53 protein-coding genes and 3 pseudogenes (2 of these 56 cut by a window edge) are annotated in these 55,941 nt (G+C 70.0%); 26 read left to right on the top strand and 30 right to left on the bottom strand.

From position 1 onward, the window contains the following. Window positions 1–447, top strand: partial view of an anhydro-N-acetylmuramic acid kinase gene (locus tag AB0D27_RS03895; RefSeq protein WP_362501690.1) — the end only. The gene continues 732 nt to the left of window position 1, outside the view; only the last 447 of its 1,179 coding nucleotides appear in the window; its start codon lies off the left edge, out of view; it ends in the stop codon at window positions 445–447. Window positions 448–502: 55 nt separating this feature from the next. Continuing rightward, a complete protein-coding gene (locus AB0D27_RS03890) occupies window positions 503–1,525 on the top strand; it encodes a DUF2510 domain-containing protein (protein ID WP_362501688.1) in 1,023 nt (340 codons plus the stop codon). Between the two features lie 139 nt (window positions 1,526–1,664). On the opposite strand, the gene AB0D27_RS03885 is transcribed toward AB0D27_RS03890, so the two are convergent. After that, entirely contained in the window at window positions 1,665–2,282 is a 618-nt protein-coding gene (locus AB0D27_RS03885) for a TetR/AcrR family transcriptional regulator C-terminal ligand-binding domain-containing protein (protein WP_362501686.1), read from the bottom strand. Window positions 2,283–2,503: 221 nt separating this feature from the next. Between AB0D27_RS03885 and AB0D27_RS03880 the strand changes: the two genes are divergently transcribed. Further along, complete coding sequence (locus AB0D27_RS03880; RefSeq protein ID WP_362501684.1) at window positions 2,504–3,355, top strand: phosphatase PAP2 family protein; 852 nt, start codon at window positions 2,504–2,506, stop codon at window positions 3,353–3,355. Continuing rightward, entirely contained in the window at window positions 3,352–4,302 is a 951-nt protein-coding gene (locus AB0D27_RS03875) for a hypothetical protein (RefSeq protein WP_362501682.1), read from the top strand. Before AB0D27_RS03880 ends, AB0D27_RS03875 begins: the two co-directional genes overlap by 4 nt. Window positions 4,303–4,465: 163 nt before the next feature. On the opposite strand, the gene AB0D27_RS03870 is transcribed toward AB0D27_RS03875, so the two are convergent. Next, window positions 4,466–5,326: a phospholipid scramblase-related protein gene (locus AB0D27_RS03870; RefSeq protein WP_362501680.1), complete on the bottom strand. Its 861-nt coding sequence runs from the start codon at window positions 5,324–5,326 to the stop codon at window positions 4,466–4,468. Between the two features lie 55 nt (window positions 5,327–5,381). Next, entirely contained in the window at window positions 5,382–7,433 is a 2,052-nt protein-coding gene (locus AB0D27_RS03865; protein ID WP_362501678.1) for a phosphocholine-specific phospholipase C, read from the bottom strand. A 720-nt stretch (window positions 7,434–8,153) separates the two neighbouring features. Here AB0D27_RS03865 and AB0D27_RS03860 point away from each other — a divergent pair. From AB0D27_RS03860 to maeA, 3 genes are all read left to right on the top strand, one after another. Further along, window positions 8,154–8,639 (top strand): hypothetical protein, encoded by a 486-nt coding sequence (locus AB0D27_RS03860; protein WP_362501676.1) that lies wholly within the window; start codon window positions 8,154–8,156, stop codon window positions 8,637–8,639. Window positions 8,640–8,985: 346 nt separating this feature from the next. Then, entirely contained in the window at window positions 8,986–9,729 is a 744-nt protein-coding gene (locus tag AB0D27_RS03855; RefSeq protein WP_362501674.1) for an Asp/Glu racemase, read from the top strand. 212 nt (window positions 9,730–9,941) lie between these two features. Then, window positions 9,942–11,039 (top strand): oxaloacetate-decarboxylating malate dehydrogenase, encoded by a 1,098-nt coding sequence (gene maeA / locus AB0D27_RS03850; protein WP_362501672.1) that lies wholly within the window; start codon window positions 9,942–9,944, stop codon window positions 11,037–11,039. A gap of 517 nt (window positions 11,040–11,556) precedes the next feature. On the opposite strand, the gene AB0D27_RS03845 is transcribed toward maeA, so the two are convergent. Further along, window positions 11,557–12,651, bottom strand: a complete 1,095-nt coding sequence (locus AB0D27_RS03845) for an LLM class flavin-dependent oxidoreductase (RefSeq protein WP_362501670.1) — start codon at window positions 12,649–12,651, stop codon at window positions 11,557–11,559. 139 nt (window positions 12,652–12,790) lie between these two features. Beyond that, window positions 12,791–13,780 carry a pirin family protein gene (locus AB0D27_RS03840; RefSeq protein ID WP_362501668.1) on the bottom strand — a complete coding sequence of 330 codons (990 nt, stop codon included), beginning with the start codon at window positions 13,778–13,780 and terminating at the stop codon, window positions 12,791–12,793. A 119-nt stretch (window positions 13,781–13,899) separates the two neighbouring features. Here AB0D27_RS03840 and AB0D27_RS03835 point away from each other — a divergent pair, with 119 nt between their 5' ends. Further along, the gene (locus AB0D27_RS03835) at window positions 13,900–14,388 is read left to right on the top strand and encodes a carboxymuconolactone decarboxylase family protein (RefSeq protein WP_362501666.1); all 489 of its coding nucleotides are present in this window, start codon (window positions 13,900–13,902) and stop codon (window positions 14,386–14,388) included. Between the two features lie 168 nt (window positions 14,389–14,556). On the opposite strand, the gene AB0D27_RS03830 is transcribed toward AB0D27_RS03835, so the two are convergent. Beyond that, window positions 14,557–15,024, bottom strand: a complete 468-nt coding sequence (locus tag AB0D27_RS03830) for a MarR family winged helix-turn-helix transcriptional regulator (protein ID WP_362501664.1) — start codon at window positions 15,022–15,024, stop codon at window positions 14,557–14,559. Window positions 15,025–15,401: 377 nt separating this feature from the next. Then, window positions 15,402–16,352 (bottom strand): NmrA family NAD(P)-binding protein, encoded by a 951-nt coding sequence (locus tag AB0D27_RS03825; protein ID WP_362501662.1) that lies wholly within the window; start codon window positions 16,350–16,352, stop codon window positions 15,402–15,404. Window positions 16,353–16,742: 390 nt separating this feature from the next. On the opposite strand from AB0D27_RS03825, the gene AB0D27_RS03820 reads away from it, so the two are divergent. The 3 genes from AB0D27_RS03820 to AB0D27_RS03810 are packed head-to-tail and all read left to right on the top strand — an operon-like array spanning window position 16,743 to window position 18,710. Beyond that, complete coding sequence (locus AB0D27_RS03820) at window positions 16,743–17,120, top strand: DoxX family protein (RefSeq protein ID WP_362501660.1); 378 nt, start codon at window positions 16,743–16,745, stop codon at window positions 17,118–17,120. A gap of 29 nt (window positions 17,121–17,149) precedes the next feature. Further along, window positions 17,150–18,121, top strand: coding sequence for a pirin family protein (locus AB0D27_RS03815; RefSeq protein WP_362501658.1), 972 nt, complete (start codon window positions 17,150–17,152; stop codon window positions 18,119–18,121). A gap of 22 nt (window positions 18,122–18,143) precedes the next feature. Next, window positions 18,144–18,710: an NAD(P)H-dependent oxidoreductase gene (locus AB0D27_RS03810; RefSeq protein WP_362501656.1), complete on the top strand. Its 567-nt coding sequence runs from the start codon at window positions 18,144–18,146 to the stop codon at window positions 18,708–18,710. Between the two features lie 134 nt (window positions 18,711–18,844). Here the strand turns inward: AB0D27_RS03810 and AB0D27_RS03805 are convergent. Further along, a pseudogene (locus tag AB0D27_RS03805) lies at window positions 18,845–19,437 on the bottom strand (aldo/keto reductase); the annotation flags it as partial. A gap of 175 nt (window positions 19,438–19,612) precedes the next feature. After that, on the bottom strand, window positions 19,613–19,837 hold the full coding sequence (locus AB0D27_RS03800; RefSeq protein ID WP_362501654.1) for a hypothetical protein: 225 nt from the start codon (window positions 19,835–19,837) through the stop codon (window positions 19,613–19,615). 201 nt (window positions 19,838–20,038) lie between these two features. On the opposite strand from AB0D27_RS03800, the gene AB0D27_RS03795 reads away from it, so the two are divergent. From AB0D27_RS03795 to AB0D27_RS03775, 5 genes are all read left to right on the top strand, one after another. Continuing rightward, the gene (locus AB0D27_RS03795) at window positions 20,039–20,764 is read left to right on the top strand and encodes an ATP-binding protein (RefSeq protein WP_362501652.1); all 726 of its coding nucleotides are present in this window, start codon (window positions 20,039–20,041) and stop codon (window positions 20,762–20,764) included. Window positions 20,765–20,900: 136 nt separating this feature from the next. Beyond that, on the top strand, window positions 20,901–21,779 hold the full coding sequence (locus AB0D27_RS03790) for an aldo/keto reductase (RefSeq protein WP_362501650.1): 879 nt from the start codon (window positions 20,901–20,903) through the stop codon (window positions 21,777–21,779). 766 nt (window positions 21,780–22,545) lie between these two features. Next, window positions 22,546–23,610, top strand: coding sequence for an aromatic ring-hydroxylating dioxygenase subunit alpha (locus AB0D27_RS03785; protein WP_362501648.1), 1,065 nt, complete (start codon window positions 22,546–22,548; stop codon window positions 23,608–23,610). After that, on the top strand, window positions 23,607–23,777 hold the full coding sequence (locus tag AB0D27_RS03780; protein WP_362501646.1) for a hypothetical protein: 171 nt from the start codon (window positions 23,607–23,609) through the stop codon (window positions 23,775–23,777). The genes AB0D27_RS03785 and AB0D27_RS03780 overlap by 4 nt, the downstream gene beginning before the upstream one ends. Then, window positions 23,774–24,709 (top strand): PDR/VanB family oxidoreductase, encoded by a 936-nt coding sequence (locus AB0D27_RS03775; RefSeq protein ID WP_362501644.1) that lies wholly within the window; start codon window positions 23,774–23,776, stop codon window positions 24,707–24,709. The genes AB0D27_RS03780 and AB0D27_RS03775 overlap by 4 nt, the downstream gene beginning before the upstream one ends. On the opposite strand, the pseudogene AB0D27_RS03770 reads toward AB0D27_RS03775, so the two are convergent. After that, window positions 24,660–24,967: pseudogene (locus AB0D27_RS03770) on the bottom strand (IclR family transcriptional regulator C-terminal domain-containing protein); the annotation flags it as partial. The gene AB0D27_RS03775 and the pseudogene AB0D27_RS03770 overlap by 50 nt on opposite strands. 60 nt (window positions 24,968–25,027) lie before the next feature. On the opposite strand from AB0D27_RS03770, the pseudogene AB0D27_RS03765 reads away from it, so the two are divergent. Next, window positions 25,028–25,177, top strand: a pseudogene (locus AB0D27_RS03765) (ABC transporter ATP-binding protein); the annotation flags it as partial. On the opposite strand, the gene AB0D27_RS03760 reads toward AB0D27_RS03765, so the two are convergent. The 16 genes from AB0D27_RS03760 to AB0D27_RS03685 all read right to left on the bottom strand — a co-directional run bounded on the left by AB0D27_RS03760 (window position 25,149) and on the right by AB0D27_RS03685 (window position 43,503). Next, on the bottom strand, window positions 25,149–27,296 hold the full coding sequence (locus AB0D27_RS03760; protein WP_362501642.1) for a discoidin domain-containing protein: 2,148 nt from the start codon (window positions 27,294–27,296) through the stop codon (window positions 25,149–25,151). The pseudogene AB0D27_RS03765 and the gene AB0D27_RS03760 overlap by 29 nt on opposite strands. 82 nt (window positions 27,297–27,378) lie before the next feature. Further along, window positions 27,379–28,971: a glycoside hydrolase family 13 protein gene (locus AB0D27_RS03755; RefSeq protein ID WP_362501640.1), complete on the bottom strand. Its 1,593-nt coding sequence runs from the start codon at window positions 28,969–28,971 to the stop codon at window positions 27,379–27,381. Between the two features lie 29 nt (window positions 28,972–29,000). Beyond that, on the bottom strand, window positions 29,001–29,876 hold the full coding sequence (locus AB0D27_RS03750) for a carbohydrate ABC transporter permease (RefSeq protein WP_362501638.1): 876 nt from the start codon (window positions 29,874–29,876) through the stop codon (window positions 29,001–29,003). Further along, on the bottom strand, window positions 29,873–30,826 hold the full coding sequence (locus tag AB0D27_RS03745) for a sugar ABC transporter permease (protein ID WP_362501636.1): 954 nt from the start codon (window positions 30,824–30,826) through the stop codon (window positions 29,873–29,875). Before AB0D27_RS03745 ends, AB0D27_RS03750 begins: the two co-directional genes overlap by 4 nt. 5 nt (window positions 30,827–30,831) lie before the next feature. Further along, a complete protein-coding gene (locus AB0D27_RS03740) occupies window positions 30,832–32,172 on the bottom strand; it encodes a sugar ABC transporter substrate-binding protein (RefSeq protein ID WP_362501634.1) in 1,341 nt (446 codons plus the stop codon). A gap of 111 nt (window positions 32,173–32,283) precedes the next feature. Further along, complete coding sequence (locus AB0D27_RS03735) at window positions 32,284–33,282, bottom strand: LacI family DNA-binding transcriptional regulator (protein WP_362501632.1); 999 nt, start codon at window positions 33,280–33,282, stop codon at window positions 32,284–32,286. Window positions 33,283–33,338: 56 nt separating this feature from the next. Continuing rightward, complete coding sequence (locus AB0D27_RS03730; RefSeq protein ID WP_362501630.1) at window positions 33,339–34,028, bottom strand: GntR family transcriptional regulator; 690 nt, start codon at window positions 34,026–34,028, stop codon at window positions 33,339–33,341. Window positions 34,029–34,105: 77 nt separating this feature from the next. Beyond that, window positions 34,106–35,107 (bottom strand): proline racemase family protein, encoded by a 1,002-nt coding sequence (locus AB0D27_RS03725; RefSeq protein ID WP_362501628.1) that lies wholly within the window; start codon window positions 35,105–35,107, stop codon window positions 34,106–34,108. A 32-nt stretch (window positions 35,108–35,139) separates the two neighbouring features. Continuing rightward, window positions 35,140–36,033, bottom strand: coding sequence for a dihydrodipicolinate synthase family protein (locus tag AB0D27_RS03720; RefSeq protein ID WP_362501626.1), 894 nt, complete (start codon window positions 36,031–36,033; stop codon window positions 35,140–35,142). A 95-nt stretch (window positions 36,034–36,128) separates the two neighbouring features. Further along, the gene (locus tag AB0D27_RS03715; protein WP_362501624.1) at window positions 36,129–38,003 is read right to left on the bottom strand and encodes an NAD(P)/FAD-dependent oxidoreductase; all 1,875 of its coding nucleotides are present in this window, start codon (window positions 38,001–38,003) and stop codon (window positions 36,129–36,131) included. After that, entirely contained in the window at window positions 37,996–38,295 is a 300-nt protein-coding gene (locus AB0D27_RS03710; RefSeq protein WP_362501622.1) for a (2Fe-2S)-binding protein, read from the bottom strand. Before AB0D27_RS03710 ends, AB0D27_RS03715 begins: the two co-directional genes overlap by 8 nt. Beyond that, window positions 38,292–39,449 (bottom strand): FAD-binding oxidoreductase, encoded by a 1,158-nt coding sequence (locus AB0D27_RS03705; RefSeq protein ID WP_362501620.1) that lies wholly within the window; start codon window positions 39,447–39,449, stop codon window positions 38,292–38,294. Before AB0D27_RS03705 ends, AB0D27_RS03710 begins: the two co-directional genes overlap by 4 nt. 68 nt (window positions 39,450–39,517) lie before the next feature. Next, entirely contained in the window at window positions 39,518–40,333 is an 816-nt protein-coding gene (locus tag AB0D27_RS03700; protein WP_362501618.1) for an ABC transporter permease, read from the bottom strand. Window positions 40,334–40,343: 10 nt separating this feature from the next. After that, entirely contained in the window at window positions 40,344–41,234 is an 891-nt protein-coding gene (locus AB0D27_RS03695; RefSeq protein WP_362501616.1) for an ABC transporter permease, read from the bottom strand. 7 nt (window positions 41,235–41,241) lie between these two features. Further along, a complete protein-coding gene (locus tag AB0D27_RS03690; protein ID WP_362501614.1) occupies window positions 41,242–42,438 on the bottom strand; it encodes an ABC transporter substrate-binding protein in 1,197 nt (398 codons plus the stop codon). Between the two features lie 27 nt (window positions 42,439–42,465). Then, window positions 42,466–43,503 (bottom strand): ABC transporter ATP-binding protein, encoded by a 1,038-nt coding sequence (locus tag AB0D27_RS03685; RefSeq protein WP_362501612.1) that lies wholly within the window; start codon window positions 43,501–43,503, stop codon window positions 42,466–42,468. Window positions 43,504–43,628: 125 nt separating this feature from the next. On the opposite strand from AB0D27_RS03685, the gene AB0D27_RS03680 reads away from it, so the two are divergent. Together AB0D27_RS03680 and AB0D27_RS03675 are read left to right on the top strand one after the other, a co-directional pair. After that, on the top strand, window positions 43,629–44,435 hold the full coding sequence (locus tag AB0D27_RS03680; RefSeq protein WP_362501892.1) for a GntR family transcriptional regulator: 807 nt from the start codon (window positions 43,629–43,631) through the stop codon (window positions 44,433–44,435). Then, window positions 44,392–45,171: a cache domain-containing protein gene (locus AB0D27_RS03675; protein WP_362501610.1), complete on the top strand. Its 780-nt coding sequence runs from the start codon at window positions 44,392–44,394 to the stop codon at window positions 45,169–45,171. The genes AB0D27_RS03680 and AB0D27_RS03675 overlap by 44 nt, the downstream gene beginning before the upstream one ends. A 16-nt stretch (window positions 45,172–45,187) precedes the next feature. On the opposite strand, the gene AB0D27_RS03670 is transcribed toward AB0D27_RS03675, so the two are convergent. Next, on the bottom strand, window positions 45,188–45,847 hold the full coding sequence (locus tag AB0D27_RS03670; protein WP_362501608.1) for a hypothetical protein: 660 nt from the start codon (window positions 45,845–45,847) through the stop codon (window positions 45,188–45,190). A 269-nt stretch (window positions 45,848–46,116) separates the two neighbouring features. Between AB0D27_RS03670 and AB0D27_RS03665 the strand changes: the two genes are divergently transcribed. The 4 genes from AB0D27_RS03665 to AB0D27_RS03650 are packed head-to-tail and all read left to right on the top strand — an operon-like array spanning window position 46,117 to window position 50,026. Continuing rightward, a complete protein-coding gene (locus tag AB0D27_RS03665) occupies window positions 46,117–46,773 on the top strand; it encodes a helix-turn-helix transcriptional regulator (RefSeq protein ID WP_362501606.1) in 657 nt (218 codons plus the stop codon). 32 nt (window positions 46,774–46,805) lie between these two features. After that, a complete protein-coding gene (locus AB0D27_RS03660; RefSeq protein WP_362501890.1) occupies window positions 46,806–47,336 on the top strand; it encodes a toxin-antitoxin system, toxin component in 531 nt (176 codons plus the stop codon). A gap of 13 nt (window positions 47,337–47,349) precedes the next feature. Beyond that, on the top strand, window positions 47,350–48,582 hold the full coding sequence (locus AB0D27_RS03655; protein ID WP_362501604.1) for an MAB_1171c family putative transporter: 1,233 nt from the start codon (window positions 47,350–47,352) through the stop codon (window positions 48,580–48,582). Then, entirely contained in the window at window positions 48,566–50,026 is a 1,461-nt protein-coding gene (locus AB0D27_RS03650; RefSeq protein ID WP_362501602.1) for an FAD-dependent monooxygenase, read from the top strand. Before AB0D27_RS03655 ends, AB0D27_RS03650 begins: the two co-directional genes overlap by 17 nt. A 27-nt stretch (window positions 50,027–50,053) precedes the next feature. Here AB0D27_RS03650 and AB0D27_RS03645 read toward each other — a convergent pair whose 3' ends face one another. Next, a complete protein-coding gene (locus AB0D27_RS03645; protein WP_362501600.1) occupies window positions 50,054–51,097 on the bottom strand; it encodes an alpha/beta hydrolase in 1,044 nt (347 codons plus the stop codon). Between the two features lie 210 nt (window positions 51,098–51,307). On the opposite strand from AB0D27_RS03645, the gene AB0D27_RS03640 reads away from it, so the two are divergent. Continuing rightward, window positions 51,308–51,544, top strand: coding sequence for a hypothetical protein (locus tag AB0D27_RS03640; protein WP_362501598.1), 237 nt, complete (start codon window positions 51,308–51,310; stop codon window positions 51,542–51,544). A 292-nt stretch (window positions 51,545–51,836) separates the two neighbouring features. On the opposite strand, the gene AB0D27_RS03635 is transcribed toward AB0D27_RS03640, so the two are convergent. Together AB0D27_RS03635 and AB0D27_RS03630 are read right to left on the bottom strand one after the other, a co-directional pair. Next, the gene (locus AB0D27_RS03635; protein ID WP_362501596.1) at window positions 51,837–52,526 is read right to left on the bottom strand and encodes a 4'-phosphopantetheinyl transferase superfamily protein; all 690 of its coding nucleotides are present in this window, start codon (window positions 52,524–52,526) and stop codon (window positions 51,837–51,839) included. Beyond that, complete coding sequence (locus AB0D27_RS03630) at window positions 52,474–53,382, bottom strand: metallophosphoesterase (RefSeq protein ID WP_362501594.1); 909 nt, start codon at window positions 53,380–53,382, stop codon at window positions 52,474–52,476. Before AB0D27_RS03630 ends, AB0D27_RS03635 begins: the two co-directional genes overlap by 53 nt. 251 nt (window positions 53,383–53,633) lie before the next feature. Between AB0D27_RS03630 and AB0D27_RS03625 the strand changes: the two genes are divergently transcribed. Together AB0D27_RS03625 and AB0D27_RS03620 are read left to right on the top strand one after the other, a co-directional pair. Beyond that, window positions 53,634–54,755 carry an ATP-grasp domain-containing protein gene (locus AB0D27_RS03625; protein ID WP_362501592.1) on the top strand — a complete coding sequence of 374 codons (1,122 nt, stop codon included), beginning with the start codon at window positions 53,634–53,636 and terminating at the stop codon, window positions 54,753–54,755. 129 nt (window positions 54,756–54,884) lie between these two features. Then, on the top strand, window positions 54,885–55,941 hold the 5' portion of the coding sequence (locus AB0D27_RS03620) for a carbohydrate binding domain-containing protein (protein ID WP_362501591.1). 632 nt of this gene lie beyond the right edge of the window; only the first 1,057 of its 1,689 coding nucleotides appear in the window; its start codon is at window positions 54,885–54,887; its stop codon lies beyond the right edge, outside the window.

The following is a 55,941-nucleotide window of genomic DNA, read 5'->3' as shown; positions in this document are numbered from 1 at the left end:
CACCTCGGCTATCTGCGCGACGCGCTGGCGGGCTTCGGGACGCTGACCGCCGAGGACGTCATCGCGACGCTGACGGCGCTCACCGCCCGGACGGTCGCGGACACGGTGCGCGCGGCGAGGGCCACCGAGGTGATCGCCTCCGGTGGCGGCACCCGTAATCCGGTCCTCATGGCGATGCTGGGCGAGGAGCTGCCCGGGGTGGCGCTGCGCACCTCCGACGAGCTGGGTCTGCCGTCGGCCGCCAAGGAGGCGTACGCCTTCGCCGTATTGGGATTCTTGACGCTGCACGGGCTCGCGGGCACCGAACCGGCGAGCACCGGAGCCCGGCATCCCAGCGTGCTCGGGTCGATCACCCCGGGCAGAGGCGGGCTACGGCTGCCTCCGAGGGCCGACCGGGCGCCGGTCCGACTCGTGCTGGAGTCCAGGAATGCGGACGCCCTGAAGTGAGCCCCCGAGGAGCCCTCTCATCCGCCTTTCACCCGGGGCTCATACGGTGGGGACCATGACGCAGGTGACTCCTCCCGGCTGGTATCCCGACCCCGGGCAGACAAGTGACACTCCCGCCGCCGAGCGCTGGTGGGACGGCAAGGCATGGACGGACCAGACCCGCGCTGTCGGGTCGGCCGCCGCATGGGGTCCCCCGACACAACCGTCGGCGGCCGGACCGTATCCGGCATTTCCGCCGGGCACCGGGCGGCGAGGTCTTCGCACCGGCATAGCCGTCGCCGCGGCGATCGCGGTCCTCGCGGCCATCGGCGGCGGTGTGTACGCGCTGACCAAGAACGACGGCAACGGCGGCAACAGCGCGAACTCCCAGGGCCCGGGCGGCGTGAACGGCGGCCAGGGCGGACCCGGTGGTGGCCAGGGCGGCACGGGCGGTCCCGGCGACGGACAGGGCGGCTCCGGCGGCCTGCCCGGCGGTTCCGGCGGCCAGACCCCCGCGCCCGGTCAGACCCCGGCGCCCGGTGAGTCCGGGCAGCCGGGGACCGAGGACGGCTATGCGACCGACGCGCTCAGCGGCATCAGCATCCCGGTGCCCGACGGCTGGACCGGCCAGAGCGGTACGGTCGGCGCGGCCGTCTCCACCAAGGACACCTACAAGTGCCCGGGCGACACCTCGCAGAAGTGCCAGCGGGGCGGGGCCTACTCGGCTCCCGCAGAAGTGCAGGGCCTGAAGTCCACCACGGCGGAGGCGGCGGCCAAGGAGGACATCTCCAAGAACGCCACCGAGTCGTACGGCAAGGGCTACGGCACGATCACCTCGCACACCGAGCTCGCTTCCAAGGCGGTCACGGTGGCCGGGGAGAAGGGCTATCTGGTCCGCTGGAAGGTCGTGACGAGCAAGGGCGACGACGGCTACGTCGAATCGCTCGTCTTCCCCTCCCCCGCCGACTCCAAGTCCCTGGTCGTCGTCCGCTTCGGCGTCGACGACAGTTCCAAGGCGCCCAAGCAGTCGGTGATCGACACGATCACCAAGGGCATCAAGGTGGCGTCCGGGGCCGGCGGCAACGGGCAGAACGTCTGACGGACAAGAGTTCGGCCGGGTGGGAAGCCCCTCCGCTCAAGGGGCACCCCACCCGGCCGGTGGTGCGCGCCGCCCCCGTCCCCACGGTGCGGCGCGAACAGGCCGACGTCCGGTCATCCCGCGGACGGCGGCCTGAGTCTCAGGTCAGGCCCAGTGCCGGCAGCACGACAGCCTCCACGAACTGTGTGAGATACGCCGCGTCCGCGTACTCGCCGTCCAGCACGGGGCGCACGCGCAGCACGCCGAGCAGCTGCGCCGGGATGAACTCCAGAGCCGGATGGTCGGCGGCGACCTCACCCCGCTCGACCGCGCGCCGGATCATCTCCTTGAGCTGGGCGACCTCGGGTTCGACGAGTGCGTCCCGCAGCGCCTGCTGGAGTTCCTTGTCCTGCGTCACGGCATGGCCGAGCGCCTGGAGCAGCTGGGCGCTGTCACGGCCGGACCACTCTCCGGCGGCGCGCGCCGCCTCGCGGAGGTCCCCGGCGAGCGAGCCCGTGTCGATGCCGGAGAAGCGCGGGCAGCGGTTGGCGCGCAGCGCGGCGGCCACGAACTGGGGCTTCGTCTTCCACTGGCGGTAGAGCGTGGACTTGCTGCAGCGGGTGCTGGCGGCCACGCCCTCCATGGTGAGCGCTTCGTAGCCGCATTCGCGGATCTGGTTGAGCACGGCGTCGTAGAACTCCTGCTCACGCTCGGGCGTGATCTTGGAGCGGCGCGAGGCGACGACCGTCTCCGGTCCGTCCGCGGCCTGCGACGTCATGGCTCTTCTCCTCGCTCGGATCGACTCGTTCGGTGGTGCTCTTCACATCAGTCTAATCGATACGTCAGTGTACCGGTACGGCGGCGTATCGGTACACTGGCGTATCGGTACACTGTCGTATCGATGAGCCTTGGACAGGATCCACTCCTCTGTCGAGTGGATCCTGTCCTGGGCTCACCGCGCATCACCCCACGCAATACCGTCAGCAAGGGGGCCGGGGGATGGATTCCCGAACCGAGCCTGCAGAGTCCGCATCAGAACCGGAGCCGCCCGACGCGGCCATACCAGGGGCGTCGCCGCAGGACACCGCGGCACGCCCGCCGCTCCTGCGCGAGCTCCTGCTCGTCGTAGGACTCTTCGTCGTCTACAAGGTCGGCCGTCAGCTCGCCACCGGCCACACGCCCGAGGCCTTCCGCAACGCGCACCGCGTGTGGGACCTCGAGCGGGCCGTGCGTCTGCCCGGCGAGGGCGCCGTACAGACCGCGCTGCTGCACAGCGACGCCCTCGTGCACCTCGCGAACACCTACTACGCGGCGGTCCACTTCCCGGCCACCGCGGCCTTCCTGATCTGGCTGTACCTGCGGCGCCCCGCCCACTACATATGGGCCCGCCGAGTCCTCGCCCTGGTCACCGCCGCCGCCCTGATGGGACACCTCACCTTCCCGCTCGCGCCGCCGCGCCTGCTGGGCGAGGCGGGTCTCGTGGACACCGGACAGGCGTACGGGCCCACGGTGTACGGGGTACACCCCGCGACCGACGCGATGGCGAACCAGTTCGCGGCGATGCCGTCACTGCACTTCGGCTGGGCGCTGATGGTGGCGATCGGCCTGATCGTGGCGACCCGCTCCCGCTGGCGCTGGCTGTGGCTGCTGCATCCGCTGCTCACCCTGCTGGTGATCGTGGGCACCGCGAACCACTACTGGCTCGACGCGATCGTCGCGACCGCGCTGCTCGGCATCGCGCTCGCCGTGGTCCACCTGCCGCACCGGACCGCGACGACCGCCGGAAGCGCCCAGGAGCGCGCCGACGCCTCCGTACCGGAGATGCCGGAACTCGTGGGGGCGGGACGATGAGCGCCACTCTCGCCGCCGTGGTCCTGTCGCTGTTCTCAGCCGTCGCGTACGCCGCCGCGGCCGTCGCCCAGGAACGGCTGGCCTCCCGCTCTCCCGGCGCGGGCACACTGCGGCTGCTGACCGACGGGGCCTGGTGGTGGTCGGTCGTGCTGAACGCGTCCGCCGCGCTGCTGCACGTCGCCGCGCTCAAGTACGGCACGCTCACCCTGGTGCAGCCGCTCGGCGCGCTCACGCTGGTGGCGGCGGTGCCGCTGGGCGCGCGGGTGGCGGGACGGCGGGTCAGCGCGGTCGAGTGGCGCGGAACGGCGCTCACTCTGATCGGCCTCGCCGCTCTGCTCGTCACGGCGTCAGGGCCCGCGCCCGACGACGTACTGAGCGTGCCGCAGGCGCTGGCCGTCGCCGCTGCGACCGCCGTGGCGATCGGCGCACTCTCGCGCCCCGGCACCCGGCCGGGGCTGCGGCACGCGACCGCGTCAGGCTTCGCCTCGGGTGTCGCGTCGGCGCTCACGCAGACGGTGACGGTGGCCGCCACCGACCGCTCGGACTCGCTGCTGAGCGCCCAAGTCGTCGTGGTGGCGCTGCTCGTGGCGGCCTTCGCGGCGGGCGGGCTGCTGCTGTCGCAGACCGCGTACCAGGGCGGTCTCGGCGCTCCGCTCGCCGTGGTGACGCTCGCCAATCCGCTGGCCGCCGCGGTGATCGGCCTGTCCCTGCTCGGCGAACGCCTGCAGGGCGGCGCGGCGGGCGTGCTGCTGGCGCTCGTGGGAGCGGCGGTCGCGGCGTGGGGCGTGGTGACGCTGTCGCGGTCGGCGCCCGAGCCGCTGCCCGTCCCCGTGGTGCACGAGGACCATCCGGTCGCCGCGGTACTGGCACTGGAGCCGGACTCGGCAGCGTACGAACCCTCGTTGGTGCCGCGACAGCCGAACTCGGGCCATCTGACGGCCCTTTAGGGGCTTTCCGGCGGATCATGCCGGAGACGCGGGGCCCGACACGCTCACCGGCACTGATCGGGTGCCGTAGCTTTCCTCCGACCCGATCCGCCGGACAGGCCCCGGCCGAGACACAAGAAGGGCGGTCGCGGAGGTCCGCGGCCGCCCTTCCTTGTACGCCGGGTCAGCCCAGCCCGCGGGAGTCCTGCTTGAGGGCCGTGTCGACGGTGAGTGCCGTCGCCACGACGAGGCTCAGCAGGGGCTCGGGGAGCTGGTAGTGGATCTGCAGGACGTAGTTGTCCGCAGTGGTGAACATCGTCTTCGCGAGGCCTTCCCAGGTCTTGGTGATCCGGGCGACTTCGTTCTCCGCGTGGTCGACGATCGCGAAGTTCCAGGCGCGCCAGTTCTCCGCCTTGATCGCGCCGACCTTCTGGCCGTTGACGTTCATCGCGAAGTTGATCTTGCCGATCATGTTCTGCTGCACGATCTCGCCGACCGGCGAGCCGTCCGGGCGCGACACGATCACCTTCGACTTGAGGAACTTCGCGGGGCGTGTGAGGAGCAACTGCGGCTGCCCGTACGCGTCACGGATCTCCAGCTTGTGGGTCATGTACTGGTCGAGGCTGGAGACGAAGCGCAGGACCTTCTTGATCGCACCCTGCCCGACCTCGGTGACCGAGCCGATCTGGTTGCCGTTCTGATCCATGACCCTGTACTCGTTGGTCACCTCGATCAGCTTGGCCTTCTGGTTCACCACCAGGACCGGCTCGGTGAACAGGCTGCCGCCGCCGGCACCGCTGGGCGCGACCCCGGCCTGCTGCTGCACCTGACGCTGCACCCGCGGGTCGGGACCCGCGGCCGGCTGCTGCTGGGCGTACGCCTGTTGCGGCTGCTGAGCCTGCTGCGGCACCTGCGGCGCGCCCTGGGCCTGCTGGTCCGCATTCGTGTGCTCCGTCCACTGCGAGCCGTCCCAGTAGCGCAGCGTCTGGGGCGCCCCGTGCGGATCCGGGTACCAACCTGCAGGAGTGTTCGAATGCGTGGTCACCGGGGCACACTACCGCGCGTTGGCCGGAATACAACCGGCCCTCGGGTGACCGCCATCACCCGGTGACCATCGCCGGGTCGCTCACACCGGGCAGCCCGTTCTCGACATGTCCGGCGAACCGGCGCAAGAAGCCCTCGTCGGCGTTCGACACGACGGTCAGGTCGTACCAGCGCTTACTCGCCCGCAGGTCCACCGTGTGCTTCACGGTGGCCCCCGCCCGCACCTTGAGGGACTGCGACGTTCCGCCGTAGCCGTCGGTGAGCTTCAACGTGACCGTGCCGGAGCCCTTGTTGGTGAACGTCAGCTCCACGTCGCTGCCGACATGGCGGGCGGTGACCTCGGGCCCCGCGGCTTTCCCCGGGCCCCTGAAGGTGCGCAGGAAGCCGTTGGGGCCGTGCACGGTGAGATCGTACGAGCCGTTCGAGTACGCCGAGTTCCAGGTGTCCGAGACGGTCTTGGCCGCCTCGGTGGTGTATGTCCAGGGGCCGTCGGTGCGGTTGCCGGAGGTGACGAGGAAGGCGGCGCCGGCCTTGGCTCCGGAGCCGAAGGTGAGCGTGAACTTACCGGCCGTCGCATCCACCGAACCATCCACCAGCGGCGCGTACTTGAGCGGGCGGGCCGGGCGCGAGCCGCGCTCCTGCTGGGGCAGGACGGGGTTCGCGGGCGGCGTCGGCACATAGTCGGGGTGGCGGTCGTGGTCCGGCGGCTGGTAGCCGTCGGTGTCCGGCAGCGCGACCGGCTTCGTGTCCTTGCGGGCGAAGTCGAAGGCCGAACTGAGGTCTCCGCTGATCGCGCGCCGCCAGGGCGAGATGTTGGGCTCGTGCACGCCGAAGCGGCGCTCCATGAACCGGATGATCGAGGTGTGGTCGAGCGTCTCGGAGCAGACGTAACCGCCCTTGCTCCAGGGCGAGACGACGAGCATCGGCACGCGCTGGCCGAGCCCGTACGGTCCGGCGGCGTGGCTCGCGTCACCCGTGTACAGGTCGGGGCCGACGTCGACCGTGGACTTGCCCTGCGCGGCGGACTGCGGCGGGTACGGCGGCACGAGGTGGTCGAAGAAGCCGTCGTTCTCGTCGTACGTGATGAACAGCGCCGTCCTGCTCCACACCTCCGGGTCGGAGGTGAGCGCGTCCAGGACCTGGGAGATGTACCAAGCACCGTAATTCGCAGGCCAGTTGGGATGCTCGGTGAACGCCTCGGGCGCCACGATCCAGGATATCTTCGGCAGCTTCTTGCCCTGGACGTCGGCCTTGAGCTGGTCGAAGAAGCCCTCGCCCTTGCGAGCGTCGGTGCCGGTGCGGGCCTTGTCGTAGAGCGGGTCACCCGGCTTGGCGTTGCGGTACTTGTTGAAGTACAGCAGCGAGTTGTCGCCGTAGTTGCCGCGGTACGCGTCGGAGATCCAGCCCCAGGAGCCATTGGCGTCCAGGCCGTCGCCGACGTCCTGGTAGATCTTCCAGGACACCCCGGCCGCTTCGAGGCGCTCGGGGTACGTCGTCCAGTCGTACCCGGCCTCGTCGTTGCCGAGGACCGGGCCGCCGCCCTTGCCGTCGTTGCCGGTGTAACCCGTCCACATGTAGTAGCGGTTCGGGTCGGTGGAGCCGATGAAGGAGCAGTGGTACGCGTCGCAGATGGTGAACGCGTCGGCGAGCGCGTAGTGGAACGGGATGTCCTCGCGCGTCAGGTACGCCATGGTCGTCGACGACTTGGCGGGCACCCATTTGTCGTACTTGCCCTTGTTGAAGGCGGTATGTCCGTCGCTCCAGCCGTGCGGGAGGTCCTGGATGAACTGCAGGCCCAGGTTGTCCGCCTCGGGACGGAAGGGGAGCACGTCCTTGGTGCCGTTCGACTGATACCAGACCGACTTGGTGCCCGAGGTCGTGGCCGGACGCGGGTCGCCGAAGCCGCGGACGCCTCTCAGCGAGCCGAAGTAGTGGTCGAAGGAACGATTCTCCTGCATCAGTACGACGATGTGCTCGACATCGTCGATCGTGCCGGAACTGTGGTGCGCGGGCAGTGCCGCGGCACGCTGGATGCTGTTGGACAGCGCGGTGAACCCGGCGGTGGCGCCGGCGAGTTGGAGGAAATGGCGCCGATTCACTTGAGGCATGGGTGGGTGACCTCTTGTCCTGACGGGCCCGGTCGGCCGGATGATGAGGGAACGTGCGCGAAAGGAGTGTTCCAAGAGCACCAAACGTCAGGGAAGGGTCCTGTGACCCCAATGTGAAACTCGGCGGTACGTGAGACGAACGTTTTCGGACGGGTCGTCAGCCCGCCGACCGACGGGCCATGGCTCTTCCGCCTGACGGAAGGAGCATTGTCCGGCTGTGGCGGCCGTCACGAATCTGGAGCCAGCGGGGCGAGGATGCCCCGCCTTCAGGGACAGCAACGCCATGCCTCACTCGACCGCCTTCGCCAGGAACCAGTGGTACAGCTAGCGCACCTTTCTGACCTGCGGTTGCGTGGGGGTGATGAGGCCGACCGCAATGCATGGGGCGACCGCCCCCAACGCCGGGGCGGCCGCCCGGTGCGGGCTATTCCAATGGCCCACTTGGCGGGTAGCGACCCGCCTAGCAGGACCAATCGGAGCAGCTCTCGTGCCTGATCACTCCCACCACGCCCGCCGACTGCGTGACATGACGTCACTCCAGCCCTCGCCGCACAGCAGATCGCGGGGTCGAGTCACGTGGAGCCGTTTGCGCGAGAGGCGAGGACACCGCAGAGCAGGCAGGCCTTGACTTCTCGTCCGCGACCCGCTTTGGCGACCCGACCGGCTCACCTGCGCAACCGTCTGGCTCAGCTGGAACGAAGCCGCCGCATCACTGCCTGGGTGAAGGAAAGGCTCGCCGAGGCGGGCCCGAACGGAGAGACCGGCCTGAGCCTGCCGTTCGTGGTCTACGGCACGATGGCCGATCCCCGCTGGCTCGACCCCACGCTCGAACCGAACGAGCGACAGGCCGGGACGTCCTTCATCGGCATTCCGTCCCAGGTGAACAACTCGCCCATCGCGCTGGCCCGGTTCTCCTCGCTCCGCAGCTGGCTCTCGCAGTGGAGCATCGACGAGACCAACGCGTCGACGGTGAAGTTCGGATCCCAGGTGACGGTGCCCGCCCTGGTGGTCACCGCCGGCGCGGACAACGCGGTGCCCACCACGCACGCCGACCTCATCGAGAACACCCTGAGCGGAGAGGTCTCCCGGCACCATCTCGTCGGCGCGAACCATTATCTCCGTAACCAGCCCGAGCAGCTGGCGAAGGCGGCGACGACCGTTCTGGACTGGCTGCAGAACCGTGGCCTGCACGCATCCTGTAACTGAGGACCAGCCACGGAACGCCGACCCACACCACACCGCGTCTTTCCTGACGCCGGTGGGCCGGTAAGCGGTTCGTCACCGGACCAGCTCGGGTGGTTGGTGCCCGCGAAGCCGGGGATTCCTGGTGCGCTGGCCCGCAGAGATCAGGCATCCCCTCAGGATGGCGGCCGCCGTCGAGCGGCTGACCGCAAGACGCCGGCCGCCATCACCTTCATGACCATCCCAGGCTGCACCCGACGGCAGCCGCCACCGGTCTTCGGTCGAGGAACCGAAGCCTGCGGGGTCGGCTCAGCCGCGACAACGTCCTGATTTACCTGCGTGTCTCGTATCTAAGGAAAGGCGAAGTGTGATGAGTTCCTACCGTGTGGGCCTGTTGGTGCCGAGTTCCAACACGACGATGGAGACGGAAGTCCCTGAGGTGCTGCGCCGCGTGGCGGCGGAGACCGGTGACCGGTTCACGTTCCACTCCAGCCGGATGCGGATGAAAACGGTCAGCGCGGAAGAACTCGCCGCGATGAACGCGGACGCCGACCGCGCGGCCATCGAGCTGGCCGACGCGGCCGTGGACGTCATGGCCTACGCCTGCTTGGTCGCCATCATGTCCCAGGGCCGCGGCGCACACCGCGACATCGAAAAACGGCTCACCCAGACCGCGGCGGACGCCGGCGCGCCCGTGCACGTCGTATCCAGCGCGGGGGCACTCGTCGCCGGCCTGCACCACATGGGCGCCCGCAAGGTCTCACTCGTGACCCCCTACCTCAAACCCCTCACCGCGCTCGTGGTCGACTACATCGAGGGCGAGGGCATCGAGGTCCAGGACGCGATCAGCCTGGAGGTCGACGACAACCTCGCCGTCGGACGCGTCGACCAGAGCCAGTTGCCCGACATCGCGGGCCGGCTCGACACGCGCGGCGCCGACGCCGTGGTCCTCAGCGCCTGCGTGCAGATGCCCTCCCTGCAAGCCATCCCCGCCGCCGAAGCCATCGTCAACCTGCCCGTCATCACCGCCTCCACCGCCACCTCCTGGCAGCTGCTGTCCGCACTCGGCGCCCACACCCCCGTCCCCGACTCAGGCGCCCTCTTCAAAGGCTGACATCGGACGGATCTCCGGAGCCTGAGCCCGCAGTCGGAGGCTTGACGGGCTGGCCCAACGCGAGCGCCCTGTGGGGCATGCAACGCCCGTGGTACGGCCGCGCGCTTCGACATGGTCGACGCCTTGAGTCTCTCGGAGCCCTCTCCGACCTCGCGGCCGCCGTGGCCGACTCCAGACGAAGATCCGACCGGACCTCCATCGATACCGCCGACATGTCATCTTGCCGAAGGGCAAATGGTGGCCTCCTCGTCGAGCGGCACCTCGCCGACCGCAGGCAGCACCGCGTCACCGGTGCCGAGTACGACGAAATGGTCGAGGCGTTCGTCTCCGCCGTGGAGGCAGAACTACCCGGGACCCTGTTGCAGTGGGAGGACTTCGCGACCGCGCACGCCCGTCCCATCCTCGGCCGCTACCAGGACCGGCTGCTGACCTTCAACGACGACATCCAGGGCACCGCGGCCGTGGCGCTCGGCGCGCTGAGCACCGCCACGATGGTTGCCGGATCGCGGCTGACCGACCACCGCATCGTGGTCCTCGGCGCGGGATCAGCGGCGATCGGCGTCGCCGACATGATCCGCACCGCGCTCGTCGAGGAGGGTGTCTCCCAGCAGCAGGCGGCCGACCACTTCTGGTTCGTCGACGTGGGCGGCCTGCTGGTGCGCTCTCGCACCGACCTCTCACCCGAGCAGCGGGTGTACGCGCGCGACGACGCGGAGGTACGGGAGTGGGGCGCGGGTGTGCCCGACCTGGCGCGGGTCGTCGGCGAGGTGAAGCCGACGGTGCTGATCGGGCTGTCCACGGCGCACGGCGCGTTCACCGAGGAGATCGTGCGGACGATGGCCGACGCCTGCGACCGACCGGTGATCCTGCCGCTGTCCAACCCGACCTCACACTCCGAGGCCGAGCCTGCCGACCTCGCCCACTGGACCGAAGGCAGGGCGCTGATCGCCGCCGGTTCGCCCTTCCCGCCGCTGAAGCTGGACGGGCGCGAGGTGCCGGTGGCGCAGGCCAACAACGTCTATGTCTTCCCCGCCATCGGACTGGCCGTGGCCGCCTGCCGGGCCTCGAGGGTGACCGACCGCATGATGGTGGCGGCGGCGCGGGCCGTTGGGGAGTGCGCGGTGCGGGCGGGCTCCAACGAGGTGACCCCGTTGCTGCCACCGCTGGTGGGCCTGAGGGACGCGGCCCGCGAGATCGCGCTGGCCGCGGCGAAGGCCGCCGTCGAGGACGGCGTCGCACCCGAGGCCACGGACGCCGAGCTGCGTGCCGCGATCTCGGCAGCGCAGTGGACACCCCGGTACGCGTCCTGACCGCTGGGCTTGGGCCGGGGCGCGCTGCCAGTCAGCTGCCCACGATCAGGGCGAGCCCCCGGCGACGGAGAACCCATGCGCGTTCACCGCCGTACGACACGCACCGCGATCCTGGCCGCAACCTCACGACCGTCGCCGTGACGGGCCTGAAGGTCGCATGGCCGCAGCCTCACGACCGTCGCCGTGACGGGCCTGAAGGTCGCACCGGGCGGCGAGCTCCGCCACCGCAGCCGCCGCCACCGGCACCGCCGTCGACTCCCCAGTGGCGGTCCGCGGGGCCGGGACCTCCGTCGTGTACTTCGGCAGCGCCCAGGTCGACAAGGGACGATCCGGTGACCGCCGGCCCCGTCCGTCGTCCTCGTGGTCCCGGTAGGCAGCCCGATCCCACGTCCGACGCACACCCGCGAAAAGGCAGGGTGCGGCGCAACGCGCCTCGCTGGGCCATGGGAGTGGCGGCGACCGTCCTCGTGTACGTCACCCTCGTAGGCCGCCCGCCACGAAGCGTTCCTTTTCGGTCTCAAGCGGTCGCCGCACGCTCTGCGTCTCGAGCGGCGAGGAGGGAGGCGTGGGTGGGGGCGTCGGGCACGTCGGCCGGCCGGTTCTTGGCGAACTCCTTGCGGAGCACCGGTACGACCTCCTGGCCCAGCATGTCGATCTGCTCCAGCGCGGTTTTCAGCGGGACTCCGCCGCCGTCGACCATGAACAGCTGGCGCTGGTAGTCGCCGAAGTACTCACGGAAGGTAAGCGTCTTCTCGATGACCTGCTCAGGGGTGCCGACGGTCAGCGGGGTCTGCTCCATGTACTCCTCCAGGGAAATCCCCCCGCCCATCACCGGCGAGTGGTCGAAGACCGGGCGGAACTCGCGAATGGCGTCCTGCGAGTTGCGGCGCATGTAGACGTGGCCGCCGAGGCCGACGATGGCCTGCTCGGGGGTGCCGTGGCCGTAGTGCGCGTACCGCTCCCGGTACACGTCGATCAGTTTCTTGGTGTGCTCCTTGGGCCAGAAGATGTTGTTGTGGAAAAAGCCGTCGCCGTAGTACGCGGCCTGCTCGGCGATCTCCGGGGAGCGGATGGAGCCGTGCCAGACGAAGGGCGGTACGCCGTCCAGCGGCCGCGGCGTGGAGGTGAAGCCCTGCAGCGGCGTACGGAACCGTCCCTCCCAGTCGACGACGTCCTCGCGCCACAGCCGGTGCAGCAGCGCGTAGTTCTCGATGGCCAGGTTGATGCCCTGACGGATGTCCTTGCCGAACCAGGGGTAGACCGGGCCGGTGTTGCCGCGGCCCATCATCAGGTCCACCCGGCCGTCGGCCAGGTGCTGGAGCATCGCGTAGTCCTCGGCGATCTTCACCGGGTCGTTGGTGGTGATCAGTGTGGTGGCCGTAGAAAGGACGATCCGCTCAGTGCGTGCGGCGATCCAGCCCAGCATCGTGGTCGGGGACGACGGCACGAACGGCCGGTTGTGGTGCTCGCCGGTGGCGAAGACGTCCAGACCCGCCTCTTCGGCCTTCTGCGCGATGGTGACCATCGCCTTGATCCGCTCGCGCTCGGTCGGGGTGCGACCCGTGGTCGGGTCGGTGGCCACGTCACCGACGGTGAAGATGCCGAACTGCATCGTCTTCAGCTCCCGTGGTTGACATATCAACTATATGCGCGCAACGCACCGCGGAGCGTCCCCATTCCACTCTCGCGGCCGGCCCGGCGCCCTCGGAGCGGCTGAAGACTGGCTCATGAGGTGCCCTTTCGTACGAAGGTCAGCGACGCGGGGGATTCCCGCGCGGCATGATGACGGCGTTCGGCAGAGCCGGCGCGGGAAGGCGGCTCCCCGGATAGCCCTCGACGACACCGAAGCGGTCGGAGGACGCCTCCCAGTCCTCCCGGGCCCGGACGATGTCCTCATGGCTGCGGCCGATGAAGTTCCACCACATGACGATCTCCTCGTCGAACGGAGGGCCCCCGAGCAGGATCGTCCGTGCCGGACCGTCCGACTCGTTCACCACCGTGAGGGCGTCGACACCGCAGGGCACATAGCCGAGTTCGGCCGGGCGCAGCTCGGTGTCGATCAGGCGGATGTCCCCGCTGTCCACGAGAAGGCCGTGCTCGAAGGCGGGGTCCACGGCGAGGGTGACCGCCGCGCGCGGTTCGAGGAGGATCTCGGCCCCGAGCAAGGTCGTGAAGGTCCGCACCGGCGAGGTGCTTTGGGCGAGCGAGCCCAGGAAGACCCTGATCTCGGCCCCGTCAACCCGCACGGGTTCGGGCACGTGGTGCTGGAAGTCCCGTTCGGTGTTCCGGTACTCCTCGGGCAGCGCCACCCACAGCTGGACGCCGTGGATGACGGTGGTGCGCGGGGTGGAGATCTCCGAGTGGGCGATGCCGTAGCCGCCGGTCATGAGGTTCATCTCGCCGGGCCGGATCAGGGCGCGGGTGCCGAGCGTGTCCCGGTGCTCGATCTCCCCGCTGAACAACCAGCTCACGGTCTGCAGCCCGCTGTGCGGATGTGGGGCGACGTCCATGCCGCCGGTCGCGGTGGCGTCGGTGGGACCGTAGTGGTCGGCGAAGCACCAGGCTCCGATGAGCGTCCGGGCCCGCTGCGGCAGCGTCCGCCGGACGAGCAAGGCACGCGGCCCGCCCAACGGCACCTCCCGCGCCGACAGCACATCGACCCGGGGCGCTCCGGCCGGTCGGCCGTCGCCAACCAGCACTCCGCACCGCAGCGCCGCAGGTTCGCTTTCGGCATTACTCACCGGGACCACCCCTCACACACTCTGGTTGTCACATCAACTACCATGCCATGAGAACAGACCGATGGCCACAGCGCATACCCGGCGTGCAGGCCACCCCGAGCGGCCCGAGGAGGCCCGAAGTGACCCACCGCACCGCCAGATCCGTACTCCGGAGGATCTTCATAGACAAGCAGAGCCCCAAGGCCTTCCACGCCCTGGCGCAGACCTCGGAGGCGGTACGCGCGACCGCCGCCGAGGCGGGGCTCGACCGCACCGCCGTCGAACTGATCAACCTCCGGGTGTCACAGATGAACGGCTGCGCCTACTGCCTCGACGTACACACCAAGGCAGCCCTGCGGGCGGGCGAGTCGGCACAGAGGCTGGGAGTACTGGCGGCCTGGCGGGACACCGAGATGTTCACCCGCTCGGAGCGCGCGGCGCTCGCACTGGCCGAGGCGACGACCGATCCGACGAACGCCGACGCCCAGACGTCCGCCTACGAGGTCACCCGGGAGGTCCTCACCGATGAACAGGTCTCCGCCGCGATCTGGGTGGCGATCACCATCAACGCGTTCAACAGGGTGTCGATCATGAGCAAGCACCCAGTGCCGCCGCTCCCCAAGATGTAGGGCCACCGGCTCATCCCGGTCTCCGTGGCCACCGCGGCGACGCTCGCCCTGGTCATGTAACCCCACGCCGGGCCAACACCGGCCGCCACACCTCGGCCAGTACGGCTTCACGCCGACAGGGCTCCGTACCCCCCTGTCACCACTTGCCGCCCGACTCGCCCCTTCCGGTCAGGACGGGTCCTCGTCCAACTTGCCCACGACACGATCAGAGATGTCGGCCAGCACCCGCAACTCTGCCGGCGTCACATGGTCGAGGAACAGGGCTCGCACCGCCTCGACATGGCGCGGGGCGGCAGCCTCGATCGCCTCCCGCCCCCCTTCGGTGATCACCACGAACGCACCGCGTCCGTCCTCAGGGCACTCCTGCCGCGTCACCAGCCCGCGCTTGACCATCCGGGCGATGTGATGGGACATCCGGCTCTTCTCCCATTCCAACGCCTGGGCAAGATCCAGAAACCGCTGTCGCCCCTCCGGCACATCCGTCAGATGGACCAACACCGCGAAGTCCGCAGCCGACACATTCGACTCCGTCTGCAGCAGGCGCGCCAACCGGCCCCCGAGCCTTTCATGCAGCCTGACGAAGCCCCGCCATGCGTGCTGCTCCTCCGGCGTCAACCACCGCACCGTCTCTTCCATGGAAAAAGTGTAAACGTAGTTGACAGTTCACCGAAGTTGCCGCGGCATTTTCGGCGAGATACCCGGCCACAGCCCGCCCGGCCCCGCCTGAGGGCCTACTCCGACTCCGGAGGCGCGGCTCGGCCTGTCCTGCCTTGACTGTCCAGGGCCGCGTCTCCGGATTTACTCCACAACCACCCGCTCCTCCGACCCGTGTCGAAGTGCCAGGGACTGCACGCCCCACATGACCGGATCGGTCTGCTCCGTGACGGGCTGCTCAGCCCAGATGGTCTTGCATCACCAGTTCACTGACGACGAGTCCGGGGCGGCCGGGGCGAGCCGTAGGCGATCGCAACGGCCGGGCCCTCCAAGAGGCACCGTGCTCGTCGCACCTCTGTTCAGCTGATCGCGATCTTCGAGGCGTTCTCGGCCAGCCAGTCGTCGAAGCTCTTGAGCGCCGGGTTGAGCTGCCGGAGCCGGTCCAGGTCACGGGCGCCGGTGAACTCCCGGTCGAAGTCTCCGTAGTACTGGAACATGTTGGCGATCTCCTCGGCCGCCGGAATGTCGAGGGAGCGGAAGACGTCGTAGGGCACAGCCTGGAAGCGCACCGGCTCGCCGATCGCGGCCCCCAGCTTCTCCGCGTACTGGGCGCCGGTCAGGTGGTCGCCCGCCAGGTTGACGGTGCTGCCGATGAACTGGTCACCGCCCTGGAGGATGGCGTGAGCGGTCCGGCCGATGTCCGCCACGTCCACACCGGCAAGGAGCTTGCCGTCCTCCAGCGGCAGGGTCAGGGTCAGTACGCCGTCCTCGGCGCGCTTGGGGCCCATGCCCTGCAGGAAGCCCTGGAAGAAGAAGGTGGTGTTCAGGAACGTCGTCGGCACTCCGGCCTGCGTGAACAGCTCATTCCCCTCCCCCTTGGCGTCGAAGTGCGGCACGTTGTACCTGTCCTGCAGGACGGGCATCCGCTCGTCGTCCAGCGGCAGCAGGTCGCGGGTGTCCTCCAGCGTCGACCACACCACGTGCCGCAGGCCCGCAGCCTCGGCGGCCCGGACCAGGACGTTGATCTCCTCCGTCTCCTTGGCCGCCGAGCCGTGCGCCCAGAAGTTGGTGACGAGAAAGGCGCCGTAGGCCCCCTCGAACGCCTTGTGTACCGTCGGCTCGTCGTGGAAGTCCGCCTGTACGATCTCGGCCCCGAGGCCGGCGAGTTCCTTGGCGGCGGGCGAGTCGGGAGTCCGGGTCAGCGCGCGTACCGCAAAGCCCGAATCCGGATCGGCGAGAATCGCCCGTGCCGCACCTCCGCCCTGTGCGCCCGTTGCTCCGGTGACCGCGATGACCTTCTTGTCGCTCATTTAAGGTGCCCCTGCCCGAGGAGAGAACTGTCTCGTTGACGCGTCAACTGCAATGTACCCAGTCGCAGTTGATACATCAACCTTCACAGGTGAGAGATTCGGCCAGGTTCAACCAAATGGCCGCACGGTACGGCGTCGGTGTGCGCCACCGCTCGCCCATAAGGGAGGTCATCCTGGCCCTCCGCTGGGCAAGTACCGCAGCGTTCCCGCCGAAGCGCTGCGGGGCAAGCTCGTCATCGGCGCCTGACCGGACACCGTGACGGCATCGGCCGTCCCGGACCTCGGGGGTTGATGTGTCATCTACTCTGTTCTACGTTAGATGACACATCAATGATCATTGCGGGGCACCCCACCGCGCGGATCCGCACAACCCGATCACAAGAGGTATCAATGAACGTCGCCCTGTGGGCTGTCGCCGCCCTGCTCGCTCTGGTGTTCCTCGGTGCCGGCGCTGCCAAGCTCGCCCAGCCGAAGGAGAAGCTGACCGCCTCCCCGTCCATGGGCTGGGCCGAGGACTTCTCGCCGGGAGCGATCAGGACGATCGGCCTACTGGAGATTCTGGCCGCGCTCGGGCTGATTCTGCCCGCGGCGGTGGACATCGCGCCGGACCTGGTTCCGCTGGCCGCAAGCGGTCTGGCTTTGACCATGTTCGGGGCCGGGATCACGCACAGCCGACGCGGGGAGGCCCAGTCGGTCGTCGTGAACGTGGTCCTGCTCGCCCTGACCGCCTTCGTGGCCTGGGGCCGTTTCGGGCCGCACTCCTTCTGAACAGCAGCAGGAAGCGAAAGGAGAAACGCATGCCTGCCATCACCGTGGACGACGTCCTGGTCCTGCCGCGACTGCCGGAATTGGACCCGGCCGGCACCGTCTACCGGCCCGTCCGCCGCCTCACCACGGCGCAGCACGGCTTCGAGGGTGAGGGCTTCCCGGTGCGCCGCGCCTTCGCCGGGGTGCCGTTGCCCGAGCTGGATCCCTTCGTGCACATGGACCACATGGGCGTGATCGAGCAGGCGCCGGGCGAGGCACAGGGCACCCCCTGGCACCCGCACCGAGGCTTCGAGACCGTCACCTATCTCATCGACGGCGCCGTGGAGCACCAGGACTCCAACGGCGGCGGCGGGCAGATCACGGACGGCGACACCCAGTGGATGACCGCGGGCGCCGGCATCCTGCACATCGAGAAGCCGCCGGAGCATCTGGTCAGGAGCGGCGGGGTGTTCCACGGCGTGCAGCTGTGGGTCAACCTGCCCCGGGCCAAGAAGATGAGCCCGCCGCGCTACCAGGACATCCGCGGCAAGCACACCGGACTGCTCACCACCCCCGACGGCGGCGCGCTGATCCGCGTGATAGCCGGAGACATCGCCGGCCACACCGGCCCGGGCACCACCCACACCCCGATCACCGTCGCCCACCTCACCGTCGAGCCCGGCGCCCGGGTCGACCTGCCCTGGGATCCGGCCTACAACGCGCTGGTCTACGCCCTGGCGGGCCACGGGACGGTCGGCGGCGAGGGCCGCCCGATCGAGGAGGGCCGGCTCGCCGTCTTCGGAGCGGGTGACGCACTGCGTGTGACCGCCGACCGGGTCCAGGAGTCCCGTTCTCCCAAGCTGGAACTCTTCGTGCTGGGTGGCCTTCCCCTCCGCGAACCCGTCGTCCAGTACGGCCCGTTCGTGATGAACACCCCCGAAGAGGTCCAGCAGGCCTTCGAGGACTACCAGGCGGGCCGCCTCGGCGTCATCCCCGCCCAACCCCTCCCGCACACTTCCTGAAGCTTCGTCCCAAGGAATAGCCATGACCAGGATCGGCATCATCCTCGGCAGCACCCGCCCCAACCGCAACGGCGAGCAGGTGGCCAAGTTGGTCTACGACATCGCTTCCAGCCGCAGCGACGCCGAGTACGAGCTCGTCGACCTGCGTGACTACCCGCTGCCGCACCTGGACGAGCCGCTGCCCCCGTCGATGGGCCAGTACCAGAACGACCACACCAAGAAGTGGGCCGAGACAATCGCCTCCTTCGACGGCTTCGTCTTCGTCACCCCGGAGTACAACCACAGCACCTCCGGCGTGCTCAAGAACGCCATCGACTACCTCTACAACGAGTGGAACAACAAGGCGGCCGGTTTCGTGTCGTACGGCGGGGTCGGCGGCGCCCGCGCCGTCGAGCACCTGCGGCTGGTCGTCGGCGAGTTGCAGATGGCCGACGTACGCCAGCAGGTGGCGCTGTCGCTGATGACCGAGTTCGAGAACTTCAGCGTCTTCAAGCCCGGCGACTACAACACGCAGGCCCTCGGCGTCCTGCTCGACCAGGTCGTCGCCTGGAGCGGAGCCCTGGCGCCGCTGCGCACCCCCGCCGCCTGAGCCACAGCTCCTGCCGATGCCGGGCCCGTCGGCGGCGGGTCCGACATCGCCACGACTCTCACGGGACGAGAAACCCGGGCCGCGGCACAGCACCCTCACCACCACGACGTGGTTCGACCGACCGACTCGTAGTCGACCACGTCTTCCGAGGTGGGGTCAGTGAGGTTGTAGCGGTTCTGCACGGAGACGATCTCCGCGATCCGCCGGGACTGCTCGATCTGGCCCACGGTGACCTCGCAGAGCCCGATCGCCACGATCTTGCCTTCGTCCTGGAGCTGCTTCAGCTCGCCGACCTGGTCCTCGAGCGGCACCAGCGCGTCGATGCGGTTCGGCTGGAACAGGCCGATGCGGTCCAGGCCGAGCCGCCGCAGGCTCATCTCGGCCTGCTGCCGCAGGTACTCGGGCCGCCCGACCGGGGCCCACACGTTTGGGCCCGGGCGGTCAAGCCCGCCTCGGCGGCGATCAGCACGTCGTCGGGGTACGGGTGGATCGCCTCGCGGATGATCTCCTCACTGACATGGGGGCCGTACGAGTCGGCGGTGTCGATCAGCTGCCCGCCGAGTTCGACGGCACGACCGACGACGCGCAGGCACTCCTCGCGGTCGTCCGGCTCGCCCCAGATGCCGGGTCCGGTCAGCCGCATGGTCCCGAAGCCCAGCCGGGCCACCGGCTTGCCGGCGATCTGGAAGATCCCTGACTCGTGCGCGATCGGCGTGTCTTGCGTGATGAGCCCGACGCTACCCGCGCGCCGTGGGGTTGCACCTGGGCGTAACGGCACCTGCCTGGCGGGGAACAGACCCGGCCGCGCCCCCGCGTGCCGCCCGGCTCGCGGCGGCGCGGCTTCAAGCCACCGGCTCAAGGAACAATCGACACTCGCGCCTCTCGTCTCACACCCCGAGCCCTCAGGCTCCCGGAACGCGATCCAGGTCGATGTCGGTCCTGGTCGCCCAGTCCGGCTCGGCGACCAGCAGGCTGATGTCCGCCTTCCCTACGTCGACGTCGACGACGTAGCGGAAACCGGCGGACTCCGCGCCCGCGATCGCGCCCAACTGCCCCACCCGTACGGCATGGACGATGCGGCGGCAGTCGGGGTCCGCTCGCTGTACGGCGGCCACCAGGGTACGCATTGCCCACCAAGGTCTCGGCAGCTCTGCACTCGTGATCGTTGGCGCGCTGCACGTCCGGCCAGCTCAGACCGTCAGCGAGCGGTCTCGACGTCTGCGGTCTGCGGGGGCGGCCCCAATGTCTGCCCCCGCCAACGGGCATCTCGGTATACCTGCTAGCTGCAATGCCAGGCGGGACTCTCGCACCCCGCTGTCAGCGGTGTGATGGCACCGGAGGGAGACCCGGCTCGGACCGGGCACGGTGGAGCGCCGAGGTCCCAGCCCCGCCGTTGCGTGCTGCTGCTGGCTGAGGTCGGCGGATTCCTGCTGGCCGGTACGGAGGTTGGGTGCTGGCCGCGAAGACACAACGCACGGATCGACGCGAAGGTTGTGACGTACAGCACAAGCAGGACCCATAGTCCGAAGGCACAACCGAGTTGCTGTAAGAAGGTGATGGCCGTGATGTATGCCTGCCCACCAGGTCTTTTCCGCCGACAGGCCGAAACCCGGCAAACGCCGGCATCCGACAGCAGGTGGGTCCTTGAGCACCGCCCGGAGGCCGCCGGGGAAGCCCGCAGGATCACCAGACAGCTGCTCTCCCACTGCGAAGTCACTGGGGAGACGGCCGACTCGGTGCTGCTGACCGTCTCCGAACTCGTCACCAACTCCGTGCAACACGCACAGCCGCCCCTGTGCCTCGGACTTTGCTGTGACCCCGCCTCCGGGCGGGTGCACATCGAGGTGTCCGACGGAGGTCCTGCCGCGCCGCACTGCGACCGGGCAGTCGACCCCGTCAACGACGAGTGCGGTCGCGGACTGGTGATCATCGACCGGCTCGCCGCCGCACACGGCGACCAACAGCAGGCCGGGTGCGCCATCCACTGGGCCGACGTGACTGCCCCTTCGACCGAACGGGAGCAGGTGCGTCGTACCGGCTCGTGCGGGCCCTGACATCGAGAGTCCTGTGCCGGGGAGCGAGGGCACGTCGTTGCCCCGGGTATGACGGAGCCGCCTGATCGCTTGGTCGACTCCCAGCCGAGCGCTCGGGGACCTGCGACGCACCACCAACCTTATGAAAGGACATATCATGAGCAACCCCTCTCTTTTCCGTCCCGCTGAGGTTTCCGGCACCTTCCCCCTCGGTGGTGACCTGCCCGTCCGCCGGCTCGGCTACGGAGCCATGCAGCTGACCGGCCCCGGCGTGTGGGGCGAGCCCAAGGACCCTGACGAGGCCGTGCGGGTCCTGCGGCGCGCCGTGGAACTCGGGGTGAACTTCATCGACACCGCCGATTCCTACGGGCCCTTCGTGAGTGAACAGCTGATCCACAAGGCGCTGCAGCCTTACCCGGACGATCTCGTCATCGCCACAAAAGGCGGCCTGTCTCGGTCCGGCCCGGACGACTGGCGCCCCCTTGGCAGGCCCGAATACCTGCGACAGCAGACCGAGCTGAGTCTGCGTCACCTGGATGTGGAGCGCATCGACCTGTACCAGCTGCACCGCATCGACCCCAAGGTGCCCTTGGCCGAGCAACTCGGGGAGCTGGTGCTCCTCCAGCAGGAGGGCAAGATCCAGCACATCGGCTTGTCCGAGGTCACCGTCGAGCAGATCGAGCAGGCGCGCCAGATCGCGGACATCGTATCGGTGCAGAACCTGTACAACCTCGCCAACCGGAGTGCCGAGGACGTCCTGGACTACGCCGAGCGCGAGAACCTGGCCTTCATCCCGTGGTTCCCCATAGCCACGGGTGAGCTCGCGCGTCCAGGCGGCCCACTGGACAGCGCGGCCAAGCGGCACGGCGCCAGTCCGGCGCAGCTCGCGCTGGCCTGGCTGCTGCGCCGCTCGCCGGTGATGCTTCCCATCCCGGGCACTTCCCGAGTTGCCCACCTGGAGGAGAACGTCGCGGCGGCGGAGATCACGCTCACGGACGAGGAGTTCTCCGCGCTGACCCACACCACCGGCGCCTGACTCGCCCCTGCCGCCCGACCCGCCGCATCCCGGGCGGCACGGCGCCACCGGTCAGCAACCACCGTCCACCATCCCGTCGAACCTCGCCCACCGCAGCCGACGTCGAGCGAGTGCGCTCTTTGCCGAGAAGACCTCGTCCGAATCATCGGACGTCCAGGCTACGGCGACCGCCCTGGGTATCGCCGCCGGGCGTCGCGCTGATCGCCCAGCCCCCGCATAACCACAAGGAATGAGCAGACATGGAGCTCACCTTCGCCGCCTTCGCCTTCCCCCCTATGGCGCTCGGGTCCTTCGGCCTGGGCACCGGGTACCTGATCTGGGGCCCCCAGGAGTTGGCCGGGGACGCACCCGCCGCGGGCCGTGGAGGGCGTGGCCGTCACCACCTTCAGCGGCTTGTTTGCCCCATTGGACGCGTCCGGGGAACAAGCGGCCTGATGGCGAGCCCGCCAAGGGGACTTGACCCGGTCCGCCCCTAATGTGAAAAACTCGATGACGAAGCGAGGCTAACCGTCGCGGCAAGAGAGCGCATCGACCCGTGGAACGGTCGAAGTGCTCGATTCGACCCCGATTCGACCCCGCGAGTGCAGGACGAGAAAGTGCACCTCTCCCGCTCTCGGCCGGAGCGGTGAAGCGAACTGAATACCACGTGGTAGGCAGCAAGCGGCTGGCCAGGGAGTTTCCGTCCGACGGAAGTCCTATTGCCGGGGTGTAGGCGACATCGTCATGGTGTTCCCGACACGACGTCGAGGATGACGGGACCCCTCTCATGCCGCACATGACCGCCTTCGCCAGAAACCAGTGGTACGTCGCCGCCTACTCCCACGAGGTGGGGCGTGAACTGCTCGGCCGGACGATCCTCGGCGAGCCGGTCGTCTTCTACCGCACCGAGGACGACGGGACGGCCGTCGCACTGTCCGACCGTTGCGTGCACCGCCGCTTCCCGCTCTCGGAGAGCCGGCTCGACGGCGACAGGATCGTGTGCGGGTACCACGGGTTCACCTACGACACGACGGGCACCTGTGTGTACGTGCCGGGCCAGAAGCGCATACCGCGCACGGCGCGTGTCGCCTCGTACCCGGTGCTCGAGCAGGACTCGTTCGTCTGGGTCTGGATCGGCGACCCGGCCCTCGCCGATCCGACGACCCTCCCGCGCGCCCGTCACATGGACTCGCCGGACTGGACCACGGTCTGCGGCATGGAGCCCATCGACGCCGACTACGGCCTCCTCGTCGACAACCTCCTCGACCTCTCCCACGAGACCTATCTGCACGGCGGCTACATCGGCACGCCCGAGGTCGCCGAGACGCCGATCACCACCGAGGTCGACGAGGGCGCGGGCGTCGTGCGGGTCTCCCGGCACATGGACGACGCCGAGTGCCCGCCGTTCTACGCCCGCTCGACCGGCATCGAGGGCCGCATCACCCGCTGGCAGGACATCGAGTACTTCGCGCCGTGCCTGTATCTGCTGCACAGCCGGATCGCGCCGGTGGGTGTGCTGCCGGAGTCGGACGGCAGCGACCCGAACGCCTTCCACACGGAGATCACGTACGCGATCACGCCGTCCGGTGACGGCAAGGTGTACGACTTCTGGGCGGTCTCCCGGGACTTCGCCCGCGACGACGACGAAGTCACCACGTTCCTGCGGGACTTCAACCACACGGTCGTGATGCAGGACGTCGACGCGCTCAACCTGCTGCAGAGGACGCTCGGCACCGAGCGCACCGGCTACCAGGAGCTGAGCATCAACATCGACACCGGTGGTCTAGCCGCCCGCCGCATCCTGGCCCGGCTGGTCGAGGAGGGCGACAAGCCGATGGAGAAGGTCCAGTGACAAGTCCCACCGGCGAGATCTACCGCGTCGACTGGCTCCCGGGCACCGATGTCCTGCACGGCACCTGCCACTGCGGCGCCGAGCACACCGCCCAGGACCCGATCCAGATGTGGGAGTGGATGCTCGCCCACCCCGAAGGACACGCGCCCCGAGGAAACGAACGATGACCCTGTACGAAGCCGAACTCGTCGTCGAGCGGCGGGAGTCCGCGGCCGACGGCGTGCTCGCCCTCACCCTGCGCCACCCGCTCGGCGAGAAACTCCCCTCCTGGGAGCCGGGCGCCCACATCGACGTCGTGCTCGGGCCCGGCCTGGAGCGCCAGTACTCGCTGTGCGGTGACCCGGCGGACCGCCAGGCCTGGCGGATCGCGGTACTGCGCGAGCCGGACGGGCGCGGTGGATCCGCGTACGTCCACGGTCGGTTGGATGAAGGCGACAAGGTCCGCGTCCGAGGTCCACGCAACCACTTCGCGCTCGAGCCCGCCCCGCGATACCGCTTCATCGCGGGCGGCGTCGGTATCACGCCGATCCTTTCGATGCTGGCCGCGGCGGAGGCGGCGGGCGCTGAGTGGACACTGCTGTACGGCGGGCGGACCCGCGAATCCATGGCGTTCACCGGAGAGTTGAGCCGGTACGGCGACCGGGTGACGATCGCTCCCCAGGACGAGGCCGGGCTGCTCGACCTCGCCTCCGTCCTCGCCGGCGTTCCCGAGGGCACCCTCGTGTACTGCTGCGGTCCAGGGCCGCTCCTCGACGCGGTGGAGGCACGCTGCCCCGCCGGGGTCCTGCACGTCGAGCGTTTCCAGCCGAAGGCTCAAGTCGCCGGTGAGAACACGGAGTTCGAAGTGGTCCTGGAGCGCTCGGGCCGCACACTCACCGTCGCGCCGGACGTCTCCGTGCTCGACACCGTGCGCGCCGCCGGCGTGGAGGTGCTCTTCTCCTGCACCGAGGGCACCTGCGGGACCTGCGAGACGGACGTCCTCGACGGGGCTCCGGACCACCGGGACTCGGTGCTCACGGACGAGGAGCGGGAGGCGGGCGAGACCATGCTCATCTGTGTGTCCCGCTGCCGGGGGAAGCGGCTCGTCCTGGACCTGTGACCTGGAGGTCCGCCTCGATGCGGGCCCCCGTCGCCAGCAAGTGGGGCAGCGGTCACGGCGTACGGACTCGGCCGAGTTGCGGCTCGCGTGCACGGGGATGTCGACCGCCGCGACCACCTCGCCGTCCCGCTCCCGCACCGGGGCGGCGACCCAGCGCAGGCCCTCCTCCAGCTCCTGGTCGACGATGGCGCACCCCTGCCGCCGTACCCGGCGCAGTCCGGCCTTCAACAGCTCGGCCGAGACGATCGTGCGGGCGGACGCACAGCGAGGAGGGCTCCCGCATCTGCGCAACCCGCGCCGCTCTGGAGGGCCTGGTGGAAAGTCGATCTCCCGGACGAGCGGGACCAGTTGCGCACACGGGTCGCCCCGCGCTTCGCCGAACCGCGGCCCCCTGTGTACGAGCAGATCCAGGCGGCCAAGCGCGGGGCGCCCCTCGGTCTCAGGACAGATAGGCCTCCACCTCACTGAACTGGGCGGCGGCCCAGCCGGTGTTGGCGGTGACGTTGAGCCTGAGATAGCGCAGGTTCGTGCCGCTCGGCAGAGTGACCGTCACGGTGTTCCCGGTCGCCGGGTCGAAGCGGTAGCCCTTCGAGGCCACCACCGTCGCGTACGACGAGCCGTCCGTGCTGCCCAGCACGGACAGGGTCTGCGTGCGGGCCTGCCAGGCGGAGGCGGGCGGCAGCTTGAGAACGAGACGGCGGGCCGCCAGCGTCGATCCCAGGTCGACCGTCCAGGCCTGCGGGAAGGCGTTGTTGGTGGACTCCCAGTAGCTGTTCGCGTCGCCGTCGACCGCCTTGCCGGGCGTGTAGACGTCCTGCGAGCCGGTGGCACTGGCCGGGCGGCCCTTGGCGAGGTTGCGGGCCGGATCGGGGTCCGGGTTCCCGGCGCCGGGCTGCGGCCAGCTGGAGCAGTCGGCCCAGGTGCTGTCCCAGCCCGAGTTGCCGCCGCCGTTGGTGAGCGTGAAGGTGCCGGAGCCCGTCGGGTAGGGGCAGTTGTAGATGCCCGCCGCGCCGACGCCGGTGGCCTGGACGTTGCTGAACTTGGCCGCGCCCTGCGACTCGGCCTGGACGACGACCGTGCCGACCTTGTTGACGCTGGCACCGTCGACGGTGATGTTCTTGGTCGCGTACCCGTGCCCGCCGCCCGAGACGAACTCGAAGGCGCTGTACGGGCTGTCGGTGATCGTCGTACCGGTGACGTTGACGTTCGCCTCGATGGCGCTGTCGTAGGAGTCGACTCGCAACGCGCCCATGGGGTGGTTCCAGTTGGGGTTAATCGCGCCCGCACGGACGAGGGTGTTCCCGGAGACGGTGATGGTTCCGGCGAGAGGAGAGAAGGGGTCCAGGAACTTCTGGTTGGAGATGGCGATACCGCTGCCGAGGGCGTTGGTGTCGGAGACCAGGTTGTTCTTGACCGCGAGGTCGGTACCGCCGTAGATCGCGATGCCATTGGCGAGGTTCGGCTGGGTGATGGTGTTGTTCTCGAAGCTGCTGTTGGTGTCGGGCGAGTAGAGCGACCACATGGCGAGCGCGTCGTCGCCGTTGTTGCGCAGGAAGTTGTTCCGGACCCGGACACCGCGCGCGTTGCCGTTGAGGTTGAGACCGTCGGCGGTGGTGTCGAGGATGCGGTTGTTCTCGACGACGAGATTGTCGTTGTTTCCGGTCAGCCAGAGGCCGACCTTCAGGTGCTGGAGCCACATGCCGGAGACACTCGAGCCGGGCCCAAGGGAGCCGTTGACGAAGTTGTCGGGGTTGGAGTCGACGCGCTCGGTCACCTCGCCGATGACCGCGAAGTCCTTGAGGTGCACGCCGCCCGAGGAGCTGGTCTGATCGATGAAGCGGGAGGTGTGCACGACGGAGTACCAGCTGCCCGCGCCCTGAAGGGTGACGTTCTTGACGCCGCTCAGCGAGGAGGTCACGCGGTAGTCGCCCGGCGGGATCCACACCACTCCCCCCTGCGCGGCGGCGATGGCGTCCCGGAAGGCCTGGGTCGAGTCGCCCTGGCCGCTGGGGTCCGCCCCCTTGTCCGTAACGGACACCGAGCCTGCGGGCCGGGCCGCCGCGGCCGCGACCTGCTCGAAGTCGGCGACGTCCACAGTGACCTGCGTCGACGTGGCCTGGAAGGCGATCTTGTCGCCCGCCTGCACGTTCTGACCGAGGAGCAGCCGGGCGTTGTCGAAGAAGTGGTGGGTCTTGGAGCCGCCGATCCAGGAGGTGTCGACGTAGGAGTACTTGGAGGTGACGGCGAGGTTCTTCGACAGCTTCGTGCCGTTGACGTAGACGTCGAGCGAGCCCGACTGGCCGTCGGGGACGTTGTACGAGACGTTCACCGCGTTGGCCGCGCGCGGCACGGTGAACTCGACGCGCTGGCCCGCGGTCAGCCGTACGGCCTGCCGTCCGGAAGCCTCGGAGGCGAGGGTGCCCTGGGTGTAGTCGGGGCCGATCTTGGTGCCCGTGGAGGTGGCGGACTCGGCCTCGACGGAGGTGAAGGGCAGGTCGGCGCCCGCCGCCGTCACCGCGGAGTGGGCCGTGGTGGCGCTGAGCATGCCCGCGGCGAGGGCGACGGCCGCCGCGCACGCGAGTGGCATGTGCCTGACAGATCTAGTGCTGGACATCTGCTGATCCCTTCGTGGTGGGGGTGCGGGGATAGCGGTGGTGCGGTCGGCGGTCTCAGGCGTGCAGCCAGACCGCCGTGTCCTGCGGGAGCAGCCCCTGGGCGTCCAAGGGGCCACTGCTGAGCAGTAGTTGGGTGTGTGGGGGGAGCTCGACCGGGCCTGCGGCGAGGTTGACGGCGCAGAGCAGGTCGTCCGTGCGGGCGAAGGCGAGGACGCCCTCGGGTGCGGGCAGCCAGGTGAGCGGTCCGTCACCGAAGCCGGGTTCGCTGCGGCGGATGCGGAGCGCCGCACGGTAGAGGCTGAGCATCGAGCCGGGGGCCTCGGCCTGGCGGTCGGCCGCGTACGCCGGCCAGTCGGCGGGCTGCGGCAGCCAGGGTTCGCCGCCGAATCCCGCGTACGGCGCGCCGGCCGTCCAGGGCAGCGGGACCCGGCAGCCGTCGCGGCCCGGGTCCGTGCCCCCGGAGCGGACGTGCATGGGGTCCTGGATGACCTCGGGCGCCAACTCGACCTCGGGCAGGCCGAGTTCCTCGCCCTGGTAGACGTAGACGGAACCGGGCAGAGCCAGCGAGAGCAGCGCGGCGGCCCGGGCCCGCCGGGCGCCGAGGGCCAGGTCGGTGGGGGTGCCGAAGGCCTTGGTGGCGAAGTCGAAGCCGGTGTCCGCGCGACCGTAGCGAGTGACCGTGCGGGTGACGTCGTGGTTGCACAACACCCAGGTGGCGGGCGCTCCGACGGGGGCGTGTTCGGCGAGGGTCTCGTCGATGGACCTACGCAGCCGTCCGGCGTCCCAAGGGCAGGACAAGAAGGAGAAGTTGAAGGCGGTGTGCAGTTCGTCGGGGCGCAGATAGCGGGCGAAGCGCTCGGTGTCGGGAAGCCAGACCTCGCCCACGAAGACGCCGTCGTAGGCGTCGGCGACCGCGCGCCAGGAGCGGTAGATGTCGTGCAGTTCGTCGAGGTCGACGTACGGGTGCCGGTCGCGGCCCTCGACGAAGTCGGGGAGGTCCGGGTCCTTGGCGAGCAGGGCCGCCGAGTCGATGCGGACGCCCGCCACCCCTCGCTCGAACCAGAAGCGCAGGACGTCCTCGTGCTCCTGGCGGACGACCGGGTGTGCCCAGTTGAGGTCGGGCTGCTCCGGGGCGAAGAGGTGCAGGTACCAGTCGCCGTCGGGGAGGCGTGTCCAGGCGGGTCCGCCGAACTGGGACCTCCAGTCGTTGGGCGGGAGTTCCCCGTGGTCTCCGCGGCCCGGGCGGAAGTGGAAGAGCTCGCGCTCGGGTCCGCCGGCGAGGGCGGCGCGGAACCAGGCGTGCTGGTCGGAGACGTGGTTGGGCACGATGTCGACGATCGTGCGGATCCCCGACTCCCCTGCCTCCGCGATGAGCTTCTCGGCTTCGGCGAGCGTCCCGAACGCCGGGTCGATGCCGCGGTAGTCGGCGACGTCGTAGCCGCCGTCCTTCATCGGGGACGGGTACCAGGGGCTGAACCACAAGGCGTCCACGCCGAGTTCGGCAAGATACGGAAGCTTGGCGCGGACGCCCGCGAGATCGCCGGTGCCGTCTCCGTCCCCGTCGGCGAAGCTGCGGACGTACACCTGGTAGATGACGGCGGAGCGCCACCAACCGTCGGCCTTCCGGGCAGGGGTGGGCTGTCCCACGGTGCGAGCCTTTCTGTAGGAGGGCGGTGTCAGCCCTTGGTGCTGCCCGCGCTGATCCCGGCGATGATGTGCCGCTGGAAGACCAGGAACATCGCGACCATGGGAATGCTCGCGATCACCATGGCGGCGATCAGCACGGTCAGCGGGATGTTCTGGGACAGCTGGACGAGAGCCACGCTGATGGGCTGTTTGTCGGTGTCGGAGAAGACCATCAGCGGCCAGAGGAAGTCCTGCCAGACGGCGACCAGGGCGAAGATCGACACGACTCCCAGGACGGGCCGGGACATCGGCAGAACGATCGACCACAGCGTGCGCAGCCGTCCGGCGCCGTCGATCTCGGCGGCCTCCAGCACATCGCGCGGGATCTGGTCGAAGAAGCGCTTGAGCAGATAGAGGTTGAAGGCGTTGGCGACGGCGGGCAGCCAGATGCCGAGCGGGTCGTTGAGCAGACTGGTGTGGATCAGCGGGAGGTCGGCCACGGTCAGGTACTTCGGGACGACGAGTGCCTGCGCGGGGACCATCAGGGTGGCGAGGATGCCGCCGAGGATCAGCTTGCCGAAGGCGGGCTTCAGATGGGAGAGGGCGTACGCGGCGGCCGTGCAGAACACGAGTTGCAGCAGCCAGGCGCCGGTGGCCTGCACCACCGTGTTCCACAGATGGGTCGGCAGATCCATCAGGTCCCAGGCATCGGTGTAGCCACTGAGGTGCCACGTGTGCGGCACGAGTGTCGGCGGAGTGCGCGTCACCTCGTCCGGCGACTTCATGGCGCCGGTCACCATCCAGTAGACGGGGAAGAGGAAGGCGAGCGCGAAGAGCAGGACGACGCCGGTGAAGACGGTCCAGTACGTGGCCTTGCCGCGTGGGCGGGCCAGGGTGAGCGGCGAGACCAGTGTGCGGACGCTCATGCTTCCTCCCCCGTGGAGCGGGTCAGCCGCAGATAGAGGGCGGAGAAGGTGCTGAGCAGCGCCAGCAGCATGACGCTCAAGGCGCACGCGCCGCCGAAGTCGTTGTAGAGGAAGGCGTATTTGTAGATCAGGTACAGCACGGTGACCGTCGCGTTCTCGGGACCGCCGCCCGTGATCACGAAGGGTTCGGTGAAGACCTGCATCGTGGCGATGATCTGCAGCAGCATCAGCATGAGGATGATGAAGCGGGTCTGCGGGATCGTCACATGGCGCACCCGCTGCCAGACGTTGGCGCCGTCCAGCTCGGCCGCCTCGTACAGCTCGCCGGGGATGCTCTGCAAGGCGGCGAGGTAGATGAGGACGGTGCCGCCGAGGTTGGCCCAGGTCGCGACGATGACCAGGGAGACGAGGGCGGTGTCGGCGCCGTTGGACCAGTTCGAGGTCGGCAGGTGCACAAAGCGCAGCGCCTCGTTGGCGAGGCCCGCTCCTGGATCGTAGAACCACTTCCACAGCAGGGCGCTGACCACCGGCGGGATCATCACCGGCAGATAGACCACGACCCTGAAGAAGGCCTTGGCGTGCCGGAGTTCATTGAGGACCAGCGCCATCACGAAGGGGACGGCGAAGCCGATGAGCAGGGCCAGCAGCGTGAAGGTGAGGGTGTTGCGCCAGGCGGCGGTGAACTCCGGGTCGTGGAAGACGCGGGTGAAGTTGGCGGTGCCGACCCACTCGCCACCGGAGCCCGGCGTGTACTTCTGGAAGGCGATCACGACCGCGCGGATCGCCGGGTACCAGGAGAACAGGGCGAAGCAGAGCAGGCCGCCGATCAGGAAGGCGTACGCGCGGGACTGGTCGGCGAGGCGGCGCCGCCCCCTGCCCCCTGCAGGAGGCGGCGCCTGGACCGGTAGTACGGTGATCGCCTCGACGGGCCGCGCCGCGGTCTTCGGCATCGGTGTCAGCCCCGGGCGAGGATGGAGTCGATCTTGCCGGAGGCGTCCTTGAGCAGCTGGTCGATGTCGGCGTCCTTCTTGGTGAGCACCGCGGAGACGGCGCTGTCCAGGACCGAGTAGATCTGCTGTGCCTGCGGCGGCTCGATCTTCATCTTCAGGCTGTGGTTGCCGTCGAGGAAGGCCTGGTAGTTGTCGACGGGGACATTGGCGTTGGCCTTCTTGACCTGCTGGTCCTTGGCGTCGGCGGCGCCGGTGAACAGGCGCGGCTCCGGAAGGCCGACGGGCGCGTCGTGCTGCTTGGCCCGAGCGTAGTTACCGAGGAAGCCCTTGCCGGGGCTCAGGAACATGTGGTCGAGCCACTTGAGTCCCGCCTTGATCTGCGCCGGGGTGTCCTTCTTGTTGAACATGTAGCCGTCGCCGCCGATGAGCGTGCCCTTGCCGCCCGGCATCGGGGCCAGCGCGAGATCCTTGTAGTTGCCGCCCTTCTCCTTCACGAGGATCGGGATGTTGTCGGGCGCGGAGAGGTACATGCCGAGCTTGCCGGAGCCCATCATCTGCTGGACGTCGTTGATGACCAACAGCTGTTTACTGCCCATGGAGTTGTCGCCCCAGCGCATGTCCTTGAGGTTCTGCAGGACCGCCTTGCCCTCGGGGGTGTCGACGGAGGCCTTCTTGCCGTCCGCGCTCACGACGTCGCCGCCCTGCGAGTACAGCTCGGCGGTGAAGTGCCAACCCCCTTGGTTCTGTGCGCTGTAGTCGGCGTATCCGACCGTGCCGCCGCCCAGCGCGGCTATCTTCTTGGCGTCCGCGCGCACCTCCTCCCAGGTCGCCGGAGGCTTTTCCGGATCCAGGCCGGCCTTCTCGAAGAGCTTCTTGTTGTAGATCAGGCCCATCGAGTAGCCGGTGCGCGGGATTCCGTAGATCTTGCCGTCGACGGTGTAGATGTCGCGCAGCTGCTGTTGGAGGGTGGCGTAGCTCTTGAGGTCCTTGACGTAACTGGTGATGTCGGCGGCCTGTTTGACGTCGACGACGTGCCCCGCATCGGTGAAGTATGTGTAGAACACGTCCTCCATCTGGCCGCCGGCCAGCTTGGCGTCGAAGGTCTTCGGGTCCTGACACGGGAACGCGTCGTGCGTCACGACGTCGATGTCCGGGTTGGCCTTCTCGAAGGCCTTGACGTCGGCCTCGAAGAACGAGCGGTCGACCTTGGCGCTCTTCGGCGGTTCGCAGTTGACCGTGATGCGGGTCTTTCCGTCGGCTGTGTCGTCGCCGGAACCGCAGGCGGTCAGCGCGCAGGCGGACGCCACGAACACGGCGAAGGTACGGCGGAACCCGGTGCTTCTCATCGGTGGACCCCTTTGGGCAGGAGCGGTGGGCGTCGCACACTCAAGCACCGGCGGCTGCGGTTCCGCAAGATGTCGCGCAGAATCTGAAATTATTTGACAGCAGTCATGACCTCAGTGGCGGGGGGCTTGCGCAGTGGACCCACGCACCACCAACTCCGGCTCGAACAGGAGCTCTTCGGGGGTGACGCTGCTGCCGCCGATCTGGGCGTTCAGCAGCTCGACGGCCGCCCGGCCCATGGCCTCGATGGGCTGGCGGACCGTGGTCAGCGGGGGTTCGGTGCAGTTCATGAACGCCGAGTCGTCGAATCCGACGACGGAGACCGCGCCCGGGACGGCAAGCCCCTTGCGGCGGGCGGCCCGTACGGCGCCGAGCGCGAGCGGGTCGCTGGCACAGATGACGCCGGTGACGCCCCGGTCCAGCAGCCGGGTGGCCGCGGCTTGTCCGCCCTCCAGAGAGAACATGGCCCGCGCGACATACTCGTCCGGAAGGTCCGGAGCGAGCGCGCGCGCCGCCGCCAGCTTGCGCTGCGAGGGCATGTGGTCGCCGGGCCCGAGAACGAACCCGATGCGCTCGTGCCCGAGCGAGACCAGATGGCGCCAGGCCTGCTCGACGGCCACCGCGTCGTCGCAGGAGACGCCCGGGAAGCCCAGGTGCTCGATGGCCGCGTTGACCAGCACCACCGGGATGTTGCGGTCCGCGAGCCGCCGGTAGTGGTCGTGCGGCGCGTCGGCCTGCGCGTACAGGCCGCCCGCGAACACCACACCGGAAACCTGCTGCTGGAGCAGCAGATCCACGTAGTCCGCCTCGGAGACGCCACCCTTGGTCTGGGTGCACAGCACCGGGGTGAGTCCGAGCTGCGCGAGCGCCCCGCCGATCACCTCGGCGAAGGCGGGGAAGATCGGGTTCTGCAGCTCGGGCAGGACGAGGCCCACGAGCCGCGCGCGTTCACCGCGCAACTGCGTGGGCCGTTCGTAGCCGAGGACGTCGAGGGCGGACAGGACTGACTGCCGGGTGGTCTCGGAGACGCCGGGCTTGCCGTTGAGCACCCGGCTGACCGTGGCCTCACTGACCCCGACCTTCTTCGCCACTTGAGCAAGTCGTCGCGTCATGCGCGCAAGAATAGCGCAAGAAATGCAAATGGCTTGCGTAATCCTGCCTACACCGGCTAGTGGGCCGCCCACAGACCGCGGACATGGCCGAGGTGGCGGGTCATCACTTCCCGGACCGCGTACTCGTCGCGCGCGAGCAGCGCGTCCAGGAGTTCGAGATGCTCCTCCGCGGAGTCCTTCAAACGGCCCGCCTGGACCAGGGCGTTGAGCCCATACAGGCGCGAGCGCTTGCGCAGGTCGCCGACGACCTCGACCAGGTGGGCGTTGCCCGCGAGGGCCAGCAGGCCGAGATGGAAGCGAATGTCCGCCTCGACGTACGCGATGAGGTCACCGGCCGCCGCCGCGGTGACGATCTCCCGGGCGGCCGGGCGCAGCGCCTCCAGGGAGACGGGATCCGCGGTGGTCGCCAGCTCCACCACGGTCGGGATCTCGATGAGTGAGCGGATGTGGGTGTACTCGTCGAGTTGCTTCTCGGAGACCGCGGTGACCCGGAAGCCCTTGTTGGGCACCGTGTCCACCAGGCCCTCCTTGGCGAGGTCGAGCATGGCCTCGCGCACCGGTGTCGCCGAGACGCCGAAGCGGGCGGCCAGCGTGGGCGCGGAGTAGACCTCGCCGGGGCGCAGTTCGCCCGCGATCAGCGCGGCCCGCAGCGCGTCGGCGACACGCTCGCGGTAGCTGCTCTTCTTGCCGCCCAGCGTGGGCAGGGCGGGAGCGGCGGAGGGGGCGCTGCTGCGCGGGGCGGCCATGGAGTGTCTCCTCGTACGGGCACATGCCTGTCTGCGGGCATATGCAATGTCACGCGCTACCAGTATCTCCCGAAGACCTAGAGGACGAAGCCGGCCGGGAAGGGATCGGTCGGATCGAGCAGGTACTGGGCGGTCCCGGTGAGCCAGGCGCGGCCGGTGAAACTGGGCAGCACGGCAGGGATTCCGGCGACCTCCGTGGTGCCGAGCAGCCGTCCCGTGAACCGCGTCCCGATGAAGGACTCGTTCACGAACTCGGTGTGCGGCGGGAGTTCGCCACGGGCGTGCAGCTGGGCCATACGCGCGCTGGTACCCGTACCGCAGGGCGAGCGGTCGAACCAGCCGGGGTGGATCGCCATCGCGTGCCGGGAGTGGCGGGCGGTGGCGCCCGGCGCGTACAGGTGGACGTGGTGGCAGCCGCGGATGGACGGGTCCTCGGGGTGCACGGGCTCACCCTCGGCGTTGATGGCGTCCATCAGCGACAGCCCGGCGGCGAGGATCTCGTCCTTGCGGGAACGGTCGAAGGGCAGCCCGAACTCCTCCAGCGGCAGGATCGCGTAGAAGTTGCCGCCGTACGCGAGGTCGTACGTCACCGTCCGCCCGTCGGCGAGCGTGGCCTCGCGGTCGAGGCCGACGGAGAAGGACGGCACGTTCTTGAGGGTGACGGCCTTGGCCGCGCCGTCCTCGACCGCGACCTCGGCGACGACGAGGCCCGCCGGGGTGTCGAGCCGGATGGTGGTGACCGGCTCGACGACCTCGACCATGCCGGTCTCCACGAGCACGGTCGCGACCCCGATGGTGCCGTGGCCGCACATCGGGAGGTAGCCGGAGACCTCGATGTAGATCACGCCGTAGTCGCAGTCCGGGCGGCTGGCCGGCTGGAGGATGGCGCCGCTCATCGCCGAGTGGCCGCGCGGCTCGTTCATCAGGAGCTGCTTGATGTCGTCGCGATGCTCACGGAAGTAGAGCCGCCGCTCGTTCATGGTCGCGCCGGGGACCGTGCCGATCCCGCCGGTGATGACGCGGGTGGGCATGCCCTCGGTGTGCGAGTCGACGGCGTGCAGGACGAGTTTGCTGCGCATGGGGCTCCTGGTGGGTCGGGGGCGGCGAGGGCTCAGGCGAGACCGGCGGCGACTGCCCTCTCGGTCGCGTCGCGGACGGCGGCCTCCTGCGCGGGCAGCAGCCGGACGCGCGGCGGGCGCACCGGACCGCCGTGGCGGCCGACGATGTCCATGGACAGTTTGATGGCCTGGACGAACTCGACCTGGGAGTCCCAGCGCAGCAGGGGATGCAGTCGACGGTAGAGCTTGCCCGCCGTGTCGAGGTCGCCGTTGACGGCGGCGCGGTACAGCTCGACGCTCGCGCCGGGCAACGCGTTCGGGTAGCCGGCCACCCAGCCCTTGGCTCCCGCGACGGCGAGCTCCAGCAGGACGTCGTCGGCGCCGATCAACAGGTCGAGTTCCGGGGCGAGTTCGGCGAGCCGGTACGCACGCCGCACATCGCCGGAGAACTCCTTGACCGCGTGGATGTATCCCTCCCCGTGCAGCTTGGCGAGCAGTTCGGGCACCAGGTCGACCTTGGTGTCGATCGGGTTGTTGTACGCGACGATGGGGACGCCCGCCTTGGCGACCTCCTCGTAGTGGGCGAGGACGGAGCGTGCGTCGGCGCGGTAGGCGTTCGGGGGCAGCAGCAGCACGGCCCGGCAGCCCGCGTCCTTGGCCTGCTCGGCCCAGCGGCGGGCCTCGGCGGAGCCGTAGGCGGCGACTCCGGGCATCACGCGGGCCCCGCCGATCGCGGCGACGGCCGTCTCGACGACCTTGGCGCGTTCCTCGGGCGTGAGCACCTGGTACTCACCGAGCGAGCCGTTCGGTACGACGCCGTCGCAGCCGTTCTCGACCAGCCAGGCGCAGTGTGCGGCGAACTGGTCGTAGTTCACGGAGAGGTCGTCGTTCAGTGGGAGCGCGGTGGCGACGAGGACTCCGCGCCAGGGGCGGTGGTCGGTGGTCATGAAGGGGCCTCCCAATAGGGTGTGACATGTTACTGGTGGTCGGTTTCTGGTTGCGGTAGCGGCCCGGGGGTCAGCGTGGGTCGCGGGCCTGGGGGTCAGTCCTCTCGCGGATCGTCGGCCTGAGCGAGGACCCCGAGTGGCACTGGCCGGGCCAACAGCCTTCGCGCGGGCACCTGTTCGCACCCGGCGAGCGCCGCGACGGCCGGCTCGCACATCCGGCCCTGGCACCAGCCCATCCCGGCGCGGGTGAGCAGCTTCACGGTCCGTACATCGCCGGCGCCGAGTTCGCCGACGGCCGCGCGGATCCCACCGGCGGTGACCTCCTCGCACCGGCACACCACGGTGTCCTCGGTGACCTGGTCCGTCCAGTGCGCGGGCGGCGCGTACACGGCGTCGATCGCCGCGAAGAACTCTCGCAATTCGGTACGGGACTTGGCGACCGCGGCCCACGCGCGCGGGTCGGGTTCCGTGCCGGTGAGCCGGGCGGCGATGGAACGGCCCGCGATGTGCCCCTCGGCGAGCGACAGGTCGGAGCCGCCGATGCCGGTGGTCTCGCCCGCGGCCCAGACGCCGGGCACGTCGGTGCGCTGTTCCTCGTCCACGTGCACCTTGAGGCCGTCGATACGGCACCCGAGCGCCTCGGCGAGGTCGGTGTGCGGGAGCATGCCGTGCCCGACGGCGAGCGTGTCGCAGGGGATGCGCCGCTCACTCCCGTGCCTGACGCGCCCGTCGGCGCCGAGCGCGGCGACGGTCACGGAGTCGAGGCGCTCCTCGCCGTGCGCCTCCACGAGGGTGTGCCGGGGGATGAACTTGACGCGCCTGCGGAGGAGTTGGGCGGCGTACTGGGCGCCTTCGGCCATCTTGCCGGGATGGGCGGCCAGGGTGGCCGCCTGCCGCAGGACCGCCTTCGGATCGGCGGACTCCACGAGCGCGGCCACCTTCACCCCCGCCGCGGCCAGCCCGGTCGCGACGGGCAACAGCAGCGGCCCCGTCCCGGCGACGACCGCGGTTCGCCCCGGCACAACGAGGCCTCCCTTGAGCATGGCCTGCGCACCACCGGCCGTCACGACACCGGGCAGCGTCCAGCCCGGGAACGGCAACACCCTCTCGTACCCACCGGTGGCGAGCAGCACGGCGTCGGCATGGACAGCGACGGAGTCTTCCTGAAGGGGGCCGAGAAGGGCGTGCACGGTGAAACCACCGGCGGGCGTCGGCGCGCGCAGCGGCGCAGAGCTCGCGCTCCCGTCAGACGGGTGACGGGGCACAGATCTCGCCGCACTCCCGCCTGAGGGGTGACGGACCACGGACCTCGTCACGCCCCCGCCCGACAGGTAACGCAGCACAGACCTCGCCGCACCCCCGCCCGACAGGCGACGCAGCACAGACCTCGCCGCACCCCCGCCCGACAGGCGACGCAGCACAGACCTCGCCGCACCCCCGCCCGACAGGTAACGCGACGCAGACCTCGCGGTCGCGTCCGGCCCGCGAAGCGGCGCACCGCTCGCGGCCACGTCCGACGCGGGAATCGACGCGACCGCGTCCCCCGCTTCCCCGTCGGTCGCCTCCGATGCCTCGTCGGTCGCCTCCGATGCCCCGTCGGCCGCCCCCGATGCCCCATCGGTCGCCCCCGCTCCTCCGCCGGTCGCCCCCGCTCCCCCGTCGGCCGCCCCCGATCCCCCCTCGCGGCGCTCCACCACCCACACATGACGGTCCGTCATATGATCGATCGCGCCCGCTGCCACCTGTGCGGCAAGTCCTCGGGACAGCCGCTCCCACGTACGCCACTGGTGGTGCAGGGCCCGCCCGCGGCGGGCGCCCATCTCGCTCGGGGGCCGACGGTAGAACTGGCCGCCCGCCCCCGCACCCGAGTCGATCAGCGTGACGCGGATGCCGCGTGCCGCCGCGGCCAGGGAAGCGGCGAGGCCCGCCGGGCCCGCGCCGATCACCGCGAGGTGGGGTCGGTCAGTCATCGTGGCCCGTGCCCTCCTGCGTACGGATCGCGTCGCCCGGTCGCACCGGCACGAGGCAAGCCCGTTGATTGGGGCGGTCGTTGACGGTGACGAGGCAGTCGAAGCAGACGCCGATGCCGCAGAAGACGCCGCGCGGGCGGCCCGTTCCGCGCGTGGTGCGCCAGGACGCGACGCCCGCGGCCCACAGCACGGCGGCGACGGTGCGACCGGGCAGCGCCTCGATCTCGCGGCCGTCGAGGGTGACGGCGAACGGAGGCCCGGGCTGCGCCTGGACCAGTTCCAGGGGATTCACGCGGCCTCCTGGGAGAAACGGTCGGGTCGGAACGGTGCGAGGTCGAGATCGGGGGTCTCGCCGGCCAGCACCCGCGCGATCAACTGCCCGGTGCCGGTGGCGAGTCCGATACCCGCGCCCTCGTGCCCGCAGGCGTGGAGGAGCCCGGGCACCCGGGGGTCGGGCCCGATCGCGGGCAGGTGATCGGGCAGATACGGACGGAAGCCCAGGTACGTCCGCAGGGCACGCACCCCCGCGAGGAAGGGGAACAGCCCGGTCGCCCCGGCGGCCAGCGCCCGGACGACCGGAAGCGAGAACGACCGGTCGAAACCGACCCGTTCCCGGCTCGCGCCGATCAGGATGGGCCCCGCGGCCGTCCCTTCGACGACGGGCGACGTCTGGAGTGCGGCCGAGTCACTGGCCACGTCGGCGACATAGTCCGCGGCGTACACCTTGTGGCGCACCATCATCGGCAGCGGCTCGGTCACCAGGACGAATCCCCGGCGGGGCAGGACGGGGAGGGGGGCGCCCGCCAGATCGGCGACCACCGCGCCCCAGGTCCCGGCCGCGTTGACGACGGCCGGCGCATGGATGTCGCCGCGGTCGGTCCGTACGCCCCGCACCGCCCCGTCCGCTGTGCGCAGCACCTCGGTCACGGTCCGCCCGGTCAGCAGCCGCGCCCCCGACACCCGTACGAGATGCGCGGCGGCGAGCGCGGGCATCACCTGGGTGTCCTGCGGATAGTGCACCGCGCCCGCGAGGCCGGGTGCCAAGTGCGGTTCAAGGTCGGACAGTTGGTCGGCCGCGACCGGTTCGGCCGAGACTCCGGCTGCTCGCTGCCCCGCCGCGAAGGCCTCCAGCGCGGCCAGCCCCTGGGGCGTGGCGGCCACCACGACACCGCCTTTGGCCTCGTACTCGATCGCGGGCCCGAGCCCCTCCTCCTGCACGAGGTCGGCCCACAGGCGCCCCGAGAGAAGAGCGAGGTCGAGTTCGGGACCGGGTTCCTTGTCGGAGACGAGCAGATTCCCTTCGCCCGCGCCGGTCGTGCGGCCGGCCACGGGACCGCGGTCCACGAGGGCGACCTCGAGACCCGCCCGAGCCGCGTACCAGGCACAGGCCGCGCCCACCATTCCGGCCCCGATGACCACGACATCGCAGGTAAATGGCTTGCTCACGGCAGTACTATGTCACATGCTTCTTCCGCCGGGAATGGCTCGGTACCCCTCGGCAGTCCCCCTTCCGCTCAGATCCGGCTCTCGGTCGCCGTGTCGGCGGACAGCCGCTGAGCCGCGTAGATCGGGATCACCGAAAGCAGGACGAGCACCGCCGCCACGACGTTCACGACCGGTGCCTGCTGGGGCCGGGTCATGTTGTTGAAGATCCAGATCGGCAGGGTCTGGATACCGGGCCCGGCCGTGAACGTCGTCACCACGATCTCGTCGAAGGAGAGGGCGAAGGCCAGCAGTGCGCCCGCCAGCAGTGCCGAGCGCACCAGCGGGAAGGTGACGTCGACGAAGGCCCGGAAGGTGTCCGCGCCCAGGTCCATCGCCGCTTCCTCGTACGAGCCGGACGTACGGCGCAGCCTCGCGACGACGTTGTTGAAGACGACCACGATGCAGAAGGTGGCGTGGCCGACGATCACGGTGAACATGCCGAGTCCGACGCCGAGCGGCTCAAGTACCGTGCTGAAGGCCGAGTTGAGCGCGATGCCCGTGACGATGCCGGGCAGCGCGATCGGCAGGACGACCACGAAGGAGATGGCGCCGCGGCCGAAGAACCGGTGCCGGGCCACCGCGAACGCGATCAGGGTGCCGAGGACCAGGGCGATGGCCGTGGCGCCGAGACCCGCCCTGACCGAGACCCAGAGCGCCGCGCGGGCCCCCTCGTTCTGCCAGGCGATCGACCACCAGTGGAAGGTGAGGCCGGGGGGCGGCCAGCTCGCGCTGCGGTCGGGGTTGAAGGAATTGACCAGGACGAGCGCGAGCGGCACGTAGATGATCGCGAAGCCGAGCCCGGCGGCGACGCGCAGCGCGATGCGCGCGGAACGGGAGAGTTGCACAACGGGCTCCTCAGAGGCTGCTCAGGGCGCCCGTGCGGCGCATCGCGAGCAGGTACAGCACGATGACGACGACGGGGACCGTGCCGAGCGCGGCGGCCATGGGCAGGTTGAGTTCGATGTTGGAGTAGACGAGGTTGCCGATGAGCTGGGTTCTGCCACCGACGATTTGCACGGTGATGTAGTCGCCGAGGCTGAGCGAGAAGGTGAAGATCGAGCCGGCGGCCACGGACGGCAGGACCAGCGGCAGGACCACGGAGCGGAAGGTGCGCCCCGAGCTCGCCCCCAAGTCGGCCGATGCGTCCAGCAGGTTGGCGGGAAGCTGCTCCAGCGCCGTGTGGATCGGCAGGATCATGTACGGCAGCCAGAGATATGTCAGCGCGATGACCGCCGCGGGCAGTCCGAAGCCGGGTCCGCTCAGCCCGAAGGGCCTCAACATCCAGTCGGCGAGCCCTCCCTGGGAGAGGATCAGCCGCCAGGCATACACCTTGACGAGGTAACTGGCCCACAGCGGCGTGAGGATGGCGACCACGAGCAGGGGGCGCCACTTGGGCTTCGCGATGCGGGCCGTGTAGAAGGCGACCGGGAACGCGATCACCGCGCACAGGGCGGTGACCGCGAGGGCGACGCCGACGCTGCGCAGGATCACCTGGCGGAAGACGGGCGTGGTGAAGAGGGCGTGGAAGTTGTCGGTCGACCAGACCTTCACGACCTCCGAGGTGAAGGAGTTCGTCGTCCAGAACGCGGAGATGAACAGCACGCTCAGCGATCCGAGATAGAGCACCGCCAGCCAGAGCAGCGGTGCGGTCAGCAGCAGGGACAGCCGCAGCCGGGGGTGTCGGTGCAGGGTCCCGGCGAGCCGCCGGACGGGGGAACGTCCGGCGGCCTGCGCGGTGGAGGTCATCGGTGTGTCAGCCCTTGATCTCGGTCCAGGCCTGGACCCACTTCGCGTACGGCACGCACTTCACGTCGGTGCGGCCGTCGAGGCACTGCTCGATGGGCGTGTTCCAGAAGGCGATGTTCTTCCAGTAGCTCTCGTCGGCCGCGTGGAAGGTGCCGCAGAAGGACTTGTCGCTGGTCTGGTCGCACGCCTTGGCGTTGGCCGGGGCCTCACCGAAGTACTCGGCGACCTGGGCGTTCACCTTCGGCGAGATGATCCAGTCCATCCACTTGTAGGCGCAGTTGGGGTGCTTGGCCTTGGCGGAGATCATCCAGGTGTCCGACCAGCCCGTGGAGCCCTCCTTGGGCACGAAGGCCTTCACCTTGGCGCCCTCGCCCTGCGCGAGGTTGGCGATGACCTGCCACGTGGTGCCGACCACGGAGTCACCGCTCTTGAAGGCGGAGATCTCCTTGAGGTAGTCGCTCCAGTACTCCCCCACGTTCGCGCTCTGCTTCTTGAGCAGGGCGACGGCGGCGTCGAACTGCTTCTGGTCCAGCGCGTACGGGTTCTTGATCTTCAACTCGGGCTTGGTCGCCTTGAGATACAGCGCCGCGTCGGCGATGTAGATCGGGGAGTCGTACGCCGTCACGTGCCCCTTGTACTTCGAGGCGTCGTCGAAGACCGTGGACCAGGAGGTCGGGGCGGGCGTGACCTTCTGCGTGTTGTACATGAGCAGGTTGGCGCCGCGGCCGTGCGGGATGCCGTACATCTGGCCGTCGACGGAGTTCCAGGCCCCCTTCTTCAGGCCGCTGAAGACGTCCTTGTAGTTCGGTACGAGGTCCGTGTTGACGGGAGCCGCGTCGCCCGAGGCGATGAGCCGCAGGGACGCGTCGCCGGACGCGGAGACGGCGTCGTACTGGCCGGTCTTCATCAGCTTGACCATTTCGTCGGAGCTGGCCGCGACCTTGGAGTTGACATGACAGCCGGTCTGCTTCTCGAAGTCGCTGACCCAGTCGACCTTGGGATCGTTGGAGCCGTTCTCGACGTATCCCGCCCAGGCGATGAGGTTGACCTGGCCCTCGGTCTTGCCGAGCTTCGACTGCGCCTTCAGGTCGGGGGGGTTGAGTCCGGTGGACGAGGAGGAGCCCGTGTTGGACGATCCGCAGGCGGAGGCGGCGAAGAGCACCGCGACGGCCGCTGCGGCCTGGAGGGTTCGGGTGACGCGCACGACGTACTCCATACGTGAGGAGGGAACTCAGCGAGGGTCGGGGACCTTGATGCTGTGGCGGCGGTGCCATTGGAGGCGGACCCGGGTGCCGCGCAGGGCGGCGACGTCCTCGGAGGAGGTGTCCAGGTTCTGCTGGAGCGCGGTCAGGCGTCCTCCCGCGTCGAGATCCACGAGGAAACGGGTGACGTCGCCCAGATAGACGACCTCGGCGACGGTGCCCGTGGCGGTGGAGTGCTCCGGCTCGTCTGCCTCGTCGGACTCCTTGAGGACCCGGATCTTCTCCGGCCTGATGCTGTACGTGCCCGGGGCGCCGACGACTTGCCGTGCCGACTGGCCTTCCAGCAGGTTGGAGGTGCCGACGAAGCCGGCGACGAAGGGGCTGGCGGGGCGTTCGTAGATCTCGGCCGGGGTGCCGATCTGTTCGACGCGGCCCTGGTTGAAGACGGCGATGCGGTCGCTCATCGTCAGGGCCTCCTCCTGGTCGTGGGTGACGAAGACGAAGGTGATGCCGACCTCGCGCTGGATCGCCTTGAGCTCGACCTGCATCTGCTCGCGCAGCTTGAGGTCGAGGGCGCCGAGCGGTTCGTCGAGCAGCAGCACACGGGGGCGGCCGACGAGAGCGCGGGCGAGCGCGACGCGCTGGCGCTGGCCTCCGGAGAGCTGGCTCGGGCGGCGTCTGCCGAACCCTTCCAGGCGTACGTCGGCGAGTGCCTTGCGGGCCCGTACGAGCCGCTCGGCCTTGGGCACCTTGCGGACCTTGAGGCCGTAGGCGACGTTCTGCTCGACGGTCATGTGCGGGAACAGCGCGTAGTCCTGGAAGACGGTGTGCACGTCCCGCTCGAAGGGGGCGAGCCCGGTGACCTCCTGGCCGGCCAGTTCGATCCGCCCGGAGGTGGGGCTCTCGAAGCCCGCGATCATGCGCAGGACCGTCGTCTTGCCGGAGCCGGACGGGCCGAGCATCGAGAAGAACTCTCCGTCGGATATCTCCAGGTCGACTCCGGCCACCGCGGTCGTCTCGCCGAACGACTTCCGCAGATCCTGCAGCCGGATCGCGCTTCCCTCCATGGACCGGAACCTTTCTGGTGCACTCTTACGTTGACCGGAAAGATATGAAGTCATAGTTCAAAGCTCAAGACCCCCTTAAGGTAAAGGTTGAGTCATCGCACAAGGTGGTAACCGTGAAGCAACAGATGGACGGTGGTGCTCGGAGGGCCATCTTCACTCCGCTGGACAACCGGGCGCGAGTGGAGACGGTCGTCCGCAGGCTCGGCGACGCCATCGAGCTGGGGCTCCTCTCCGACGGGGAGCAGCTGCCCGGCGAGATGGAGCTCGCAGGGCAGCTCGGCGTCTCCACGGTCACCCTGCGCGAAGCGCTCATGGCGCTGCGGCAGCAGGGTCTGGTCACCACGCGCAGGGGGCGCGGCGGCGGTAGTTTCGTGTCGCTGCCCGAGGTCCCCGGCGAGGAGCGGCTCATGGCCCGGCTGGCCGGCTGGAGCACCGAGGAGCTGCGCGATCTGGGCGACCACTGGGCCGCCGTCTCGGGAGCGGCCGCCCGGCTCGCGGCGCAGCGTACGGAACCGGACGAGCTTCAGCCGCTGCGGCGCACGCTCGAGGAGCTGGCGTCCGCCGAGGACGCCGCCGGGCGCAGCCGTGTCTACGGCCGGTTCCATGTGGAGCTCGCCGCGGCGGCGCAGTCCGCCCGGCTGACCCGCGCACAGGTCGCGCTCCAGACGGAGGTGGGAGCGCTGCTGTGTCTCGTGCTCGGCGACGACGAATATCGTGAAGAAGCGACAGAGCGACACCGACTCGTCATCTCGGCCGTGCAAGATGGGGCCCACGATTCGGCCGGAGCGCTGGCCGAGCGGTGTGTCCAGGCATCGACGGCGCGGCTCATCGCCCTGCGCCTGGCGATGCCGCGCACCGTGTCCGGTCCCCGTCCGCTGGAGGGCACCCATGAGCAGGAGGCCCGGCCCCGCAGGCGCCGCGGCGACGCTTGACGCGACTCCGGAGGCGGCCGTCGCCGCCCAGGTCCGCTGCACGCTGGAGACCGTCTTCGAGGCGGTCGCCGAGACCCGCGCCGATACGGCGGCCCTGCTCACCCGGGTCGCCGCACAGGGCCGTCGCCCCGCGAGCGTGGACCTGGCCGCGCTGCGCCCGGGGCTGCATCTGCGGCTCGCCCGCCAGGAGTTGGTGTCCGGCGTCGGCTTCGTCGCGGCGCCGGGGCTGCTCGGTGACGTACCCGCGTGGCTGGAGTGGTGGCAGACGAGCTCCGAAGGGGAGGTACGGCCGCTGCTGCTCGACCTCGATCCGCTGCGCTCCGCGTATTCCGACTACACGCACTGGGACTGGTTCGCGCTGCCCCGCGACACCGGGCAGCGCGCGGTCGCCGGGCCCTACGTGGACTACCTCTGCTCCGACGAGTACAGCCTGACGCTGTCCGCGCCCGTCCATCTGGAGGGACGGTTCGTGGGGGTCGCCGCGGCCGACGTGTATCTGCGGCACTTCGAGGCGGCGGTCGTCCCGCTGCTCCAACTGCTGCCGGGGGCCGCCCACTTGGTGAACGCGCGCGGACGGGTGGCCGCCTCCGCCGATCCCGCGCATCTCGCCGGATCGCTCACCAAGGGGCCGGACTTCGGGGCGGCGCTGGCGCGGGCGCGGCCAGCACGCCTCGACGGGATGCGGCTGGTGCCGTGCGACGGCGTACCGCTGGTGCTCGTGGTACTGGACGGCTGAGGCTCGCCCTACGGGGTCAGACCGCCCGCAGCTCCGCCGCGCCGTTGCGTGTCTTGCGGGCCCTGCGCGGTCCTCTCGACACGGACCGGGCGGCCTCGCGCAGGACCAGCGTCATCCGTGTGTAGCCCATCTCCTGAAGAGCCTTGGGGGTGTCGTCGACAATGCGACAGTCCGTGCTGCCCCACCGCGGGTCGGGATGCACCACCGGGCGTACCGCGCCGTCGTGCTCGACCGCGCCCGGGCCGACCGCGCGGATCCAGTGCGGCAGTCCGTGCCGGTAGGCGGCGTCCATGATCGGATCCTGGGCGATGTCCCGCCGGATCGACTGAAGTCCGCGGTCCTGGCCGTGCCGCTCCACGGCGGCGGCGAAGTGGGCCAGCATCGGCAGGCACCAGCTCGACTCGTGCTCACCGAGAACGGTGCTCGCCTCCGGGTGGAACAGGACGAAGCGGAGGAAGTTGTCGCCCGGCATGGCGGTCGGATGCGGGCCGACGCCACCGAAAAGTGTCTCGAACGCGACGTTGGAGAGAACGACGTCCCAGCGATGGTCGAAGACGACGGAGGGGAACGGGACGGCCTCCACGAGGGCGGCGTAGTCCTGGAGATACGCCTGAGCTTCGAAACTCTCGGGGACAGGTCGCGGCTGGGACCGCTGCCTTCCTGCCTGGTACGCCATCGGGAGGTCACCCCTCTTGCCTCTGCGGCCTTCACGCGGCGCCCCGATCCTGCTGCCCAGCGCACAGGCATGTCAACTATCGTGGCATTTAGCGCCTGTTGACGGCTGAATCTCGCCACAGTTGTGGCGAGACCTGGATGTGAGTTCGAACGAGGGGCTAGTCTCCGGATGGTTCCTGACCTTCGTGTCCGGACGGTGCCCGGCCTTTACGTCCGGATAGTTCCTGACCTTCGTGAGAAAGACCTGAGAGAGACGTAGGAGACCTGTCGGTGACGGATGGCTTCGAAGTTCCGGGCGCCACGGCGACGGTTCTGCTGCAGGCCGTCGTGGCCCGGGTCACCGCACTCGCCGACCGGCTCGGTGTGCAGCACACCGAAGTCTTCGACGTCCGGCGCCTGTCGGCCGAGTCCGGCGTCCCCGAACCCGTGGTGAAGGCCCTGCTCAGCGGCCGCCCCGCCGGGGAACCCGATCTGCAGGCGCGTTTCCTGCAACGCCTGGACCTGCTGCGCCGCACCCGGCTCAAGCCGAACGGACGCCGCTACACCCAGCAGGAGATCGCCGACGGCGCCGGTATGTCGCGCCAGCAGGCGGGGGCCCTCATCAACGGCGACCGCCGGCCCACCATGGAGCACTGCGACGCCATTCAGCGCTTCTTCCGGGTGCATGCCGGATTCCTCACCGCCGAGGACTCCGAGGCGCTCGTGGGCGCCCTCCAGCGCTCGGAGCAGGAGCTTCTGCAGCGGCTCGCCGACCGCGAGCGCGCCGCGGCCTCCGTCACCGACGATCCGCTCGAGCGGCTGCTCCTGGACCACGGCGTCCGCGGAATCGCCTGGCGGGCCGCGCAGTTGCCCACCGATCAGCACCGGGACAAGGTCGCCGAGTGGCTGGACATGCTCTTGGAGAGCGTCAAGCGGCCAGAGTCGTGACCCGGGGGAGAGCTGTGGGCATCGGAAAGGACATGCGCCGCCTGTGCGGCGAGCTGGTCGCGGAGCTGTCGCTCCCGGCACCGGCGGAACCCACCGACCTGTACGCGGCGTTGTGCGACGCGATGAGCAGACGCCGCGGCCGTCCCGTCCAGTTCCGTACGGCCGCCTTCCCGCCCGGCACCGCCAGCGGGCTGTGGCTCGACATGGCCGAGCAGGACCTCGTCGTCATCGAGGAACGCACCGCCCCCGACCACCAGTTGGTCATCCTCGGCCATGAACTGTGGCACATGAAGGCCGGGCACTGCAGCCACCACGTCGAGGGCGCGGCCGTCGCCGCCCGCTTACTCAGCGACAGCGCGGACCTGCAGGCGACCGTCCTGAAGGTGGCCGCGCGCACCCGCTTCGACCTGGCCGACGAGAAGGAGGCCGAGAGCTTCGGTCTGCTGCTCGCGAGCAAGTGCCGTACCTGGCTCGCGGGTTCGTCGCTGCGCGGGCCGGTGCGGCGCGACGGACTGGCCGGTCGTATCGAGGCGTCGCTGGGCTATCGCGGACCGCAGGGCTGAAGGCCCCGAGGACATGGACGGATCGAGCTACTACCTGCCTGCCGTCGCCATGGGTGCCGCCATCGCCCTCAAAGGTCCCGCGCTGATCCGCGGCTGGCGCGATCCGCTGCTGCGCTCGGTGGGTGTACTGCTGGCGCTCGCGGGCCTGGTGTTCCTCTTCGCGGCTCCCCCGACCATCGCCGAGATCAACGAGATCACCGAAGTCCCCAACATCTCGGCGCCCCTGGTCTATTGCCTGCTCAGCGCCTTCAGCGGGTCCTGTCTCGTGCTGATCATCAACTGGCGCGGCGGACCGCCCGAGGTGACCCGGCGGCTGACGCGCCGCTGGACCGCGGTGTACAGCGTGGCGGGCGTGACGCTGATCGTGCTGTTCGTCCTCGGGGACGCCCCCGAGGAGCGGCTGCGGGACCTCGACACGTACTACGCCAACACGCCCTTCATCCGCGAGATGATCGTGCTCTACCTCGTCTCGCTCACCGTCGCGGGCGTCGCGATGAACGTCATGTGCTGGCGCTGGGCGGTCCAGGTGGACGGCTGGCTGCGTGCCGGGCTGCTGATCATCGCGTTCGGCTCGCTGTTCAACCTCCCTTACGCAGCCGCCAAGTTCACCGCCGTGGTCGCCCGCTGGAACGGCGGGAACCTGGACGGCCTGAGCACCAATGTGGCGCCGGTGCTGGCCTCCGTCGGGGCCCAGATCACCGCGGTCGGATTCTGCGTCCCGCTGGCCTGCCGACGCATCGGGGACAGCTGGACCACGTGGTCGACGTACCGCCGGCTCGGGCCGCTGTGGCGGGAGCTGCGGCCGGTCTCGGCGCACGCGGACCGCGCGGTGCGGATCTCCTGGTGGTCCCCCGCCGAACTCCAGGTCACCCAGCGGGAGTCGGACATCCACGACGGCATGCTCAGCCTGTACCCCTACTTCGACGCCGAGTTGCGCTCCCGGGCCTACGACGCGGCCGTGCTGGCGGGCTCCTCGCCCGCCCAGGCGCAGGCCGAGGCGGACGCGGCGATGGTGACGGCCGCGGTGCGGGCCAGGGCCGCCGATCCGGAAGGCAGGGTCATCAGCTCGGCGGAGGCGGCCGGCGCCCCGCGGGAGGCCGGCTCCGGGTCCGCATACGCGTACACCGATGGGCCGCGCGACCTCGTGCGGATGTCCATCGCCCTGCGTCAGTCACCCGTCGTCGCGGCCGCCCGAGGGCAGGCCCCGACCAGGTCAGAGAGCGACATCCATGAACGAACGAGCTAGTGCCTCCCAGGACGCGGCTTCACCGAACAGACCCGTTGGCACGGCCGCCTCCCGGCGTGCCGTCGTCGTCGGCGGAGGGCTGGCCGGTCTGCTGGCCGCCGCCGCCCTGCGGGAGTACGCCGATGTCACCGTCGTCGAGCGGGACGCGCTGCCCGAGGGGCCCGAACCGCGCAAGGGCCTCCCGCAGGCCCGCCACGCCCATCTGCTGTGGTCCGGCGGCGCCCGCGCGATGGAGGACCTGCTGCCCGGGGTGACCGACGCCTGGCTCGCCGCCGGTGCCCGGCGCATCCCGCTGCCCACCGGGCTCGTCTCCCTGTCGGCGCAGGGCTGGCTGCGGCGCTGGCCCGAGATGCAGTTCATGATCGCGTGCAGTCGTGATCTGCTCGACTCGGTGCTGCGTGCCCGGCTGGTCGCGGAGGAGCGCGTCACCGTTCTGGAGCGCACCGAGCTCCTCCGGCTGGAGGGCGGCGCCGCCCGGGTGACCGGTGTACGGGTGCGGACGCCCGAGGGCGAGGAGCGGGTCCTGGAGGCCGATCTGGTGGTGGACGCCTCGGGGCGCGGCTCACGCGCGAGCGCCTGGCTCGACGCGCTGGGCGTCCCCGAGGCGCCGATGGACGAGGTCGACTCCGGACTCGCGTACGCCAGCCGGATCTTCCGCGCGCCCGCGGGCACCGAGGACTTTCCGGTCGTCAACGTACAGCCGGACGCGGCGCAGCCGGTGCCCGGCCAGTCCTCGACGATCGTGCCCATCGAGGGCGGCCGCTGGCTGGTGACGCTGTCCGGCACGCGCGGAGGCCAGCCGACCGGCTCGGCCGAGGAGTTCGAGGCGTTCGCCCGGGGTGTCCGGCATCCGGTCGTCGGTGAGCTGATCGCCGACGCGGAGCCGCTGACGGAGGTCGTGCTCACCCGCTCCACGGTCAACAGGCGGCGCTTCTTCGAGAAGGTGAAGGGCTGGCCCGAGGGGTTCGTCGTGATCGGCGACGCCGTCGCCACGTACAACCCGGTCTACGGGCACGGCATGTCGGTGGCCGCGCAGGGCGCCGTGGCGCTGCGCGGGCTGGTGGCCGAGCACGGGCTGACGGCGCCGGGGCTCGCCCGGCGGGTGCAGCGTGCCGTCTGCGGTCCGGTGGCGACCGCCTGGGAGCTGGCCACGGGCACGGACATCCGCTACCCGGAAGCGATCGGCAAGCAGCCCGGAGGCGCGCAGAACGTGCTCGGCCGCTATGTGAACCGGCTCATGCTGACGGCCACCGGACGTCCGCTGGTCACTCAGGCCCTCCTGAACGTCATGACGCTGTCCGGACCGCTGACAGCCCTGTTCAAGCCCGAGATCGCCTTCGCGGTACTGCGCGGCCCCCGCCGCCCTCCGCTGTCCGAGCCGCCCTTCACCGACGGGGAACGCAAGACGCTCCGCGACCCGGCCGGATCACCCACCCCGGGCTGACCCCTCGACCCACCCAGGCGGCGGGCGTCAGGTCGCGCTGCGTTCGCTCGCGTCTCGCAGGTCCCGTTCCACCGCGCGGTTGTGGGCCGTGTCCGGTTGCCCGGCCGCGGTGCCGGGGCGGCCGGCGCGCAGCAGCTCGCGCCAGTGCTCGCGGCTCCAGTCGGCCGGGCGGGTGGTGCTGGTGAACTCCTCGACCAGCGCCAGGAAGCGCGCCGGGTCGCTGTGGAAGGGGAAGTGGCCGGCGCCCTCGAAGATCTCCAGGCGGCTGCCGGGCATCGCCTGATGCGCCCCGTACGCGTGCCGCACGGGCACCACGCTGTCCCGGTCGCCCCACAGCAGCATGGTCGGCATGCCCTCGGTGAGATAGCAGCGGTCGAGCATGGTGACCGCCTGGCCCCGCCAGTCGACCACGGCACGCAGGCTGCGGATGAAGGCGCTGCGGGAGGTCGCGTCGGGCAGCGCGTCCACAAGGTTCAGCAACTCCGGCGCGTCCTGGCCCAGATCGGTGTCCAGAAGCCTCATCAGACGCAGGAACAGGCCCACTTGGAGACGCATACCGGGCAGCCGCAGCGTCGAGAGCATCAGGTGGGCGCCGGGCAGCGAGACGGCCCGCAGTACGGGATTGACCTCGCCGCCCACACCACCGGCGCTGACCAGGATCAGCCGCTCGGTACGCTCGGGGAACTGGTAGGCGAACTGCATCGCGACGCCCCCGCCCAGCGAGTGCCCGACCAGGGTGGCGGACTCGATGTCGAGCGTGGCGAGCAGATCCCGTACGCCGTTGGCGTACGCGGCCACCGAGTAGTCGGCCCGTGGTTTGTCGGACGCCCCGTGGCCGAGGAGGTCGGGGGCGATCACCGTGTGGGTGCGGGCGAGGTCGGGGATCAGCTCCGCCCACGTCGCCGAGGAGTCGCCGATGCCGTGGATCAGGACGAGCGCCGGACCCTCGCCGGCCATCCGGTAGGCACGCCGGTAGCCGTGCACGACGCGGTGGTGCAGGCGCAGTTCGCCGTCGCCCACCGAACGCAGTCGCAGGGTGCGTCGCGGACGCCTGGGCGGTACGTCGACCACGGGCTCACCTCCTGTTCCCGGTCCGCCGTGAAGGCGGCCCCCGCTCTTCAACTCCAGCCTAGGGCCCCTGTCCCACAAGGGATTTCCGTGAGGTTTCGCCTCCGCTAAGCGGGCGAACCTCCGCCGTCCGGAACGGGATTGTCAGTGGCGGACGGCAAGCTGGGGTCAGGTACCACTGCCACGACAAGCCGACCCGGGGAGAGCCGTCCGATGCCGACCGCTGTAATGACCGACCACGAACGCGCCGCCGTTCAGGCCTACCTCCGCCTCCTGGGGACCGTACGAGCCGCCTTCGACGGGCCGCCGGACGGCCGGCGACCACCCGTGGTGCCGCCCGGCGTGCTCGCCGAGGCGGAGCGGGCGCTGGCGGAGGCCGGACTCACGGGCAACGAGGAGGCGTTCTTCCGGCTGCTGCACACATGGTGCCCGGGGCCGACTCAGGCGTGAGGCACGCCGATGGTGGTCGCGCCGCGTGACGGCCGTGCGTGAGGCACGCTGACCATGGTCGCGGCCACCCCCCCCGGTGGACGGTCCACCACTCAGGCGTAAGGCACGCCGACGGTGGTCGCGCCGCGTGACGGCCGTGCGTGAGGCACGCTGACCATGGTCGCGGCCACCCCCCGGTGGACGGTCCACCACTCAGGCATGAGGCACGCCGACGGTGGTCGCGTCGCGTGGCAGCCGTGCGTAACGCACGCTGACCATGGTCGCGGCCACCCCCCGGTGGACGGTCCACCACTCAGGCGTGAGGCACGCTGACCGTGGTCGCCACCAGTCCCCGCTGGACGGTCCAGCGACCCTCGAAGACCCCGACCCGCTCACCGCCCACCAGCGGTCCGGGCACGAGGAGTTGGGCGCGCAACCGCCCTGACAGGGCGGGCCCGCCGGACGCGGGGCCGGGGAAGATGTCGATGTCCGCCTCGGAGAAGTCCAGCCACTTGCCGGTGAGCGGGAACCACGCCTTGTAGACCGACTCCTTGGCGCTGAACAGCAGCCGGTCCCAGTGGACGGCGGGATTCTCGGCGCCGAGGCGGTCGAGGCGGGCCGTCTCCGAGGACAGCGCCACCGCCTCGAGGACGCCCGCCGGGAGCGTCGCGTGGGGTTCGGCGTCGATGCCCAGGGAGGCCAGATCGGTGGCGCGGGCGAGCGCGGCGGCGCTGTAGCCGTCGCAGTGCGTCATGCTGCCGATCAGGCCCGAGGGCCACTGCGGGGCCCCGCGCTCGCCCGGCAGGACCGGGGCCGGGGCCACCCCGAGCTTCTCCATCGCGCGCCGGGCGCAGGCGCGTACGGCTGTGAACTCGCGGCGCCGCTTCTGCACGGCCCGCGTCAGGAGCGCCTGCTCCTCGGGGTACAGGGTCGCGTCCTCGGCCCCGTCGTCACCGTAGCTCTCCACGGCCACGACCGACTCCGGGAGCAGCTCCTGAATCACCGGCTTTGACCTCCATCGGCAGAATACGGCGCAGCGTGCCCGGCGGTCCGGGACGCCTGCGCCATTCTCGGGGGTAGCCCACCGACACTTCTTCGAAGCGGACACCTTCGTGCCAGGTGGTCCGCGGGATGTGGAGATGACCGTAGACCATGGCCTCGACACGGAACCTGCGGTGCCAGTCGGCGGTCAGCTCGGTGCCGCACCACATCGCGAACTCCGGGTAGCGCAGGATGTCCGTCGGGTGGCGGTCCAGCGGGTAGTGGTTGACCGGGATGGTCGGCAGGTCGTCGGGCAGCTCGGCGAGCCTGCGCTCGGTCTCGGTGACCCGCGCCCGGCACCAGGCGTCACGGCTCGGGTAGGGGTCGGGGTGGAGCAGGTGCTCGTCGGTGCAGACCACTCCGGTTTCGTGGGCGTACGCGAGTCCCTGGGCCTTGGTCACACAGCCCCGCGGCAGGAACGAGTAGTCGTAGAGCAGGAAGAGCGGGGCGACGACCGCCCGGCCGCCCGGCCCGTCCCAGACGGGGTAGGGGTCCTCGGGGGTCGTGACTCCCAACTCCCGGCACAGCGCGACCAGATGCTCGTAGCGGGCGACGCCCCGCAGCTGCACGGGGTCCTTGGGGTGCGTCCACAGCTCGTGGTTGCCGGGCGCCCAGATCACCTTGCGGAAACGGCCGCTGAGCGTTTCCAGGGTCCACCGGATGTCGGCGACGAGCTCCCCGATGTCACCGGCCACCAGGAGCCAGTCGTCGTCCGTCTCCGGGCGCATCTGCTCGACCAGGGCGCGGTTCTCGGCGTATCCGATGTGCAGATCGCTGATGGCCAGCAGGTTCCCGTGACCGCCCTCTGTCGACCGCACTCGTCACCCCCGTAGAAAACGAATGCCCTCACAAGAACACATCGGCGCGCCGGCGGACAAGGAGGCCCGGGCGCCACGTTCGGGAATCCGTAACACGCCCGTAGCCGTGCGGGGGTCCCGCGCCCCTTATGATCGCCCCAACACGGCCGCCACGAACCTTCCTCGGCGTACGGCGGCTTGGTGTTCCTCCCTCTCCCCTGGCCGGGCTCGGCCCGCTCCGCCGTGCCCGCGAACCGTGAAAGGCGGCCTGCATGGGTTTCCGCGTACGCGTCTGGCTCAACCGCACGTACGCGGAGAACGTGTTCTTCATGGATCAGCTGCGAAGTAATCCGCAGGGCCGCCCGGTCGAGATCCACGCCACCCACGGCGACCCCGACTCCCCCGTGCTGGCCGCCGCCGACACCGCTGAGCTGGAGCCGGAGGGCCTGTCCCCGCGCGCGTACGTCGAGTACGCCCTCGACCAGTGCGCACGGCGCTCCATCGACGTGTTCGTGCCGGTCCTGCACCAGGCCGCCGTGGTGGCACAGCGCGCCGAGTTCGCCGCGGTCGGTACGACGTTGCTCGCGCCGCCCGCCGAGGCCGTGGCCGTCTTCCAGGACAAGGCCACCGCATATCAGGCGGTCCAGGCGGTGGGTGTGCCGGCGCCTCCGTGGTGGCGGGTGCGCACCGAGGAGGAGCTGCTCACGGCGGTCGAGGCGCTGGAGGCCGGGGGCCACAGGGCGTGCTTCAAGCCGGCGGCCGGGGCGGGCGGGGTGGGCTTCCGCGTCATCACGCGCGCCCCCTTCTCCCTCGCGCACCTCAACGGGTTTCCCAGCCCTCATGTGCCGCTGAACCTGGTCGTGGACGCGCTGCGCGAGGCCGATGAGCCGGTGGACTGGCTGGTGATGCCGCGCCTGGAGCAGCCCGAGGTGTCCGTCGACTGCCTCACCGGGCCCGACGGCCGGGTGCGTATGGCGGTGGGGCGCACCAAGAACGGGCGCCGGCGCGGGTTCACCGTGCACCCGGCGTGGATCAAGCCGGCGCGGCTGCTCGCGGAGGCCTTCGGACTGCACTACCTGACGAACATCCAGTTCCGGATGTACGGCGACGAGCCGGTCCTGATGGACGTCAACACGCGTCCGGCGGGCGGCCTGCACCAGCTCGCTCTGTGCGGGGTCAACGCGCCTTGGGCGGCGGTGCGGTTGGCGCTGGGCGAGGAGACGGGCGAGCTGGTTCCGCCGTCCCTCGGGAAGGACTACACGGTGGTCTCGGGTCCCCGTCCGCTGCGTCCGGTGTCGTTGCCGCAGCAGCGGGCCGACGCACCCGCGCCCCCGCTGCCCGCTGTGCCCGCTCAGGCCACGGAGCCCACAGCGGCGGCCATCGCGCCCGCCTGACCGACCCCGCCTCCCCTACCGGTCTGGACCAATTCCCGCTCAGCGTCTTGACAGCGAGATTGGTCCATACCAACTTGGTTGCGCACCTCTCAGCACTCCCGAACACCCCCATTTCTCCAGGGAGATCGCGTGCGCATCACACATCTCAGACGTTCCAGACATCGCTTCTTCGCTCTGCTCGGCACCGCCGCCCTGGCCCTGGCCGGGGCGGTAGCCCTCCCCGGCACCGCCCAGGCGGCCAACATCCTGTCCAACCCCGGCTTCGAAACGGGCAGTCTCTCCCCCTGGTCCTGCACCGGAAACCTCGGCTCGATCGTCTCCAGCCCCGTGCACGGCGGCGCCAAGGCCCTTGCTGGCGCGGTGAGTTCGAGCGACAACGCCCAGTGCAGCCAGACCGTCTCGGTCCTGCCGAACACCACGTACAGCCTCTCGGGCTGGGTGCGCGGCAGCTATGTGTACCTGGGCGTGGACGGCGGTGCTTCGAACTGGACGACGTCCCCGTCGGCGTACAGCCAGCTCAAGGTGTCCTTCACGACCAGTGCCTCGCAGACCAGCGCCAAGATCTATGTGCACGGCTGGTACGCGCAGGGCACCTACTACGCCGACGACATCAGCCTGGACGGGCCGGGCGGCGGCGGCGGTTCCGACACCCAGGCGCCGACCGCGCCGACGAACCTGACCTCCACCGGCAAGACTTCCTCCAGCGTGTCGCTGTCGTGGGGCGCGTCGAGCGACAACGTCGGCGTCACCGCGTACGACATCTACAGCGGTTCGAACCAGGTGCTGAGTGTCTCGGGGACGAGCGCGACGGTCAGCGGTCTGTCGGCGAGCACCGCCTACACGTTCACCGTCAAGGCGCGGGACGCGGCCGGGAACACCTCGGCGGCCTCCAACTCCGTGAGTGTCACCACGGACGCGGGCAGCGGCGGCGGCACCGGCTTCAAGCAGGCGGCACCGTACCTGTACGAGGGCTGGGGCGACCCCCCGAGTCCGAGCACGGTGATGAGCGCGACGGGCGTCAAGTGGTTCACGATGGCGTTCGTACTGGACTCCGGCGGCTGCACCCCGGCCTGGGACGGCAGCCGACCTCTGGCCGGCGGCGCCGACCAGACCGCCATCAACCAGATCCGCTCGGCCGGCGGTGACATCGTGCCGTCGTTCGGTGGCTGGCAGGGCAGCAAGCTCG

It is taken from the genome of Streptomyces sp. NPDC048415, from assembly GCF_040651675.1.
Taxonomy (GTDB): domain Bacteria; phylum Actinomycetota; class Actinomycetes; order Streptomycetales; family Streptomycetaceae; genus Streptomyces.
The sequence above is the reverse complement of the archived record's forward strand: the minus strand, read 5'-3'. Positions and strand labels throughout refer to the sequence as shown.

Excerpts from the sequence above, each read along its gene's own strand:
- AB0D27_RS03695 (WP_362501616.1), bottom strand. The coding sequence starts at position 41,234 with ATGACCTCCACCGCGCAGGCCGCCGGACGTTCCCCCGTCCGGCGGCTC.
- AB0D27_RS03820 (WP_362501660.1), top strand. The coding sequence starts at position 16,743 with ATGAACGTCGCCCTGTGGGCTGTCGCCGCCCTGCTCGCTCTGGTGTTC.
- maeA (WP_362501672.1), top strand. The coding sequence starts at position 9,942 with ATGTCATCTTGCCGAAGGGCAAATGGTGGCCTCCTCGTCGAGCGGCAC.
- AB0D27_RS03660 (WP_362501890.1), top strand. The coding sequence starts at position 46,806 with ATGCGCCGCCTGTGCGGCGAGCTGGTCGCGGAGCTGTCGCTCCCGGCA.
- AB0D27_RS03875 (WP_362501682.1), top strand. The coding sequence starts at position 3,352 with ATGAGCGCCACTCTCGCCGCCGTGGTCCTGTCGCTGTTCTCAGCCGTC.
- AB0D27_RS03880 (WP_362501684.1), top strand. The coding sequence starts at position 2,504 with ATGGATTCCCGAACCGAGCCTGCAGAGTCCGCATCAGAACCGGAGCCG.
- AB0D27_RS03775 (WP_362501644.1), top strand. The coding sequence starts at position 23,774 with ATGACCCTGTACGAAGCCGAACTCGTCGTCGAGCGGCGGGAGTCCGCG.
- AB0D27_RS03845 (WP_362501670.1), bottom strand. The coding sequence starts at position 12,651 with ATGCAGTTCGGCATCTTCACCGTCGGTGACGTGGCCACCGACCCGACC.
- AB0D27_RS03815 (WP_362501658.1), top strand. The coding sequence starts at position 17,150 with ATGCCTGCCATCACCGTGGACGACGTCCTGGTCCTGCCGCGACTGCCG.
- AB0D27_RS03830 (WP_362501664.1), bottom strand. The coding sequence starts at position 15,024 with ATGGAAGAGACGGTGCGGTGGTTGACGCCGGAGGAGCAGCACGCATGG.
- AB0D27_RS03760 (WP_362501642.1), bottom strand. The coding sequence starts at position 27,296 with ATGCCACTCGCGTGCGCGGCGGCCGTCGCCCTCGCCGCGGGCATGCTC.
- AB0D27_RS03730 (WP_362501630.1), bottom strand. The coding sequence starts at position 34,028 with ATGGCCGCCCCGCGCAGCAGCGCCCCCTCCGCCGCTCCCGCCCTGCCC.
- AB0D27_RS03865 (WP_362501678.1), bottom strand. The coding sequence starts at position 7,433 with ATGCCTCAAGTGAATCGGCGCCATTTCCTCCAACTCGCCGGCGCCACC.
- AB0D27_RS03825 (WP_362501662.1), bottom strand. The coding sequence starts at position 16,352 with ATGAGCGACAAGAAGGTCATCGCGGTCACCGGAGCAACGGGCGCACAG.
- AB0D27_RS03685 (WP_362501612.1), bottom strand. The coding sequence starts at position 43,503 with ATGGAGGGAAGCGCGATCCGGCTGCAGGATCTGCGGAAGTCGTTCGGC.
- AB0D27_RS03725 (WP_362501628.1), bottom strand. The coding sequence starts at position 35,107 with ATGCGCAGCAAACTCGTCCTGCACGCCGTCGACTCGCACACCGAGGGC.
- AB0D27_RS03655 (WP_362501604.1), top strand. The coding sequence starts at position 47,350 with ATGGACGGATCGAGCTACTACCTGCCTGCCGTCGCCATGGGTGCCGCC.
- AB0D27_RS03650 (WP_362501602.1), top strand. The coding sequence starts at position 48,566 with ATGAACGAACGAGCTAGTGCCTCCCAGGACGCGGCTTCACCGAACAGA.
- AB0D27_RS03675 (WP_362501610.1), top strand. The coding sequence starts at position 44,392 with ATGAGCAGGAGGCCCGGCCCCGCAGGCGCCGCGGCGACGCTTGACGCG.
- AB0D27_RS03715 (WP_362501624.1), bottom strand. The coding sequence starts at position 38,003 with ATGACTGACCGACCCCACCTCGCGGTGATCGGCGCGGGCCCGGCGGGC.
- AB0D27_RS03785 (WP_362501648.1), top strand. The coding sequence starts at position 22,546 with ATGCCGCACATGACCGCCTTCGCCAGAAACCAGTGGTACGTCGCCGCC.
- AB0D27_RS03855 (WP_362501674.1), top strand. The coding sequence starts at position 8,986 with ATGAGTTCCTACCGTGTGGGCCTGTTGGTGCCGAGTTCCAACACGACG.
- AB0D27_RS03670 (WP_362501608.1), bottom strand. The coding sequence starts at position 45,847 with ATGGCGTACCAGGCAGGAAGGCAGCGGTCCCAGCCGCGACCTGTCCCC.
- AB0D27_RS03720 (WP_362501626.1), bottom strand. The coding sequence starts at position 36,033 with ATGACCACCGACCACCGCCCCTGGCGCGGAGTCCTCGTCGCCACCGCG.
- AB0D27_RS03810 (WP_362501656.1), top strand. The coding sequence starts at position 18,144 with ATGACCAGGATCGGCATCATCCTCGGCAGCACCCGCCCCAACCGCAAC.
- AB0D27_RS03680 (WP_362501892.1), top strand. The coding sequence starts at position 43,629 with ATGGACGGTGGTGCTCGGAGGGCCATCTTCACTCCGCTGGACAACCGG.
- AB0D27_RS03790 (WP_362501650.1), top strand. The coding sequence starts at position 20,901 with ATGAGCAACCCCTCTCTTTTCCGTCCCGCTGAGGTTTCCGGCACCTTC.
- AB0D27_RS03745 (WP_362501636.1), bottom strand. The coding sequence starts at position 30,826 with ATGCCGAAGACCGCGGCGCGGCCCGTCGAGGCGATCACCGTACTACCG.
- AB0D27_RS03885 (WP_362501686.1), bottom strand. The coding sequence starts at position 2,282 with ATGACGTCGCAGGCCGCGGACGGACCGGAGACGGTCGTCGCCTCGCGC.
- AB0D27_RS03750 (WP_362501638.1), bottom strand. The coding sequence starts at position 29,876 with ATGAGCGTCCGCACACTGGTCTCGCCGCTCACCCTGGCCCGCCCACGC.
- AB0D27_RS03740 (WP_362501634.1), bottom strand. The coding sequence starts at position 32,172 with ATGAGAAGCACCGGGTTCCGCCGTACCTTCGCCGTGTTCGTGGCGTCC.
- AB0D27_RS03625 (WP_362501592.1), top strand. The coding sequence starts at position 53,634 with ATGGGTTTCCGCGTACGCGTCTGGCTCAACCGCACGTACGCGGAGAAC.
- AB0D27_RS03795 (WP_362501652.1), top strand. The coding sequence starts at position 20,039 with ATGGCACCGGAGGGAGACCCGGCTCGGACCGGGCACGGTGGAGCGCCG.
- AB0D27_RS03640 (WP_362501598.1), top strand. The coding sequence starts at position 51,308 with ATGCCGACCGCTGTAATGACCGACCACGAACGCGCCGCCGTTCAGGCC.
- AB0D27_RS03735 (WP_362501632.1), bottom strand. The coding sequence starts at position 33,282 with ATGACGCGACGACTTGCTCAAGTGGCGAAGAAGGTCGGGGTCAGTGAG.
- AB0D27_RS03800 (WP_362501654.1), bottom strand. The coding sequence starts at position 19,837 with ATGCGTACCCTGGTGGCCGCCGTACAGCGAGCGGACCCCGACTGCCGC.
- AB0D27_RS03890 (WP_362501688.1), top strand. The coding sequence starts at position 503 with ATGACGCAGGTGACTCCTCCCGGCTGGTATCCCGACCCCGGGCAGACA.